At 58.1% G+C, this 57671-nt stretch carries 45 protein-coding genes (2 of these 45 running past the window's edge); 34 read left to right on the forward strand and 11 right to left on the reverse strand.

Going from position 1 to position 57671, the window contains the following annotated elements; all coding sequences use genetic code 11:
• A protein-coding gene (locus CLV58_RS04315) for a DNA polymerase III subunit gamma/tau (protein ID WP_106136551.1) crosses the window boundary here: on the forward strand, positions 1–1516 show its 3' portion. 371 nt of this gene lie to the left of the window's left edge; 1516 of the gene's 1887 nt are visible here — the last part of the coding sequence; the start codon falls outside the window, past its left edge; its stop codon occupies positions 1514–1516.
• Between the two features lie 146 nt (positions 1517–1662).
• Here the strand turns inward: CLV58_RS04315 and CLV58_RS04320 are convergent, their stop codons facing one another.
• Complete coding sequence (locus CLV58_RS04320; RefSeq protein ID WP_245882203.1) at positions 1663–2778, reverse strand: tetratricopeptide repeat protein; 1116 nt, start codon at positions 2776–2778, stop codon at positions 1663–1665.
• A 95-nt stretch (positions 2779–2873) separates the two neighbouring features.
• Between CLV58_RS04320 and CLV58_RS04325 the strand changes: the two genes are divergently transcribed.
• From CLV58_RS04325 to CLV58_RS04350, 6 genes are all read left to right on the forward strand, one after another.
• Complete coding sequence (locus tag CLV58_RS04325) at positions 2874–4124, forward strand: M16 family metallopeptidase (protein ID WP_106136552.1); 1251 nt, start codon at positions 2874–2876, stop codon at positions 4122–4124.
• Positions 4125–4571: 447 nt separating this feature from the next.
• A complete protein-coding gene (locus CLV58_RS04330; RefSeq protein ID WP_170108642.1) occupies positions 4572–6461 on the forward strand; it encodes a hybrid sensor histidine kinase/response regulator transcription factor in 1890 nt (629 codons plus the stop codon).
• Between the two features lie 415 nt (positions 6462–6876).
• On the forward strand, positions 6877–7278 hold the full coding sequence (locus CLV58_RS04335; protein WP_106136554.1) for a LytR/AlgR family response regulator transcription factor: 402 nt from the start codon (positions 6877–6879) through the stop codon (positions 7276–7278).
• Between the two features lie 35 nt (positions 7279–7313).
• Positions 7314–7604: a PAAR domain-containing protein gene (locus CLV58_RS04340; protein WP_106136555.1), complete on the forward strand. Its 291-nt coding sequence runs from the start codon at positions 7314–7316 to the stop codon at positions 7602–7604.
• Between the two features lie 42 nt (positions 7605–7646).
• On the forward strand, positions 7647–8525 hold the full coding sequence (locus CLV58_RS04345; RefSeq protein WP_106136556.1) for a TssN family type VI secretion system protein: 879 nt from the start codon (positions 7647–7649) through the stop codon (positions 8523–8525).
• A gap of 3 nt (positions 8526–8528) precedes the next feature.
• Complete coding sequence (locus tag CLV58_RS04350; protein ID WP_106136557.1) at positions 8529–9683, forward strand: hypothetical protein; 1155 nt, start codon at positions 8529–8531, stop codon at positions 9681–9683.
• Here CLV58_RS04350 and CLV58_RS04355 read toward each other — a convergent pair.
• From CLV58_RS04355 to CLV58_RS04365, 3 genes are all read right to left on the reverse strand, one after another.
• On the reverse strand, positions 9577–12549 hold the full coding sequence (locus tag CLV58_RS04355; protein WP_106136558.1) for a DUF6531 domain-containing protein: 2973 nt from the start codon (positions 12547–12549) through the stop codon (positions 9577–9579). The genes CLV58_RS04350 and CLV58_RS04355 overlap by 107 nt on opposite strands.
• Positions 12546–13823, reverse strand: coding sequence for a hypothetical protein (locus CLV58_RS04360; protein ID WP_146141357.1), 1278 nt, complete (start codon positions 13821–13823; stop codon positions 12546–12548). Before CLV58_RS04360 ends, CLV58_RS04355 begins: the two co-directional genes overlap by 4 nt.
• A 215-nt stretch (positions 13824–14038) precedes the next feature.
• Entirely contained in the window at positions 14039–15769 is a 1731-nt protein-coding gene (locus tag CLV58_RS04365; RefSeq protein ID WP_106136560.1) for a type VI secretion system Vgr family protein, read from the reverse strand.
• A 183-nt stretch (positions 15770–15952) separates the two neighbouring features.
• On the opposite strand from CLV58_RS04365, the gene CLV58_RS04370 reads away from it, so the two are divergent.
• The 3 genes from CLV58_RS04370 to CLV58_RS04380 are packed head-to-tail and all read left to right on the forward strand — an operon-like array spanning position 15953 to position 19978.
• Positions 15953–16387 carry a GPW/gp25 family protein gene (locus CLV58_RS04370; protein WP_106136561.1) on the forward strand — a complete coding sequence of 145 codons (435 nt, stop codon included), beginning with the start codon at positions 15953–15955 and terminating at the stop codon, positions 16385–16387.
• Between the two features lie 34 nt (positions 16388–16421).
• On the forward strand, positions 16422–18317 hold the full coding sequence (locus CLV58_RS04375) for a type VI secretion system baseplate subunit TssF (protein WP_106136562.1): 1896 nt from the start codon (positions 16422–16424) through the stop codon (positions 18315–18317).
• A gap of 23 nt (positions 18318–18340) precedes the next feature.
• A complete protein-coding gene (locus CLV58_RS04380; RefSeq protein WP_106136563.1) occupies positions 18341–19978 on the forward strand; it encodes an outer membrane protein in 1638 nt (545 codons plus the stop codon).
• Between the two features lie 150 nt (positions 19979–20128).
• Here the strand turns inward: CLV58_RS04380 and CLV58_RS04385 are convergent, their stop codons facing one another.
• Positions 20129–21061, reverse strand: coding sequence for a type VI secretion system baseplate subunit TssG (locus tag CLV58_RS04385; RefSeq protein WP_106136564.1), 933 nt, complete (start codon positions 21059–21061; stop codon positions 20129–20131).
• Between the two features lie 66 nt (positions 21062–21127).
• On the opposite strand from CLV58_RS04385, the gene CLV58_RS04390 reads away from it, so the two are divergent.
• The 13 genes from CLV58_RS04390 to CLV58_RS04450 all read left to right on the forward strand — a co-directional run bounded on the left by CLV58_RS04390 (position 21128) and on the right by CLV58_RS04450 (position 34244).
• The gene (locus tag CLV58_RS04390; protein WP_106136565.1) at positions 21128–21616 is read left to right on the forward strand and encodes a type VI secretion system TssO; all 489 of its coding nucleotides are present in this window, start codon (positions 21128–21130) and stop codon (positions 21614–21616) included.
• Between the two features lie 193 nt (positions 21617–21809).
• Entirely contained in the window at positions 21810–22358 is a 549-nt protein-coding gene (gene tssO / locus CLV58_RS04395; protein WP_106136566.1) for a type VI secretion system TssO, read from the forward strand.
• Between the two features lie 5 nt (positions 22359–22363).
• Positions 22364–23251 (forward strand): PKD domain-containing protein, encoded by an 888-nt coding sequence (locus tag CLV58_RS04400; protein ID WP_106136567.1) that lies wholly within the window; start codon positions 22364–22366, stop codon positions 23249–23251.
• Positions 23248–25722, forward strand: a complete 2475-nt coding sequence (gene tssR / locus CLV58_RS04405; RefSeq protein ID WP_106136568.1) for a type VI secretion system protein TssR domain-containing protein — start codon at positions 23248–23250, stop codon at positions 25720–25722. The genes CLV58_RS04400 and tssR overlap by 4 nt, the downstream gene beginning before the upstream one ends.
• An 18-nt stretch (positions 25723–25740) precedes the next feature.
• On the forward strand, positions 25741–28227 hold the full coding sequence (locus CLV58_RS04410) for an ATP-dependent Clp protease ATP-binding subunit (RefSeq protein WP_106136569.1): 2487 nt from the start codon (positions 25741–25743) through the stop codon (positions 28225–28227).
• Between the two features lie 191 nt (positions 28228–28418).
• Positions 28419–28877, forward strand: a complete 459-nt coding sequence (locus tag CLV58_RS04415; protein WP_106136570.1) for a hypothetical protein — start codon at positions 28419–28421, stop codon at positions 28875–28877.
• Positions 28878–28925: 48 nt separating this feature from the next.
• Positions 28926–30299 carry a DUF5458 family protein gene (locus CLV58_RS04420; protein WP_106136571.1) on the forward strand — a complete coding sequence of 458 codons (1374 nt, stop codon included), beginning with the start codon at positions 28926–28928 and terminating at the stop codon, positions 30297–30299.
• A gap of 163 nt (positions 30300–30462) precedes the next feature.
• Positions 30463–30861, forward strand: a complete 399-nt coding sequence (gene tssD, locus CLV58_RS04425; RefSeq protein WP_106136572.1) for a type VI secretion system tube protein TssD — start codon at positions 30463–30465, stop codon at positions 30859–30861.
• Positions 30862–30890: 29 nt separating this feature from the next.
• Complete coding sequence (gene tssD, locus CLV58_RS04430; protein WP_106136573.1) at positions 30891–31307, forward strand: type VI secretion system tube protein TssD; 417 nt, start codon at positions 30891–30893, stop codon at positions 31305–31307.
• Positions 31308–31316: 9 nt separating this feature from the next.
• A complete protein-coding gene (locus CLV58_RS04435) occupies positions 31317–32174 on the forward strand; it encodes an OmpA family protein (RefSeq protein ID WP_106136574.1) in 858 nt (285 codons plus the stop codon).
• A gap of 1 nt (position 32175) precedes the next feature.
• Positions 32176–32667, forward strand: a complete 492-nt coding sequence (locus CLV58_RS04440; RefSeq protein WP_106136575.1) for a hypothetical protein — start codon at positions 32176–32178, stop codon at positions 32665–32667.
• On the forward strand, positions 32667–32846 hold the full coding sequence (locus tag CLV58_RS04445; protein WP_106136576.1) for a hypothetical protein: 180 nt from the start codon (positions 32667–32669) through the stop codon (positions 32844–32846). The genes CLV58_RS04440 and CLV58_RS04445 overlap by 1 nt, the downstream gene beginning before the upstream one ends.
• A 12-nt stretch (positions 32847–32858) precedes the next feature.
• Positions 32859–34244: an ATP-binding protein gene (locus CLV58_RS04450; RefSeq protein ID WP_245882204.1), complete on the forward strand. Its 1386-nt coding sequence runs from the start codon at positions 32859–32861 to the stop codon at positions 34242–34244.
• A 47-nt stretch (positions 34245–34291) separates the two neighbouring features.
• Here the strand turns inward: CLV58_RS04450 and CLV58_RS04455 are convergent, their stop codons facing one another.
• The 3 genes from CLV58_RS04455 to CLV58_RS04465 all read right to left on the reverse strand — a co-directional run bounded on the left by CLV58_RS04455 (position 34292) and on the right by CLV58_RS04465 (position 36952).
• Positions 34292–35230, reverse strand: coding sequence for a hypothetical protein (locus CLV58_RS04455; protein WP_106136577.1), 939 nt, complete (start codon positions 35228–35230; stop codon positions 34292–34294).
• 85 nt (positions 35231–35315) lie between these two features.
• The gene (locus CLV58_RS04460; protein ID WP_106136578.1) at positions 35316–36224 is read right to left on the reverse strand and encodes a hypothetical protein; all 909 of its coding nucleotides are present in this window, start codon (positions 36222–36224) and stop codon (positions 35316–35318) included.
• Between the two features lie 245 nt (positions 36225–36469).
• On the reverse strand, positions 36470–36952 hold the full coding sequence (locus tag CLV58_RS04465; RefSeq protein WP_106136579.1) for an eCIS core domain-containing protein: 483 nt from the start codon (positions 36950–36952) through the stop codon (positions 36470–36472).
• A 155-nt stretch (positions 36953–37107) separates the two neighbouring features.
• Between CLV58_RS04465 and CLV58_RS04470 the strand changes: the two genes are divergently transcribed.
• The 4 genes from CLV58_RS04470 to CLV58_RS04485 are packed head-to-tail and all read left to right on the forward strand — an operon-like array spanning position 37108 to position 40585.
• Positions 37108–37842 carry a J domain-containing protein gene (locus CLV58_RS04470; protein WP_106136580.1) on the forward strand — a complete coding sequence of 245 codons (735 nt, stop codon included), beginning with the start codon at positions 37108–37110 and terminating at the stop codon, positions 37840–37842.
• 30 nt (positions 37843–37872) lie between these two features.
• A complete protein-coding gene (locus CLV58_RS04475) occupies positions 37873–38865 on the forward strand; it encodes a vWA domain-containing protein (RefSeq protein WP_106136581.1) in 993 nt (330 codons plus the stop codon).
• Positions 38862–39677 carry a hypothetical protein gene (locus CLV58_RS04480; RefSeq protein ID WP_106136582.1) on the forward strand — a complete coding sequence of 272 codons (816 nt, stop codon included), beginning with the start codon at positions 38862–38864 and terminating at the stop codon, positions 39675–39677. Before CLV58_RS04475 ends, CLV58_RS04480 begins: the two co-directional genes overlap by 4 nt.
• 2 nt (positions 39678–39679) lie before the next feature.
• The gene (locus CLV58_RS04485) at positions 39680–40585 is read left to right on the forward strand and encodes a phosphotransferase (protein WP_106136583.1); all 906 of its coding nucleotides are present in this window, start codon (positions 39680–39682) and stop codon (positions 40583–40585) included.
• A 185-nt stretch (positions 40586–40770) separates the two neighbouring features.
• Here the strand turns inward: CLV58_RS04485 and CLV58_RS04490 are convergent, their stop codons facing one another.
• Positions 40771–49590: an Ig-like domain-containing protein gene (locus CLV58_RS04490; protein ID WP_146141358.1), complete on the reverse strand. Its 8820-nt coding sequence runs from the start codon at positions 49588–49590 to the stop codon at positions 40771–40773.
• Between the two features lie 267 nt (positions 49591–49857).
• Between CLV58_RS04490 and ispF the strand changes: the two genes are divergently transcribed.
• From ispF to CLV58_RS04525, 7 genes are all read left to right on the forward strand, one after another.
• Positions 49858–50340, forward strand: coding sequence for a 2-C-methyl-D-erythritol 2,4-cyclodiphosphate synthase (ispF, locus tag CLV58_RS04495; RefSeq protein WP_106136585.1), 483 nt, complete (start codon positions 49858–49860; stop codon positions 50338–50340).
• Positions 50341–50353: 13 nt separating this feature from the next.
• Positions 50354–51475, forward strand: a complete 1122-nt coding sequence (locus tag CLV58_RS04500) for an amidohydrolase family protein (RefSeq protein ID WP_106136586.1) — start codon at positions 50354–50356, stop codon at positions 51473–51475.
• A 146-nt stretch (positions 51476–51621) separates the two neighbouring features.
• A complete protein-coding gene (locus tag CLV58_RS04505) occupies positions 51622–52722 on the forward strand; it encodes a mandelate racemase/muconate lactonizing enzyme family protein (protein ID WP_106136587.1) in 1101 nt (366 codons plus the stop codon).
• 2 nt (positions 52723–52724) lie between these two features.
• The gene (locus tag CLV58_RS04510; protein ID WP_106136588.1) at positions 52725–53315 is read left to right on the forward strand and encodes a GNAT family N-acetyltransferase; all 591 of its coding nucleotides are present in this window, start codon (positions 52725–52727) and stop codon (positions 53313–53315) included.
• 95 nt (positions 53316–53410) lie between these two features.
• Entirely contained in the window at positions 53411–54151 is a 741-nt protein-coding gene (locus CLV58_RS04515) for a (Fe-S)-binding protein (protein WP_106136589.1), read from the forward strand.
• Between the two features lie 149 nt (positions 54152–54300).
• Positions 54301–55686 carry a lactate utilization protein B gene (locus CLV58_RS04520; protein ID WP_106136590.1) on the forward strand — a complete coding sequence of 462 codons (1386 nt, stop codon included), beginning with the start codon at positions 54301–54303 and terminating at the stop codon, positions 55684–55686.
• 123 nt (positions 55687–55809) lie between these two features.
• Complete coding sequence (locus CLV58_RS04525) at positions 55810–56388, forward strand: LutC/YkgG family protein (RefSeq protein WP_146141359.1); 579 nt, start codon at positions 55810–55812, stop codon at positions 56386–56388.
• A gap of 121 nt (positions 56389–56509) precedes the next feature.
• Here the strand turns inward: CLV58_RS04525 and CLV58_RS04530 are convergent, their stop codons facing one another.
• Both CLV58_RS04530 and CLV58_RS04535 read right to left on the reverse strand, forming a co-directional pair.
• Positions 56510–57091 carry a laminin B domain-containing protein gene (locus CLV58_RS04530; RefSeq protein WP_245882205.1) on the reverse strand — a complete coding sequence of 194 codons (582 nt, stop codon included), beginning with the start codon at positions 57089–57091 and terminating at the stop codon, positions 56510–56512.
• Positions 57091–57671 carry the 3' portion of a WcaI family glycosyltransferase gene (locus CLV58_RS04535; RefSeq protein WP_106136593.1) on the reverse strand. Its footprint extends 715 nt past the window's final position, so only the last 581 of its 1296 coding nucleotides appear in the window; its start codon lies off the right edge, out of view; the stop codon is at positions 57091–57093. Before CLV58_RS04535 ends, CLV58_RS04530 begins: the two co-directional genes overlap by 1 nt.

The following is a 57671-nucleotide window of genomic DNA, read 5'->3' on the forward strand; positions in this document are numbered from 1 at the left end:
CTATATCATCGACGAGGTACACATGCTCTCGTCGGCTGCGTTTAACGCCTTCCTGAAAACGCTGGAAGAGCCGCCCAGCTACGCCATTTTCATTCTGGCGACGACCGAGAAGCACAAGATTTTACCCACGATTCTGTCGCGCTGTCAGATCTTCGACTTCAACCGGATTCAGCCGCAGCACATCGCCGGTCATCTGGCGAAAATCGCCGAGAAAGAAGGCATCGAAGCCGAGGGGGAAGCGCTGGCGCTGATTGCCCAGAAAGCCGACGGTGGGCTGCGCGATGCCCTGTCGATGTTCGATCTGAACGTGACGTTTGCCGCCGACCGGGTAATTCGCTACAAGGAAGTGCTCGACAACCTGCACATCCTCGATTACGATTATTATTTCAAGCTGACGGAGCAGTTACTGGCCGGCGATCTGGTTCAGAGCCTGTTGACGACCGACGAGATTCTGCGCAAGGGGTTCGACGGACACCAGTTCGTCGTGGGCTTGTGCCGCCACTTCCGCGACCTGCTGGTAGCGAAAGATGCCGCCACGGTACAGCTCTTACAGGTGACCGAGACAGTACGAAAACAGTATCTCGACCAGGCGACCAAAGCGCCCATGTCATTTCTCCTGTCGGCGCTCAGCCTTGGCGGTCAGTGCGACATGAACTACAAACAGGCGAAAGATCAGCGACTGCATACGGAGTTATGGCTGATGAAACTGGCCAACCTGCGCAACGTCCTCGACTGGGATGCGATGACCGCTCAGCCCGCCAACGGGGTGCGGAGCAGTGCGCCCGTTTCCCCCATCATCACGGACGCTACGGCACCCAACGGTATCCAACTGCCGGACGGGGCCGAAAAAAAAAACGGCAATCCACAGCCATCGCCTGAGCCCGGCCTGACGGAACAACACCCGATCACGAGCGAGCCCGTAAACGGTTACCGGCCCACACCGTCGCCCGTTGCAGAGCCGATTGCTGCGGTACCGCCCCCATCGGCCGTGCCTGCCCCACAACCGGCGACGGCAATGCGGCAACCTGTCACCCTACCGACACGGCCGGCCAGTAGTCGGCTGAAGTCAACCGTGTCGCTAACTGCCAGCCCGGTGCAGGCGACTACCGAAGCGGATGTTGTTGCCGTCGTCGCCCCAACCCGTCCCGATCGTTCGTTCGACTTCGATGAACTACAGGAATGCTGGCGGACGTTTGCCAAACTGCGGCATCAGCAGACGGATTCAACGACCGAGCAGCTTGTCTTGAACCGCCAGCTCACCCTCGACGGCACGACGATTCATCTGACGCTGGACAACACGCTACAGGTCGGTTACCTGGCCGATATACGGGTCGAGTTGCTACAGTACCTGCGCGAACATTTGCAAAACAGCCGGATTCAGCTGGAGCATACGGTTACGTTGCAGGAAGTCAAGAAGATGATCTACAGTTCGCAGGACAAGTACAACTTCATGGCGAACAAGAACCCGGCCCTGCACGAACTCCGGCAGGTACTCAATCTGGAAGTCGATTACTAATGTGTAGCCCAGACCTCCAGGTCTGGACGGACGCCCCAGCGTCCGAAAAAGTTTCCGCCAAGAGCATTTACCGGCAGTAATTAAGCCTCCTTTATTAGTTTACGTATTGGCCTGACGCCCGCCAGACGTGGACGTCTGGGCTACATCTATTTAAACGCTTTGGCTTCGCGGACAGTCATTTTGTACTCGGCCGTGTCGAGCGCCTTCTTGTAATAGGTTTTAGCCAGTGCGCGGTTGTTGGCGCGGGCGGCAATGCGGGCCAGGCCGGTGTAGGCAAATGCCCGATACTCTTTCGTGTACGCTTCGTTGGTCGGCAGTTTCAGCGCAGCTTCGTAGAAATCAGTAGCGGCTTTGTCGTTTTTGTCAGCCTGTTCAGCCAGCATACCCGAAAACGTCTGGTAGGCTATCGGCACCAGTTTGTTGGAAAACTGTCGCAGTTGCTGCACCGCCGGACGAGCATCAGCGTACCGCCCCGACAGCAACAGCGACTCCGCCTGAATCATGGCAAACAGCGGATTCTTCGGGTACTTGTCAGTTAGATATGAGGTATACACGTTTGCTTTCACCGGGTTCGACTCGTGCTTGAGCAGGATGTGCGCCAGGTAGTAATTGGCGACGGGCCGCATAAATACCGCCTTTCGGGTCGCAATGTCCATCTGTTTCAGGCCGAGACTGATATCGCCGTCCGCGAAGAAAAACATGAACGGCCGTACAATGGGATGGTCGATCGGGTAGCGTTCGACGTAGTAATTGTACAAACCCGTGGTAAAATAAAAGTCGGGGTTTCTGTCCAGCAGTTTAGCCCCGTCGCGCAGGTAGTTGTACGCTTTTTTCGACTCACCCACCGCCTTCAGCGATTCGCCCTGATTGTGGTACAGCGACGCCATATAGCTGTAGGCACTCAGCGTAAAAAATACCCCTTCCGGATCGTCCTCGTTTTTGTCGAGCATCTGCTTGGCCAGCGTCATACCTTGATTTACGGCCTGTCCGAACTGACCGACGGCAGCTTTGTTTTCGGCCAGGGGCAGGTGCTGAATGTCGAGCTGGGTAGCGCGGAGCATCGACGCGACCGGATGCTGCGGGTAGCGGGTCTGGAGCTGCCGGATCAGCCCGTCGGCCTGCGTAAACTCCATGTTGTAAATATGATCGAGCGCTTTTTGCACGGTCTGCTGGGCAACGGGATCAGTCATGACCTGCGCCCGAGCGGGAATCAGCAGACAAACCAGACTAAGCAGGAATAGAAGGGGCGACAGTCGAGACAAGGTGGTCGGTGATGGTTACGTTGATTCTGTACGGCCGGAACCGTACTTTTGTTTACTGCGTATAGCTAACGACGGCTCTACACAAAAGTTTCACAATGATTCACTACGAACAGTTCGTTCTTGACAATGGTCTGACGGTTTTCGTCCACGAAGACGATTCGACGCCCATGGCTGCGGTCAATATTTTATACAACGTCGGCTCGCGCGACGAAGATCCGGCCCGCACCGGCTTTGCCCATCTGTTTGAGCACCTGATGTTCGGTGGATCGCAGCATATTCCCAGTTACGACGAGCCGCTGCAAAAGGTGGGCGGTGAAAACAACGCCTTTACCAGCCCCGACATTACCAACTACTACATTACTCTGCCCGCAGCAAATCTGGAAACGGCGTTCTGGCTCGAATCCGACCGGATGATGAGCCTGTCGTTCGACCCGCAGGTACTCGACGTGCAGCAGAAAGTCGTTATCGAAGAGTTCAAACAGCGGTACCTCAACCAACCCTACGGCGACGTGTGGCTCAAGCTTCGCCCCCTGGCCTACAAAGACCACCCCTACCGCTGGGCGACGATCGGTAAGGACATCAGCCACATCGAACACGCAACGCTCGACGACGTGCGCGCCTTCTTTTTCAAATATTACCTGCCCAACAACGCCAATCTGGTCGTGGCGGGCAACGTGACCGTCGAACAGGTGAAGCAACTGTGCGAGAAGTGGTTTGCGCCCATCCCGGCGGGTCCCGCCTACGTTCGACAACTACCCGCCGAAGTAACGCAAACCGAAGCGCGGCACGAAGAAGTCAGCGCCAAAGTTCCGCTCGACGCGCTGTACAAAGTCTGGCACATGCCGGGCCGCTTCCAGCCGGGCTACCACACCGCCGATCTGCTCAGCGACATGCTGGGCCGGGGCAAATCGTCGCGGCTGTACCAGCGGCTGCTGCGCGACAACCCCCTGTTCAGTAACATCGGTGCGTATAACACGGCCTCACTCGACCCCGGTTTGCTCATCGTGCAGGGAACGCTCAACGAGGGCGTATCGCTCGAAGAAGCTGATGCTGCCGTTACGGCCATCATTCAGGAATTCATCGATCAGAAAGTAAGCGACGATGAGTTGAGTAAAGTAAAAAACCAGGCCGAAGCCACGCTGGCCTTCTCGGAAGTCGAGTTGCTGAACCGGGCTATGAACCTGGCCTACGCGGCCAACGCGGGCGATCCTGAACTGGTCAACAAGGAAGCCGAGCTGATTCAGGCGATCACCGCTGACGACGTACAGAACACCGCCCGGCAGGTACTTCGCCCCGACAACTGCTCGACGCTCTTCTACCGCCGGAGCGACGAAGTGGCTGCGTAAACCGCCGTCGCCCGTAGCACCGCTTCCCCCTTACCCAGACGTACGAGTCCTCCCCCATCTGGTCGGTTTTCACAAACACCGACCAGATGTTTGAAATACGCCGACAGCGACGGCCGGAACTGGTTATTTGGCCGATAAACCTGTCGACTCTAGTCGTCGCGGCTTCCGTTGTCTTGCCGGCTTACACCCGAGTAAACGCCTTCCTGGCGGTCGATTTGGCTTCAGTCTGTCAGTCGCGTACGTTGTCTATCAGACTACGACGCAAACTGGCAAGCAAATCGTCAGCTGATACACATCGCGGAGTCAGCAGACCGATAGAGCCCCGACAGGTAAACAGTACGGACACGGGTTGTGGGTTTTCTCTCTATGGCGGGCGGTAAGATAGCTAATCGGTACAATCGGTTTGCATGCAGACGAACGAGGCTACACTATGCCTTTTGGGTTCTGTTGTGCTGCTGTGCGTTCCCGCTTCGGGCCCAGCCCCTTCAACTTCCTCTCCTGCGTACGGCTCGCGAACAGGAAGCGCAATCCATCGGAGCCGACGTTTCGCCCGCTTCGCCTTCCCGATTTACCTGCCAGCCCCTCAGGCGACTCGTCGGGAGCCACGACCTGATGCAGTGCAGCAGGACCACTCCAGACGGGCCTAAACTGGCCATCGCGCTGCTGTTTCCCTGGTGGCAGCGTTGGTGGGCCTGGTTCGGCTATGCCTTGCTCGTTGCCGGGTTGAGTTGGGCCTACGTACGGTACCGCATGCTGCAACTGGACGAGCAGCACGCGCAGCTTAAACGGCAGTTGGAAGCCGATCAGTTACGCCAGATCGACGAACTGAGAAGCCACTTCTTCTCGAACATCACCCACGATTTCCGCACCCCCCTGTCGTTGATTCTGTCGCCCGTCGGCACGCTGATCAATGAACTGGACCATACGCCATACCGCGATCGGCTCCGGCTTATCGACCGAAGCGCCCGGCAGCTATTGGGTCTGATCAATCAACTGATGGATCTGGACCGGCTCGACGCAGACTTACTGTCGTTGAGCCTGTTGCGGGGGCGACCCGATGAGGTGGTGGGCGCTGTAATCGACACGTTCAAGGAACTGGCTGAACAGGATAACGTCCGCCTGACGTATGAGCCCGAATTAACAGACGCCTACTGGTTCGACAGCGAAAAGCTGGAGCGGATTGTCAGTATCCTGCTGGCTAACGCATTCAAGTTCACCACCTCGACGCCACAAAAACGGGGGCAGGTTACGGTGCGCCTACAAAACCGGGCCGGTTCACCGCCGTCGGGCATCCAACTGATCGTTACCGACAACGGCTTCGGTATATCGCCCGACCATGTATCTCAATTGCTTCACCGCGTTCACCAAGCCCATAAGGCAGCCAGTAAAGCAGAAACGGGTATTGGGCTGGCGCTGGCGAAGGAACTGGTTGACCTGTACAGCGGTACGATTCGCGTAGAGAGTCAGGTGGATAACGGCACAACCGTCTGGGTCGACCTCCCGCTGCAACCTGCCGCCGACAGCCAGATTAATACCAACGCTACCGAAGCAACGTCCCTGACACCCGCTATGCCAGACGAAGGTCTACCCGATGCCCGGCTATTGCTGGTGGAAGACAACGACGACATGGCTGAGTTTATCCTACAAAGCCTGCCGGATACGTACGACGTGTACCGGGCCGTCGATGGCGTAGAGGGGCTGGAGCAGGCCCGGCAGCTGCTGCCCGAGTTAATCATCAGCGATGTGATGATGCCCCGCATGGACGGCTTCGCGCTCTGCGATCAGCTAAAATCAGATCCGCTGACGAATCATATTCCGATCTTGCTACTGACGGCGAAAACGACGCTGACCAACCGCATGCAGGGGTTGCAGGCTGGTGCCGACGATTACCTGGGCAAGCCATTTCACGTACCGGAATTACTCGCCCGGATCAATAACCTGCTGACGACACAACGCCGGCTGAGCGAACGGGTTCGCGCGGACCTGGCTTCGTCCGAATCGGTTCCCCCGCCCCTTCACCCGTTCCTACAGCAACTATATGCGGTACTGGATCAGCAGTTAGACAAGACGGATTTCGGCGTTGATGAACTGGCCGATGCTGTCCACCTCAGCCGGATGCAGCTGCACCGAAAGCTAAAGTCACTGACCAACCTGTCGACAACGGAGTTTATCCGCTCGTACCGGCTGAAGCAGGCGATGACCCTGCTGACGGGCGGTTTGTCCGTCACGCAGACTGCCTACGCCGTGGGCTTTGCCAACCCGACGTACTTCAGTCAGCGCTTCCGCGAACAGTTCGGAAATCCACCTTCCAGTTACGTACCAGCCGCGCAACGATAGGCCCTGCACACGCTTTCCTGGCCATTTATGCCCCCGTGTTACAATAGTTAACGAATGTGTTACAATCGTTAAGGCACGCCCGATAGCGGCCAAATAGCTTTGTACCAGTGCTGTCGCTACACGCTTACAACGCGTGTCTTCCTACCACGTATTCACACCGTAAACGTAGCGCTGCCGAACGGGTTCGCTACCCCTACACCCTAGCGCCGGATCGTTTTTCGCGATGCGCAGTACACCCTGTACGACACAGATCGATCCGTTTGATCAGCTGTATTTACCCCTATAACTACACTCGTAGACAAAAAGACCCTGTTCATACGCAATATCTAGTGCGTCTATAAAGCAAGTGTTACTAGTCGCCGGCCGCGTTCCCATCTTTACATAACCCTCGTCAACCCTACTCAATCCGTCTATTATGAACACGCTTGGCATCCGCCCGGAGGTACGATCATTATCCGTTTCCGGTTGTGTCCCTTTTTTGCGCGTTAACGATGTTCGCGCCGGCTGGCAGAACAAACCGGTCAGCGAGCTGATCATGATTAAAGGCGTACGCGGCTACAGCTGGCTCTACTGGAGCGACGGCAGTAAGCAGATCATGGCGTACACGATCAAGCACTACGCCGATCAGCTGTCCGAAACAGAGTTCGTTCGAGTCCACCAGAACTACGTCATCAACCAGAAATTCGTCCGCAAAACGCAGCTGACCCACCGGGGTCCCATGCTACGGCTGGCCTGCGGCACCGAAATTATTGTGTCCCGACGCCGGTGGGCACTGGTAAAAAAGACGTTCCAGCACCTTTTCAGCGTAGCTGAGTAACCAACCTGCCTGCGTCATCCGATTCTGGTTTGCCTATGCCTCCTGCTGCCCGCCTGACCGACATGCATACCTGCCCGATGACCACCGGCCCCGTTCCACACGTGGGTGGTCCGATCGTCGGGCCGGGCTCGCCACAAGTGCTGATTGGCGGTTTGCCGGCGGCTCGCGTGGGCGACTCGCTGGTCTGTGTTGGTCCCCCCGATTCCATTATCAAGGGATCGGCGACGGTGCTGATTGGTGGGGCACCAGCCGCCCGAATGGGCGATTCCACCGCGCACGGTGGCGTTATCGTGCTGGGTTACCCGACAGTGATGATCGGTGGTTGATTCTCTTTTTACACTGACAAATTACCCCCGGCACTTGTACGAATGGTCGCGATTACGCCTTTTCTGATTACGTATATCCTGGTCCTGCTGGTCGTGGTCGGGCTGTTCATCGCGACCATCTGGATCAACCAGAAACACGCCCTGATGCGCACGAAACGGCTTCTGCTGACGATACTCATCGGGGCATTGATCCTGGCGCTGCCCGGCGGCTTCGGCCTGATCGGACTACAGTTCATTCCGGTCTATTACATCGTCGTTCAGGGCATCGGGCTGCTCCTCGGCATCCTGTTTCTGAACCGGATGCTGGTCGACATGGGGCCGACGTTTTCGATCAAACCGGCGTTCACGCTATTGCTTACCGGGAGTGTCCTCGGGTTTGGCATCCTGCTCTTCACGCCCCTGTTCAACTACCTGAGCAGCCTACAGTATGGCAGTATTCAGTACGATCTCTGGGCCGCCACCAGTTTGCTACCATTCGGCCTGCCCATGCTGTTCGCCTACACGTTCGACGCGCTGACGAAAATTCCCAACGAGATCTACAAACTCTGGTACTACCCCCGGCATGCCGAAGAGATCGACCTGGAGGGCGTCGACTACTACCGGCTGATGCTTCTGGAGGTGCAGGTGCACAAGCAGCCTGGCCGGAAGGAGCCACCGATAAACGTGAAAGCCCGCACGGCAGGCGACGTTCCGTTCGGCATGTGGTTTCAGAAGTTTATCGACGACTACAACTACAAGTTCCCGAACGACCCGATTCAGATTTTCGACGACACCGCGCACGAGTACGGCTGGCTTTTTTACAGCATCAAACCGTCGCTGTTTCGGCTGCGTTCGTACATCGACGTTGAACAGACCATCGCCCAGAACAACCTACAGGAAAACTACCTGATCGTTGCCAAGCGGGTCGAAGAAATCAGCTAATCCATGCTTTTCCCCAAACATTACCTGCCGATCAACTGGGCCGATGGCATGAAGCTGTCGCAGCAGCATTTTGTCGAAACCGACAATCACGTGCAGGATCTGGTCCGTGATGCCACCTCGCTGTTTCTGACGAGCTACAACTACGGCCTGCTGCCACCGGTTCGGGGGAGCGCCGTGTCGCACGAGTTCGACCTGCTGGAGAAAAACAGCAACCATGTGGAAGTGCGGCTCTATCGCTGCAACGCCATCACGCAGGGCGGCTGCCGCATTGCCATAAACCCCGACGTGCTGAAGTTCACGGTATTGACCGCTTCCTTCGCCGTTACTCAGCAGTACGATCAGCAGCAGCGCCCGGACTACGACATTGTGTTGGTTGTCAACCCGTTCGAGAAAGTACCGATCGGCAACCCCGACCCCGACGAGTCGCCCCTGCGGCACCCGTATACCGAATACGCCTACCGGCTGATGGTGGTGCCGTCGCAACAGGTCAATGCCGACGAGCTGGGTAGTCATCACCTCGTTATCGGGAAAGCCGTGTATCAGGAAGGACACTACGTAGTCGATAGTCAGTACATTCCCCCCTGCGCATCGGTGGCCAGTCATCCCCGCCTGATTCAGTACTACAAGGCGTTTGGCTGGGGACTTAATGAGCTACAGGTCAGTTCGTTCAAGATTATCCGTAAGATTCACGATCAGTCGCAGCCGTCGGATATTGCCCGGCATGTGCAGATGCTTTGTACGCGGATGCTGGATTACCTGGGTACGGTCTTTTTCCATTTCCGGAACCTCGACCACCAGCACTCACCCGTCTTTCTGGTCGGCTACTTCGCCAACCTGACCAGCATCATTTATACGGCGCTGTACTGTCTGCCCACGCGACAGAAAGAAGAACTGCTGCACTATTTCTACGAATGGACGGACGTAACGCCGGGGCAGTTCGAGGAGCTACTGCTGCGCCTGCTCGAACACGACTACAATCACCACCAGATCGGCGTGTCGATGACGACGGTCGAGCAGTTCCTGAGCGTGTTTACCAAACTGTGGAACAAGCTCAGTACGCTCGAATATATCGGGCAGCGGAAAGATACGATTCTGGTGCGTGAAGAGGCCCCCGTTCAGCTCGCGCCCACCCGGCGGGGCTGGAATATTCTGGACTAAGCGGCAACCCGCTATCAGCATCGACGTAACTAAAATCACTATATACCAGCCCAACCTCCGGCACGTCGAACTGACCAGGGCCCAGGTAGGTATGCCAGTGCGCCGGTCCCGTTAACCCGTGCTTTTTGCCAAACAGATACCAGTCGTACGTCCAGACCGGCTCGCCCGTCGACGTATGCATCGATAGCGGTTGACCCAGGTGATTGCACACCAGGCTGTACACCTGATTACCAACCTGTAACAGGACAGGCACCGAACTATCAGCGGTGAACCAGGTGAGCGCGACCGGCTCGTCGTCGCCCTGCTGATGCCATTCGTGGGCCAGTTGTCGGCCATTCCAGCCCCAGCGTACGGTCCTGTTGCCCACCCGCTTTTCAATTCGGCGACCCAGCGCGTCGTACACAAACGTTACCGGTTGCTTATCGGGCCGGACAACCCGGTTTAGTACGCCCGATTCGTACCAGTGAAACGTCCAGACCTGTCCGGCCACCCGTTTTTCGCGCAGATAGCCATCGGCATCATAGTAAAAGCGCATGGACCCGACGATCAGCAGTTGCCAGCCGAATTCGGCCACGTCGGTGGCGGGGCGGAGCAGGTGCTGCTGATACGCCCGTCGATCGGCGACCCAGCGTTCGGTCCAGCCCACCGAACAAACGGCTTCCACGACGGCTCCTGTCAGATCGTACCGCAGGTCGACGGTTCCCGAGCGCGTATCCTGTAACCGGCTGAGTTGCGAACCCGCCCAGCCGTACGTCAGCCCGCGACCCGCCTGCAACTGACTGCCCCAATACACCGACTGACTGACAGGCAACCGGCCGTCGCCGTATTGCCACCGACAGCGCAGCCCACCCGGCCACACCTGTTCGGTCAGCCGACCGCGCTGGTCATAGGTTTGCCAATAGTGCCCGACGGGGTGAGTCAGCTTACTCAGCTGATGTTGACTTGTGTAGCTGTATGTGACAGCCACCCCATCGGCCGTTTCCCAGCTGACCCGGTTTCCGGCTTGATCGTAGCTGGTTTGTAACGTACCCTGTTCACTGGTTTCCGCAATGATGTGGCCTCGGGCGTCGCGCGCAAACTGGACAGACGCGGTGGGCGAAACGGCTTCAACCAGCCAGCCATCCGGGCGGTAGGTGTAGTGATACCCGGTATCATCACTAAACAGGGCTTCAGTCAGGCGACCGGCGGCATCGTAGTGAAAGCGCGTCGACTGACCGTCGGCACGGGTATATTCCCGAATGGACCCGGCTGCATCCCGGATAAACTGCCAGTTGAGCTTGCCCCGGCGCAGGCGAAGCAGCAGGCCATCGGCATCGTAGGCTGGCTGATAGTCGTCGGCGACCGGCTGCGCGACTGATAGCGGCTGCGCATCGACCGGAAACAACGCCTTCACTTCACCCAATCGACGGGCGAACGTCAGCCGGCCAGCCGCGTCGAACGCCCAGTCGACCTGATCCATAGCGGTCCATTGCCGAACCGGGTTAGCCGCTGCGTCGTACGCCCAGCGGACTACCGGCCCTGCCGTCTGTCGTTCGACGAGCAGACCTGCATCGTCGTAAACGAATCGGGTCTCGGCCCCGGTCGGGTCAAGGCACATCGTCAGCTGACCAGCCGGATCATAGCTCCACTGCCAGACGCTACCGGCCCGGTCGGTCAGCGTCAGCAATTGGTCACTCTCGTCGTAGGTCATCACCAGCGTGCCGCCGTCGGGCCAGGCAGTCTGCGTCAGATTGCCGCGCTCGTCGTACACGAAAAACGTGGTGTTACCCAAGGCATCCTGTTCGCTGACCCGTTCGTTGGATTCGTTATGAAACCAGACCCGCTGCCGTCCCTCGGCGCTCATAAACCGCTGCGCGATACCGGCTTCATGCACGTACTGCCGAACCTGCCCGGCTTCGTCGGTAATCAGCGTCCGGCCTTCGTCGGTCAGGTAGCGAAACTGCGCGACACGCCCCCCCGTATCCCGCCGGACCTCCGTGCACCGAATCAGCTTGTCGACAGGGGCATACGCGAAGAACACGGACTGGCGCAGCGCATCGGTCAGGCGAATGATGCGCTGCTGCCGGTAATGGTAGCGCGTTGCAGGCCGGTCCGGTATGGCGACCTCGATCAGGTTCCGGGCGTCGTCGTAACGGTACTGCGCCAGGACACGGCGCGGCTGCGTCGCATCGGGGGCTGTCAGCGTCAGTTGGTTGATGTGTCCTGCGGCATCAGTCGTCAGCTCGATCACACGCTGCGCACCGTCGGTGATGCGAAACAGTTGCCCCAGCTGATTGTAGGTGAACTGAAGCTGGTACGTTACACCCGCCCGGCTAACCGCCGTCAGTCGGCACAGGCTTCCGCTGGGGTTGTCGGCAAACCGGTAGCGAAGGCCGTCGGTCCGGTGCAGCACGTAGCCCCGCGCGTCACGACCCAGTCGAAGCTTCTCAGGTCGGTTCAAGGCCGATTCGCCATCCGCCAGCATCGGAAACAGGACCGCCCGGTTCTCGGGTAAGCGCACCACGACGCGCCGGGTACGCCGGTCTTCCAGCAACACATAATCGTACGAATGCCGCCAGCCAACGCCCAGCGATCCATCGGTCAGGTGCCCCGAACGCCAGTGTCGCCCCCATACAAACGGCACCGGTGCCGGGATGGCCGCGTCGGTTGTTTCCAGCACCACTTCGCCCGTCGCCACGTCGACCAGTCCGCTATCGAGCGTTCGGCACCATATCGGCAGGGTCTGGTAGTCGTCGACCGTAAGGCCGAGTCGTTGCAGCAGGTCCGTGAGTTGTGTTCGTTCGTCGGCTTCGGGGGGGATGGGCTGACTAACGGCTGGATACAGCAGTCGGCGCAGACCGGTGCGAAAGGCGGGCGTAGTAGTCATAGCGTAGTATTGGATCGTCGCCAACGGGTTCCGAGCAGTTGCGACAGGCGTTCGTCGGCTTTATGGCGTCCGGCGGAAGTCGTCTGTTGGTTCCAGTACCGCTTGCCGATCTCGGTCAGGCGGGCGGCCCCGTGCTGTTCCGGCGGCAGATTCTCCGCCAGTTCGAACAGGTGCTGATATACGGCTTCCGATGCTTTTGTGCTGCCTGACTGTTCGTGAACGACACTCAGTCGCCGATAACTTTCGATAGCCAGCAACCAGTCCTGCAGGGCTTCGGCCCGGTCGCCCGCCCGCTGGTAGTAGTCGATGGCGCGCGGGCGTTGCCGCAGGGTTTCGTACACCCCACCCCCACCCAGCCAGGCCATGATACTCAACTGCCCTGCCGACGCGTCGCCCGTTTCGCACAGCCGTTCCATCTGCTCGATGACCTGCCCGTAGCGGGTAAGGGCTTCTTCAAACCGACGATGATCGACATAGGCGTAGGCTACCGACAGGTGTACACTCCCCGCCAGCACCGGCCAGTTTTGCTGTCCGCAGATCAGCAGGCAATTGTTGGCGAAGTACTGTACGTCGCGGAGGTTTCGCTGCGCCAGAGCCGCCGTCAGCTCAGCCTGCCACTGCCGAAACTTCACGTCGGGAGCCGTGGGCGAGCCCAGCGCGGCCAGTTGCCGGATTATCTTCGGCAGCTGCATATCGATGGTACCACTATAACAATCGGCCCGAAAGCGACCGCACAGCGTAGCCAGCTGTTCGGCTCCCACCGTATCGGTAACCAGCAGCCGGAGGTCGGCGGGCAGGTCGCGTTGCAACAGGGCGGTCAGCACCGGCTCCAGCGTCGCCTTGTCGTCGGCCGACTCGGGCAACAGGCACAGTACCAATGCCCCGTCGGTATGCGTCCGTACGGTGCGGTTCAGTTGGTGCAGGTATTGCACGAAGCGGGACACGACATCCTGCCCGGTCTGCTTCGGCGCATCGACCAGGTCGACCGACAGGCCGTGCTGATCGAGTAGTACCAGGTCGTGCTGTACACCGTCCGTCAGTTCACCAAGCGCCTGGTCGACATAGCGTTGCCACGACTGAAGCGGGGTTCGCAGCACCACGAAAATATCGTTCGACACGGCATTGATCCCCGCCTGCTCCTGCAAAAATAGCGACAGTAGCCACTGCTCATCGGGCGCAAATACCCACCGGCACACCCGCAGCTGTGGCCGTCGGCGAAACGCCTGCCAGTGCCGTTCCAGCACGGCCATCCGCTGACTGAGTGGGTTGGTCAAGGTTTGAGTTTCGGTATACGGTATACGGTTTTCGGTATTCAGTTTACGGTTGGCCGCCACGCAGTGTAGCCCAGACCTCCAGGTCTGGAGGGCGCGAAGCGACCAATAAAGCTGCCGCCACACGAGTTGGCCTGACGGCCTCCAGACGTGGACGTCTGGGCTACAGTCGCCTGGTCTACACACGCGCCAGCCAACCGTAAACCATATACCTTGAACTAATTAATCATCACCATACTGCCTTTGACCGTCGTGATGCCGGAGCTTTTGACGTTCATCGTGCCGGTGCCTTCCACGTCGGTCATGGCCCCCTTGACGGCCATCTGCGCGGTGGCTTCGATTTTTACCTGTGCGCCTTTGATGTTGACGGCCTGCTTGCCTTCGATGTTGATCGTCGTCGCCGACAGGTCGATCTGCTGCGCTTCGACCGTGACCTTGGCGGTGGCTTTGACGATGATGTCTTTGGACGACTGCACCGTAATCGTTCCGTTGCCGCTGGGCACCGTGATCTTGACGAAGTTCTTCTCGTCGACCTGCAAGTGAATTTCCTTCGTGCTGGGCTTTTCGATAAAGGTCAGCGTACTACCGCTGCCTACGCTGATGTGCTTTTCCTCGTCCGGCTTGCTGGTGTCGATCCCGCTGTTTTTACCGTGCGGCAGCGCCCCGATCACGAAAGGCCGTTCAGGATTATTGTATTCGAAGCCGACCATGACCTGATCGCCGACGGTCGGCACAAACTGAAAGCCGCGCGTTTTCTTGTTGTCTTTGTGCAGGCCGAAGTGTGGCAGGGTCATACGGATAAAGGGCGTCGTTTGTGGGGCTTTCATCCAGAGCAGCCGCACTTTCACCCGGCCCATACCTTTCGGGTCTTTATTGTCGACCACCTCACCGATCTGCGTCTGCGCCATCGGCCGAATCAGTTTCCGGACTGGCATCGCTACGACATCGGCGGGAATGGCGCGGAAGCGGTTGTGATACTCACCAACACCCGTTACGTAATGAACGACATCGGTAATCAGGTACGGGGCCGATTGACCGCCTTTACCCCGCTTGGCATCCTTGACGATGATTTTACAGCCGGGAAACAAACCGGGAACGCGGGCCTGCCCTTCCATGTATTTTTCTTCCGCCCCCAGCGCAGCCTTGCGGTTGTCGCGGTAAGGCGTCATGTCGGCCGCAACTTTGGCGGGGTGCGGGTTGATCGTGCCTTCGTTTTCGGGTTTGCCGTAGGGCAGTTCGTCTTTTGCCGATTCCGCTTCCAGTCGCTTGTCGTCTTCCGACAGGTAATCGTAGTGCTTGACGTAAGTCGGCGCGGCCCGCACCCCCGACCGGAAATTGATCAGGTTACCGCCAAACGTCAGCGTCAGCGATGAACTGGTACCTGGCGTTTTGGTGAACTGAAGCTGACTACCGTCGTAGTAAAACCAGGCCCCGAAGTCGTAGGCCAGTCGCTTGAGAAAATTCCAGATCGATTCGTTGTAGCGGACGCAGAACGGCAGGTCGGCGGGACCGAGCGGGGCCGTCACTTTCTTGGGATGCTGGTAACCACTCAGGCTGGCGTTGGCAATGTCGGCGATGGACTTATCGCTGAATGTCTCGGTGCCGGGCGTTGTCCGCAGGGCTTCGCAGTGCCCGTGTCCGGTGACGATCATACGCCCCCAGTAGCCGTCGTCCTGCTGCCGCAGTTCGGTCTGCGTGATGATGCCTTTGAACTCCAGCGCCGGGCTCGATGAGTCGCCCTTCACCGTCAGGTCGAACGTCTTGCGGTGGAGCGAGTCGAGCTGATCGGGGAAGAGCGTGACCAGTTCCTCGATGGCGTCGTGCTCGAAGATAACCCGGAACTCGTGCGTCGTGTGAATCGACTGTTGCAGGGTCAGCGAATGGAAGGAGGAAATGCGTTTACCCTCGACGAGCAGCGTGGTTTCCGTAACGATAGAGTAGACCGGCATGAGGTAAAAAAGGAGGAGTACGAACCACTGTCTGCGCCGGCTTACGAAGACCAAAAACCGGCATAAAATCGGGCATCAGAACTAAGCACGCCGAATGTAAGAAAAGGCTTGTCCATTACCAACCAAATTTGTTTATTGGTTAGCGTTTATAGCGCACCCCTCTTTTTTACCCAACAACCCACTGTGAATCAGACATTTTATCAGCTACCGATCCGATTTGGACCCTTGATGGCCGGGCGCGAGCTACCCACCTGCGGAGCCGGCACGTCCATCGCCCAAACGCTCTATCTGCTGCTCTATACCCAGTACGGTGAACTGCGCGCCGATCGCTCGTTTGGCTGCCAGATCTGGGACCTTACCTACGACCGAACGGTCAGCACCAACGACTGGATGACGGGGCTCTGCGAGTCGCTCGAAGCGGCTATCCGACGCCATGAAACCCGCCTGCGCAACCCCCAGGTCAGTGTGCAGTTTCTACCCGTCGACCATCGGATCGACCCGCTGCCCGTCGACTTTCAGCGGACGGTCGTCGTCACGGTCAATGCGCTGCTCGACGCAACGCAGGAGCCCTTCCGATTCTCGACCCGGCTCTACCTCGGTCAACTGTCGATGCGCTGAGCGTCGTATCTGCTTCACCCTTTTTGGACGTACCATGGCACTGAGCGATCAGCGGTCTTTTTACACGCAGGAAGCCATCCGGCAGCGGCTGCTGCTCCACCTGATTCAGATGTGGGGCGTGCGCGACCTCAACGCGCTCGACACCTTTGTGCGCATGCTGGTCGATACGCTGGCCAACGAAATTTATAAGGTCAGCAACGAGTTCATCGGCTCGGAGGTGCGGGTGCTGGAACGACTGGCCGATCTGCTCACCCCCGATCTGCTGACCGTACCGCGTCCGGCCCACGCCATCATGCAGGCACACCCGGCCGAACCGGTGCTGGAGCTGACCGCCAGCCAGAGTTTCCTGTTTCAGCAACGGTACGCGTCGCAGTTGATGGGTGAACTCGACAGTGTACGCGATTTATTTTTCGCCCCCGTCGACTCGGTTCGGCTGGTCGACGGACGGGTGGCCTATCTGGCGGCCGGGTCACACCTGCACGCCATTCATCCGCAGTTGGGCAAACGGCTGGTGGCGCAGACCCTACCCATGCAGGCGATCCCGCCCCAGACACTCTGGATCGGGCTGGCACTAAACCCGGCGATCGAGTCGCTGGACCGCGTCAACTTCGCGTTTAACTGGCCAACGGAGATCGACGCCCAGCCACTGTTTCCGCTGCTCAAGCTCAGTAACTGGTACCTCAACGGCGCGCGACTCGCTACCGTGCCGGGCCCGGCCTACGAACACCGGGCGCAACCCATCGCCTACGGTCCGGCGCAGCTACTGACCGAATACGACATCAATTACCAGCTGGAAGCCGACATTCGGCAGACCTACCAGTTGCGGTTCATGCACGTGGGGTCCTCCGCCACGGCGCAGCTTGACGACATCCGGCAGGCGTACCCGGCTGACGTTGCCGATGCCTTCGGTGCGAAAGCCCTGGAGCCGCTCAACGGGGGTGCGCTGGTCTGGCTACGCGTGACCTTTCCAGCACCGTTCGACGCAAACGTACTCGACAAAATCACCGTCGACCTCAATGCCTTTCCGGTGCTGAACCGCAGGGAAAACCGGATGCTGTATCGCACGACGGCCAACTTCAACCTGCTACCGCTGCGGACCGGACCGTTCGAAACGCTGCTGATGGTCAAGACCGTAGTCGACAGCAAGGAGCGCGTATTTACCCCCTTCCCGGCCCACCAGGCCGACCACATCAGCGAGGGCAGCTACGTCACCCGGCGTGGTGGTGTCGAGCGGTTCGACGTACGGAACGCCCGCGAGCAGCTTACCTTTCTGCTCGAACTGCTGCGCGACGAGTCGGTGGCTTTTGCCGTCTACGGCCAGGACACCATTCGGCTATTACTGACCCAGTTGCAGGAACAGCTCGATCAGCTACAGCGCAAGGTACAGACCACCCCGACGCCCCCCATTGCCCTGAATCAGTACGTGCTGTTCAAACCCTACGAAGAAGGCGATACTATGCAGGTCGATTTCTGGACGACGAACTGCGAACTGGCCAATCGGCTTCCGGCCGGCACCCCACTGCAACCGTTCAACACCGACAGTCTCAACAGCGACAGCATTCGGCTGCTGACCGGCACCAATGGCGGGCGCGACCGTCCCTCGGCCATGCACCGGGTGCAGACCTACCGCTACGCCCTGATGAGTCACCAGCGGCTGGTCACGCAGGAAGACGTACGGTCCTTTTTTCATTACGAACTGGGGCCCCTGCTCGACTCTGTCCGGATCAGCAAGGGCGTGGCGATCGGGCAAACGCAGAAAGAAGGCCTGATGCGCACCGTCGACATTACCCTGCACCCGGCCGCCGACAGTACGCTCACCCCCGACGAGTGGAAAGTCGTACTGGAAGGCTTACAGCAAAAGCTGGTGCAGCGATCCGGACAGGTAACGCCCTACCGGCTGTTTCTGGCTGAACCCACCACCGTTGTTTAACCTACTAGCGAAGAATCAAGTACATGCAGTTACGTCTATGGTTTTTGGTTGTGTTGCTGCTGTCGTCGGCCAGGCCCCTGGTTGCGCAGGATTCGCTCGCCTTCTCCGCCAATCCGCTCGTCCTGACCCAGCCCAGTACGATCAGCGCGTCGGACATGGCCCGGTGGCGGCTCAGTGGCTACGTGGGCTATACCATTAACCCTCAGCCCGATTACAGAGAGCTATACCTGACGCGGGGGATGCACGCCAGTCTGGCAGCCGACTATTTCTTCAATCGTAACCTGGGCCTGGGCCTGCTGCTTGGCTACCAGAATCTGGCGGTAAGCGACGCCTACCGCAACGACCCGTCGATTCCGGTGGCACCCGTCATTCCCCGCGTTTTCCCCCTGACGTCGCTCCACAGCTTTATGCTGGCGGTCGGACCGGCGCTGTCGTTTCCGCTGGGTAGCCGGCTGTCGTTCAACGTCGAACTGCGGGGCGGCCTCTTCTACAACGATGCCCCCGTGCTGGGTTCGTATTCGCTGGGGGGCGGACAGGATGAATCGCTGACCGGCCGGGTCGAGACGTACATCTCATCGAACGATCAGCGCGGCCGCTGGGGTGCTCTTGCTTTTGCGGGCTTGCAGTACCAGATAACCCCACAGGTTAGCATGGGCGTGGCGGCCAACAGTTCCCTTAGTTCGTTCGGCTACAATCAGATCGGGCAGAGCGGTTACTTCAATCAGTACCGCGTGTCGCTCAACACGTTCGGGGTACAGGCATCCGTCGCCTACCGGTTCTCACCCGTGCGTCGGCAGGCCAAAACCGTTCAGCCCCCCGTCGTACCGATGCCAGTCTGTTACGCACCCATCCTCGACGTTACCCAGCCCAGTCTGTACGAAGTGGGCGCGGGGAGCCGGCCTTTGTTCCGCTGGCGCAGCGGATCGCCGGTATACACGGAGGGCGAGCAGTACGTGTTTCGGCTGTACACGCTGCCGGGCAATAAGCTGATCTACGAAAAGATGACGAAAGACATGCAGGTAGCCTGGCCCGCGCAGGTTATTCTACCCGACAGCAGCAGCTATTTTTATTACTCGCTGTTTACGAGCCGCACCGACGAACTGGAGCGGACTTGCCGCAGCGAGCCGGTGGTCGGCACGAAAGGTTTTTACCTGCGCACGGCAGCCGACAGGAAGCCAGCAGCCCCGCGCGAAACCGTCATCGAATACAGTCGGAAGCTTTACGAACTGCACAGCATGCCCATCGCCAAACCCGATTCACAAGCGGTTGCCAAAGTGGCTAAACCGCTGCCAGCGCCCCGCCGTCGGGGTGCCCCGGCAGCGCGTCCGGTACCGGTGCCTGTCCCCGACTCCATCCGACTGGGGATTCGCATCGTGCCAACGCTGGTCTACGAAGGAGTATCACAGCAGGCCGACTTTACCTGGCCCGATAGCCTGGCGACGCCCGCCGAACCGACAGTGTATCAGTACGTTGTCGGCCGAACAAACAGCCGCACAAGTCCGACCCAGATTCGCTACCTGATCGTTGAACCCGACGGTTGTACGTCATTTATCAGCGAAGCCACGAAAAACCGCTACCTACAGTACCACACCACAACCGATGAATCGACTCCCCCCACAACGGAACCACCCGCGACGACACCGACGGATAAGGGGAAATAGCTTACCCCCCGCCCCCTGAAGGGGGAGAAGTTTGCGCGCTAATCTCCCCCTTCAGGGGGCGGGGGGTAGACGTAGCGGGATAGAATAGAGCCTCCTACGGGGTTCGAACTTGCGACCTATACTTCTGGGGAACAAACGGGGGATACCGGCTTACAAAAACGAATTGAAGCCCAGGTACGATACGGCCGGGCGGGGAGTATCGGGTGCCGGGGGGACGGTCTCCACCGAGATCATCACTTCGGTCGACACCGGCAGAAAATAACCGACAAGGTCATGCAGCAACGAACGCGTTTTGGTATGGGGCAGAAAGTCAGCAACACGGTCGTCGGGCACGGGCCCCACGACGAGGTGAATCTCACGGCTGTCTTCAAAGCGGTCGCCCAGCACCGTGTCGATACCCAGCCGACTGTTCGACAGCGTCGGCAGGCCGTCGACGCGGGTCGACTGATGCCGGTGCGCGCCAACCGTCAGCCGAACGGGGACGTCGAGAAAGAGGTGCAGAAACCGGCCGAACCAGTCGAGGTTACTGCGCAGCTGGTGCAGCCACGGCAGAATCTGCAAAAAAATACCGGCCTGCGTCGGGGTCATGTCGTTCAGAATCGGCCAGTGTTCGGCAACCTGATCGATAACGGCGGTCGCGCCACTCAGGTGGTCGACGGCATTGTCGTAGTGTACCGAAAGCGTACGGAGGTAATTCAGTTCGGCATCGAAGGGCAGAAAAAACAGGCGGGACTGCCGCTCCTGCTCCCGGTCGTGGCGGAGGTCGTCGAGAATTTTGTCGGCATTGGCCGCATTAACGGGGTCTTTCGGGCGAAAAAACAGGTAATGCGGCAGCATGTCGAACAAACCTTCGCGGGGCGTGTCGATGCGTTTGTAAATAGAGGTCGAGCCGGCGAGCAACCAGTCGCTGACGTCCTCGATGTCTTTGGAATAAGCCCGGCTGTACAGCCCGGTCGGGTTAATCACGATGCACTCAGGCGTCACCTGCTGATCGGCCAGCGAAGCCGCCAGCACTTCGGCTTTGAAGTCGACATCGAGCAGATCGAGGAAGTAAGGCGAGGAAACGGGCGCAGACTGATGCATGCAAAGAGGAAGGCGTATTGCCACAACAAGGTAAGTAGTTTCTGACAGAAGCGCAGCGGGAATTGAATGAAATCATTGAATCATAAAGAGATCAGCCGGGCGTTCAACCGGTTTCTGGTCTGGTTTGCGGGATTACTGGTACTGACGACCGCCTGTGTTTACTCGTGTCAGCGCACGAGTGAGCAGCAGGCCACCCAGTTGATCCGCCAGAAAGAAGCGTTTGATCGCTATTACATCATCGACGCCACCCTGTCGGATCGGGTCGACTCGCTGTACACGTACATGAGTATGCTCAACACCAGTCAGATTCGGAACGACCGGCAGATGCAACGGCTGATTACCAAGAAGAAAGAAGAGTTTATCCGACAGGTCAACCAGGAACAGCAAACGCAGAAATACTTCACCGTATACAACCGGCTGCTGGGCCACATCAACGAAATGCTCCTGGTGAAAGACTCCCTCAACCGGGCCATTTTACAGGAAAGCGACATGCGTGAAGACTTGAAAAACTGCCTCGACCGGGCCGTCGAACAGCACCGGCAACGGAAGCGGTAGACACCCTTGGGGGCTCTAAAAGCGGCTATGCTATAGCTCTTTTTTACCCCCCGCCCCCCTGAAGGGGGAGATGCTCATTCGCAGAACACTCCCCCTTCAGGGGGGCGGGGGGTATGGTCGACCAGCACTCAACAATCCTACTCGATGCTTCGGGAACGGGGTAGACCATCGACGAACTGTTCAGAAATTACATATGGATACTTTTTTTCGACTGACCATGCGCGAACGGCGGCTACAGTTTCTGTACCTGCTGGCAGCGATCGGCATACTAACATTGCTGACAAGCTGGATCGTCTTCCGCAACCAGAATTATTCGAGTGACGAAGCCGATTACCTGTCCGAACAGATTCGGGGGAAGGAACAGATGTTGAAAAAACAGCTGGCAAACCTGCCCCTGCTCGACTCGGCCTACCGGTCGATCGTCGCCTACCGGCCGGAGGTGAACGCCATCTTCGTGGAAGTCGACATCGAAGAACACCTGAACGAAATCCGGCGGCTGTCGGCTCCGCAGGCCGATGGTACCCGCTTCCGGGCGTTCGCGCAGATTGCGGACTTCTACAAAATGATGTACGTCGACAAAAAGGTGGTCTGGAGCAAGCAGTCGAACATCGGCTTGTTCCAGAAACAACTCGACGACTGTGGCGTCGGCATGTTTCCGGGCGTCGCCACGCCGGGTGCGGCTGCACCGGGCGTAGCGACATCCGGTGCAGCGGTAGCGCCATCCACACCCCGACTTCGTTAAGCGCCATGAACAGCAAGATGACCTTGTCGGCGCGGGCGTTTCTACTGGCACTGGTGGCCCTGGCGGGACTCTATGCCTACACGGCCGACCCGGCCATTCAGGCTAGTATCTACCCGCTTCAGCAGGTGGTGGGGCAGCCTATTCGCTACACCGACAGTACCGCGCAGGCCGACGACTGGCACTGGGAGTTCGGCAACGGCCAGGATACCCACCGGGAGAAAGGGCTGTTTACCTATTACAAACCCGGCACGTACCTGATCCGCCTGACCGTCAACGAAACCAGCACCAAAACCTTCACGGTCGTCATCAAGCCCAAACCCGTTGCCGACGACGAAAACGCAGTCGTACGCATCCAGGGACCCACGTCGGGCTACGAAGACGAGAAACTTGTGTTTACCGCCGTCGGTGGGCAGGCCAGTCAGTATACGTGGCGGTTCGGGTCCAGCGGGCAGGTCGATTCGCGCGAGCAGACAGCTATCTACAGCTATCCCCGCGAAGACAATTACGGTCGCCCCAAGCGCTACACGGTCGAGCTGCTGACCGATGTAACCAAGTACCCGATTCGTCAGCAGGTGACCATCTACCGGGGCTACAACAAATTCGACCCGCCGGTCGACTCGCTCGATTTCGTCAGTGACGACATCCGGCGGCAGTTGCAGCTAATCGCTGACGGCAGGCCGTTCAACACCCATTACGACTACCTGCTGCGCAAGTACCTCTGCAACCGCAACAATGCGCTCGTGCGCACCAACGGCACGAAAGCCAATGACTTTTACTCGTACTGCATGGGCCTGCAGTTCGACCGGGGCGTTAAAGTCGACGCCGTATCGGTCGTGTCAGACACGGTGTCGTCCTGCATCGTTCGACTCGACGTTACCCAGCACAAACCATGAGTTCGTTTCTTTTTCACCGTGCGCGTTTTCTGTTCCGGCTGCTTCTCGTAGCGGGCGGATTGGGCATAGCCGGACACGCATGGGCGCAATTGCCGTTTCTGTTTCCGCGCGTGGCCCAGCAACCCGACAACCTGGTTCCGGTAGCCGTAAGTGGTGCTGCAAAAGCGAAAATTACCGTCACCAAAGAAGGCGTCGGCGGTGCATTTCCGCCACCCGGTGGCGTACCCTGGGTCGTGTTCTCGGACCGGAATAACAACAATACCTACCGCAGCACCAACGCCACTACCCCCTTTCGTAAGGCGAATTTCATGGACGCCTTCTACGTGCTGAAGGAGCGGAATGGCTACCTGAAACTGATCAAGTACGACCCGGCCCTGCCTATCGGCAACAAGTTTTCCAGCCGGGCCATCACCAACCGGAAGGCAGTGGTTTATTACGGCTGGGCACCCAAAGACCGTTTTCTGCTCACTAGCCAGAGCAGCCGGTCAGGCGCGCAGAACCGGCCCCAGGTCGTCAGTGCCGTGCTGGCCCAGCCCGCGCTGCTGACTAACCCCGACCGCTATTTTTCCAACGACTCGGTCCGGCTTTTTGCCGATCCGGGGCAGCAGGTGCCCATGAAGGAACGGATGCGGCTCTACGAACTGGCGTACGTCTATAAGCTGTCAGAAACGCGTCGGCAGGCGCTGGTGGGTCGGGCCTCCTGGTTTCCGACCGACAGCATCAAACAGGTGCTGATGGGCTGGATGCCGGTCGAGCTGGTGCAGCCCATCGGACAACGCCTGTTCCTCGAAGCCGACACGGTCCGCTACCCAACCGAATCGGTGCCGATGTTCCGGTCGCTGGCCACGGCGCTGCGCCGGGAAACGGACTCACTGGTCGTGAATCGCTTCTTCCCGGCCGTATCGTGGAACCGGCAGGGACCTAAACATCCAGTCCTGAGTCAGCTTAGTCCGCGTGGTAGTGTGCCGCTGGTGCTGACCGATGCGCAAACTCCGCTGGTCGAACGGCGACGAATTCCGGTGCTGAACGTGTTGGGTAAACCCATCGCGCAGCAGACGCTCGACGAGGTAGCCGAACGCAGCAACCGCTACAACCTGATCTATGTTGTCGAAGGCAGCTCGGCCATGCAGCCGTACTGGGGGGAGCTGCTCAACACCATTCAGTTTACGATTACCCAGCTGGCGCAGGACACCACACAGGCCGTCGATCTTCGGGTGGGTGCGGTGGTGTACGATGGCTACAAGCGGCAGGATATGGGCAGTGGCGACAGTCGAACCATGATCGCGCGGGGGTCCGTCGATCCGACGCCACTGACGACCAACTCGACCTACCTGCTCAACGAGTTGCGGAAAGCCACCCCGCCCTACAATCCCCGGGCGACGAACGAAGCGAAGGGCGTCCGGTTGGGGGTAATCCAGGCGCTGACCATGTTTGCCGACTATCCCGGCGAAAACAACATCCTGATTCTGGTCGGCATCAACGGTGACGTCCAATCGATCAGCAGTGGCACGCAGGTCGTCAATGCCCTGCGGCAGGCCGAGTGCCGACTGCTGTCGTTTCAGGTCTATGCGGCACCGGGCAACATCGCGAACAACTTCGTCGTCCACTCGCGCGAGCTGGCCCTGCAAATCGCCGACAAAAGTAGTGCAACCAAGAAGAACCGGCTCGTCCGGCCCGACATGGTGACGCTCACCAACGAGTTCAACCTGAAGCTGGGCGATCGCAACGTATACCAGCTGGCCTATCCCGACCGCAGCATGGTCCCCGGCTGGGTACTGTTCCCCCGCAAAAACCAGGCGCTCCCCTTCCGCGAACTGTATGCCGCCACTGACAGCCTGTTCAAGCAGGTAACCGACGAATCGCGGGCTGTCCTGTCGGCGCTGGAAAGCACGATCGGTCAACTCGAACCGCTGGGCGAGCGCGTCAACCCGCGCCTGTCGCCGGTGTACGCGTCGGCGGGGGTTGCCCTGCCGACCAACGCAGCCCCGCTGATGCCGCTGGCGGCTTACCCTTACCTGACGCGGGCCTACACGCCCGTAGCCATCAAGGGCGGGCCACGCTGGAAATTCACCGCCCTGCTCCCCCTCGACGAGTACGACGGTATCAGCCGGGCGCTGGAACAACTCAGTGGCGACGACATTGACCCGGCTTCCTTTGCCGACCGGCAGCGGCTGCAACGGCAGTATCGCCGGGTGGTCGAGTCGGTGGGCCTGCCGACCGATTCGCTGGTGACGCTGGACCAGGTACTCTGGCGGCTGCTCGATTTACCCGTGGCGAATCCGCTGTTCCGGCGCATCCCCGTCAACCAGGTCAACGACCGCGCCATCCTGTCCGATGCGCTGCTGAATCAGGTGTTGTACCTGCTCCGCGAACGACGCGACTACTTCCGCCGGATTCCCACCTTCCGCAACAGCCGGTTCATGTCCAACAACCGGACTTACTACTGGATCAGCGAAGACCTCTTTCGATAACCCTCTCCCCCTACTCCCATGCGTCAGCTCCCGCTTCACACGTCGGTCGAAAAAGCCCTGCATATCGCCCGCGCCCTTGCCCGCGAATACCACAACGATGCCGTTTCGTCGGCGCACCTGCTACGGGCCCTCCTGCACGACGACGTGGGGGGCACGGCCCTGCTCACAGCCATGCAGCACGATGTCGCCTACATCTTCGACTGGACGGATGTCTGGCTGGAAGAACTGCCCCGCTCGGCGCACCTGCTGACCGAACCTGACCACGACGAATCCGTCGATCGGGTGCTGACCGAAGCCGATTTCCTACGCATCAAGCTGGGGCTGGATTACATCGAACTGATCTGCGTACTGGCCGCCCTGACCAAGCCCGGCATCGGCTTTACGGCCAATCAGTTGCGGTCGTTGCCGTTGCAGGAACGCGACCTGCTCGACCGGTTCCTGCGCGATATGTCGACACCGCCGGTCAGCAGCCCGTCGGCCAATGGTACAGCGTCGAACGGTGCAGCCGGGCAGGTAGCGCCGACCGGGCAACCCAAGTTCTGCGTCGACAAGACGGCGCAGGCCCGCAGCGGCAAGCTCGACCCAGTTATCGGTCGCAAGCAGGAGATGCGGACCATGCTCGAAATTCTGGGGCGACGCAGCAAACCCAACGTCATGGTCGTCGGTGATCCCGGTGTCGGCAAAACGGCCCTGATCGACGGGCTGGCCCAGCTGATCGTGGCCGGTCAGGTACCCGCCCGGATGAAAAACGCCATCCTGCTCGAACTCGACCCCGGTGCGCTCATCGCGGGCGCGTCGTACAAAGGTGAAGTGGAAGACCGGCTTAAGACCGTCATCAAGGCCGTCAAACAGTACGAACGGTGTATCCTGTTCATCGACGAAATCCACATGCTGCTCGACCCGAAAGGATCGGCCGGCAACGGCGTCGCGAATCTGCTGAAGCCCGAACTGGCGCGGGGTGAACTGACCGTTATCGGTGCGACGACACCCGAAGAATACCGCAAGCTGATCGAACCCGATCAGGCGCTGAGCCGCCGGTTTGAGCTGCTGACGGTGGGCGAGCCAACCGAAATCATGGCCGAACGGATGATGCGCGGGCTGGTTCCGGCCTACGAACAGCACCATCAGCTGACGATTCAGGCCGAAGTGATTCCGACGAGTGTCCGGCTGGCCCGGCGCTACAGCAAGGAACGCCGACTGCCCGACTCCGCCCTCGACCTACTCGACCGCACGATGGCCGCCGTCCGCATGGCGCTCGAAACCTCGGCCACGGAACTGGCGCAGCTCGAAGCCGACGTGCGCGCCCTACAGGCACAGGATCTGAGCCCCGACGACGCCCTGGCCGAATACCGCTGGCTCGACACGCTGCTGACGCACCAGATCAGCCCCGTGCTGCTGGGGCAGTGGGAAGACGAAACCGACCCGGCCGAACTCGAAACCGCCGACGCGTATCACGACTATGTTCTGGCCAAACTGACCCGTTTTCAGGAACTGGCCGGTCAGCAGGAAGCCATTATCTCGACCAACGACCTGGCGGCTGTCGTGGCCCACAAAACCGGGATTCCGATGGGTAAGGTACAGGCGCAGGAGAAAGAGCGGCTCCTCTCGATGGAAAGCGTGCTGCAACGCCGGGTGGTGGGGCAGGACCACGCCCTGCACGCCCTGTCGGACGCCATCCTCGAATCGCGCAGTGGCCTGCAACGGGCCGGTCAGCCCATCGGCTCGTTCTTCCTGCTGGGCCCGACAGGGACGGGGAAAACCGAACTGTCGAAGTCACTGGCCGATTTTCTGTTCAACGACGAGCGGGCGCTGATTCGCTTCGACATGTCGGAGTTCAAGGAAGAACATTCGGCGGCTCTGCTGTACGGTGCTCCTCCAGGTTACGTGGGCTACGAGGAAGGCGGACTACTGGTCAACAAGATTCGCAAGCAGCCCTATTCCGTCGTCCTGTTCGACGAAATTGAAAAGGCGCACAGCTCGGTGTTCGACGTGTTTTTGCAGATCATGGACGAAGGACGACTGAACGATAAGCTGGGCCGCGAAGGCGACTTCTCCAACGCCCTGCTCATCTTCACGTCCAACATCAGCAGCGAGTGGATTACGCAGGAGTTTCAGGCCGGGCGTATGCCTACCTCGCAGCAGTTGATGAGCCGCATGACGGGGCAGTTCCGACCCGAGTTCCTGGCCCGCATCACCGAGATCATTCCGTTCTCCCCCATCCAGGAAGCCAACGTCATCCGCATCTTCGACATTCAGCTGGCGCACCTGCACAAAAGCATGCAGCAGCAGGGCATCGACCTGATCGTTTCCGACGACGCCCGGCGGCAGCTGGCCCTGCAGGGATTCACGCCACAATATGGTGCCCGCCCGCTGGCCGACATTATCCGCAACCAGCTCCGCCGACCCGTTTCCCGCCTGATTATCAGCGGAGAACTACAAAAAGGCCATCTACTCAACGTAGGCTGGAACGACGCAACGGGCGAACTCACCTGGGCGATTTCTTGACTAAAAACAGCCGTAGCCACGATGAGGCTGTACGTTGAGTAATCGGTCGAAAACCGTTTACTCAACATGTAAATCGACGTATCCAAATAAACAGACCGTTTGTTTGAAAACGCTCCCCGTGGCTGGTTAGATGCCTTGCGACCCCTCCTCTTCTGGCTAGATTTGACCAAACTAAATCTAGCCAGAAAAACATGTTTGACTTCGAAATTGGTGGCAACGAGATCAAGCCCGAATCAGCGGAGGGCATTGCCAGTATTCCCTTCAACCGCACGCTGCTCGCTCAGAAACTCACGCAGGAAGCTCCCGTCAATCCCGAAGTGGTGTACGGTCTGAAAACCGTCGAAGCAGTATTCGACCACTACAAACCCGAGGTGGCCGTTGAGATGGAGTCGATCGACGGTATGCCCGTCAAAGAAACCATGCAGTTCCGCAGCGTAGCCGATTTCCGCGTGAAAGAAATGGTGGCCAGCAGCCCGTTCCTGCGCTCGGCCGATGCCCAGTATCAGGAGTATACGCAGATCGGCCGCCGACTACAGGGCCACCGCATTCTGCAAACCGCCCTCAGCAACCCCGACACCAAAGCGGCCCTCATCGAGACGCTACAGGCGCTCGTAGCGGAACTCGACGAAAACGACAAGGCCGACGCCTAAGCCAACTTTTAGAACCTTCTTTCTCTCAATCACTCCCATTCCTTTTCTATGGAAAGCGAACCAGCAGTACCCAAAACCAAAGCCGACGCCCGGCCCTCAACCGCCGTTAGCCGCCCCACCGCCCTCCCCGGCCTCGGTGCCCTGTCGGCCTTCGGCGGCTATGCGTTTATCGAGAGCTTTATCGACAATTCGCAGAACCTGAACCCCGATCGCAAAGCCCGTAAAAAAATCTACCTCGGCGACGAAACCAAGGTCAACGACCGGGCGGTGCTGAAAGAAAAACTTAAGCTCTGGATCGAAGTCCTGCAATCGTCGGACAACCAGAACGAAATGCTCGATACGGCCAATAAGAAAGCCGCTGAGGTCGAGCAGAATCTCCAGAAAAACCTGCTGACGGCGCTGGAAACGACCCGCGAACTCGAAACGAGCTACCGGGCGCTGTCGCTGTTCTATAAAAATACGGAAGGCGAAAAGCTGTCGAACGTATCGGTGATGAACGCCAGCTTCGACCAGCTGACCGACCTCGACAACCCCCGCTTCATCGACCATGTGGCTAACGAGCTGAAGCAGCAATATGACCGGCTCGACCTGCGGCAGAACTACTCGCTGCTGGTGGTACCAGGCTTCATGGGCTCGAACGCGGTGCTGGAAAAATGGGGTAAAATTGCCCACGCCAATAAGGTAACGCTCTTCACCGACTTCGCCGACCTGGAAAGCTCCGACGACGTCATCGACCTGTTCAGCACGGCCAACATGAGCGGTGCCGAACTGTTCCGGTCGAGCATCGTCATGACCTGTAACTGGCTCGTTGGTCGCAGCAAAGTGGCCGAAGTGGGTGAAACCGAGCACCTCTACGTCCCCCCCTCCGCAGCCCTGGCCGGTAAGATCTACTACACGCTGATGTCGCAGGTAACGGCGGGCAAGAAGCACGGTGGTATGAACGAAGTGCCGGGCGTCCGTTTCCCGCTGCGCAAAAGCGAACTGTCGGCGGTGGAGCGGCTCAACCTCGTACCGATGATCGACGAGTACGGCCGGGTCATGGCCTTCGGCAGCAAGTCGCTCTTCAACGGCGACAATATGGGCTTACAGACCTACTCGGTCGTGCGCGTATTCGACTACATCGTGAAGGTGCTGTTCGACTTCCTCAACCGCCGGGCGTTTGAAAACTGGAACTCGCTGATCGAAGCCGACCTGCGCCGTCAGATCGCCGGTTTCCTCGACAGCATCAAAGGGCCCGACAAGCTCATCGATCAGTTCCGCATCATGCGCCTGGAACGCGACGACAAGATCAAAGACCGGATCTACCTCGACATCCGGCTGACGCCGTACTTCCCCGCCAAGAGCTTCGTCATCCGGCTCGACGGTCGGCGGGGCGACGACGTCGAAAGCCCGGAATGGGTATCTGACTACGGTCAACTGTAGTTTTTAAACACCGAGGAACGGAGGTCTCACAGAGAAAACAGAGCGAATGATTGTAGCTATTATATCGCTCTGTTCTCTGTGTTCTCAGTGCCTTCTCCATTCCTCTGTGTTTAAACCGTAAACCCTCACCAATCAATTCATACCTCTTAATCCAGACAACAGCATGCCATACTCAAGTAAGATCAAGCTAGGAGCCGACGAATACGACATTCTTGGCGGAGACATCGGCTTCACGCGGAGCGTCGACGTAAAAGGGCGGCCATCCAGCCACGTGATGGGCGGTCAGTTCTCCTTCACGGTAGAGGTGACCGATAAATCATCCCTGGTAGAGCACATGGTCAATTCGCAAAATAAGCCGTTTGACAAAGGCTCACTGGAATTCACCGATGCGGGTGACGACGGGGTAACCCGTAAGTTTGAATTTACAAATGCATACATCGTCAATTACTCGGAATCGTTCTCGGTAGCGGGTAATGCCTATACCTGTTCGCTGACCCTGTCGGCCGAAACGATCAAAATTCAGAATGCCCTGTTGGACCAACGGTGGCCTAAAAAATCCTAATCCTCCTACCCACTAACAGTACCACGATCATGGCAGATGACAACGTAGGGTTTACCGCCCAGCTTACCATTAAAGCTGACAAATTTGACGTGCTCAGTTTTGGCACGTCGTTCTCTCGGGATTTCGATCAGAAAGGGCGGCCGTCGTCGGCGGTTCGGGCGGGCGACATGTCGCTCACGCTCGAGATAACAGAAAAAGAAAGCCTGATTGACCTGATGGTCAATGCCCAGAACAAACCCATCGAAGAAGGTAAAATCGAATTCTGGCAATCCGGCAAAGACGCCGTTTTCCGGACCGTCAATTTCAAGAACGGGTATATCAGTAGCTACAAAGAAGGGTTTCAGCCCGCTGGCTCCAGTAACTTCAGCGCCGACATCTCCATCACCGCCGAGAAGATCGATATTGGCAACGCCAAGTACGACGCGGGCTGGCCGATCAATAGCTAAGACGTCCGTATGAGCAGGTTGTGGCTGTGGTGGGCATTGCTGGGCGTGTGGGTAACGGGGTCCGTGCTGGTCCACCTGTTCTACATCAAACGCATCCGGTTCTCGACCGAACTGGTCCTGCCACCCATCCGCATCGTCGACGGTACGCAGCTACGGTTGCGACTACCCGGCAACCTGTTTCATCAGGGCGAAAGCAGGCTGCGCCCCCTGGGTAATCGGTCGGCCCTCGACACGCTGGCCGATTACCTCAGACGCAACCCGCGTCGGCTACTCATCGTAACGGGTTACCACACCCCCGCCGAAAGCCGCCAGACGCTGACCGGCAATCTGGGCGCGTTACGGGCGCAGGCCGTGCAGGACTACCTGCTTGACGCGGACGTCCCCGACGAGCAGCTGGCGATTCGGGGGCAACAGGCCGAGTCGTTTCCGGTCATCCGCGACTCCACCAGTGCGCTGTCGTTTGCCTTTGCGCCGATTCGCATCGACGCCGACTGGCTGGCACGGCATCAGTACTACGTCGATCTGGTTCACCCGCTTCAGCTGTACTTCCCGACGGGAAGTACGGCATACATCCACACCCCAGACAATGACCGGTTTGCCCATGAAGCTGTTGCTTATCTGCGTATCCACCCGCGCGAACGGCTCCGCATCACGGGTCATACAGATAGCGTGGGTACCGTCGCCGGTAACCTCCGGCTGTCGCGGGCGCGGGCGATGGCGGTACGGGATCAGCTCGTAAAACAGGGTGTCCCCAGGCGGCAGTTTACGGTGATAGCCATGGGCGATAAAAACCCCATTGCGCCGAACGCCCTGCCCGAAGGCCGCGAAGCCAACCGGCGCGTCACGCTGGTCATAGTCCAACGCTAATATGTTCGATCTGAATCCGTATCACCTCCAGAACGCCAGCCTGTTGCACTTCCTGATGCTACAGGGTACGGCCCTGTTGGGGTACCTGATCTTCAGCCACTATTACGAGCAGCGCCTGCGTAACCTGATGACCACCCGGCGGCTGTTAGAGACCGATACCGACGGGATACCACTTATCGAACCCGAGGTTGAAGAAGTGTTCGTCGTGACGCCCGGCAGCGACGACCTGAAAGAGATAGCGGGCATCAATGCGAAAGCCGAAGCCATTCTAAACGGCATCGGCATTTTTCGCTTTGAGCAACTGGCCCAGACGCCCGTTACGACGGTGCGCCGGGTGCTGGCCGAACACGGACCGCTATTGTTTACCTACGACCCCGTCACCTGGCCCGGTCAGGCCGGGCTGGCCGCCAACGGGCGCTGGGACGAACTGCGCAGCTGGCAGGAACAGATGCGCCGGGGCAACAACCTGGACTATACCCACCTGCTCTCCTGATGAATCCGCTGAACCCCTGGGTTGCCCTGATCGAAATGCTCTTTTTGCTGGGAGCCGCCTTTACCCTGGGCTGGGGCATCGCTTACCTGCGCTACCGCAAGCCTATCCAGACGCAGCAGCGGGCGATCGATCAGTTTCACCGGAAGACCAGCGGCTTTACCCATACAAAGGACACCTAACGACGGCCCGTTTTGGAAGAAGTACTTCATATCATTACCAATGCATCGCTGATTCAGCAGGAACTCGACTGGCTGGAAGCGGTAATCAGTACGCGCATGAGTCTGTATTTCCAGACTGAGTGCGACTACGACTCCGTCGAGGCCATTCCCATGCCCGACGTCAGCGACGACCCTTCCCCGTACGGTCGTCTGCTTGTCAGTAACGAACTGAACGCCGTAGAACGTCTGGTTCTCATCCTGACATTAACCCCACACATCCGTCCGCAACTGCTCGATTATTTTTTCGTTCGGAATACCGCTTACGACCGGGGCTTTACCGAGTTTGGCGGCATCAAAGGCAAAAACCACAGTGGCTTTCTCCCCACGGGCGAAACAGCCTTATTCCTGCTGGCTGGCGATGATGTTCAACGGCGCGTCCGGCTGCAAACGATGCTGCTGCATGAATCGGTTCTGCTGCGCAAGAACATTATTCGACTGAGCGTAGCCGATCCCGAAGAACCGGCGTTGAGTGCCCCCCTACTGCTGACACCCGACTACGTCGCTTATCTGACCACCGGCGAATTCAGCAAGCCTAACTTCAGCCCCGACTTCCCCGCCAGCCTTGTGTCGACCAACATGGACTGGTCCGACCTGGTCATTGAGTCGCACGTGATGGCCGAAGTGATGGAGATCAAATCGTGGATCGACCAGGCGGATGAATTGATGAAAGACGCGCACCTGAAGAAGTACCTCAAACCGGGCTATCGGGCGCTGTTCTACGGCCCTCCCGGTACGGGAAAGACCCTGACCGCCAGTCTGCTCGGCCGCTCGACCGGGCTGGACGTGTACAAGATCGACCTGTCGATGGTCGTGTCGAAGTACATCGGCGAAACCGAGAAAAACCTCGGTCGGGTATTCGACGTAGCCCAGAGTCGCAAATGGATTCTTTTCTTCGACGAAGCCGACGCCCTGTTTGGCAAACGCTCCGAAACCAATTCATCCAACGACCGCCACGCCAATCAGGAAGTGGCTTACCTGCTACAGCGCATCGAAGATTTTCCCGGCGTGGTCATTCTGGCCACCAACCTGAAAGACAATATCGACGAAGCCTTCGCCCGGCGTTTTCAGTCGATTATCCACTTCCCTGCCCCTAACGCCAGCAAGCGCACGCAGCTCTGGAAACAAGCCTTCAACGGCCCCTACGAGTTGGCTAAAGACGTAGACTTCGAGAGCATCGCCGAGAAGTATACCATCGCGGGCGGAGCGATCATCAACGTGCTACGCTATTGTGTGCTGGCAGCGTCGCAGCACCACCGCCCCATCCGTCAGGACGATATCCTGACGGGTCTCAAAAAAGAATTTCACAAATCGGGCAGGACACTAGAGGATGTGGCCAAGAGTACGAATCGGCGGTATTAACAGACACCCGTATTCATTACATTATAAATACGGGTGTCTAATTGAAATTATAAATCTTTAAGTTCCCGGCTAAATCGTTTACGCTTTAAATAGGCTCTCACTTTTTTGCGCATCATATTTTTTCTCGTTTCCGCTAAAGACTTCCAAGTAATATCTTTATTACGCAGGTTACAGGTCGTGTGACTCTGATGATGCTTCCCTAAACTTGATGTCCATTCTACTTTTTTTCGTATAAATCTAAACCGGCTGTTTAATTTAATAGCATCAAAGGATTTGCCATATTTTTTCGTTAATTCTCTTGCTACGTCATTAAGGGCGGCAAGACGAATATTAGCAGGTGAATCTTTATGGTGAGCAACTGGGGGAGCCTGCAACCGTCCATGTTTATTAGCATAACCTTTCTCGGTACCATCACTATTTAATTTTATAACTCGGCTGGTATGGTAGCAGACGGGCTCTTGGCACGTCAGTTTCGGTGTTTTGTAAACTTTTCGGTGTTTCTTAGCTGTTGCACTGGTTCTTACAATTTCTTTGCTGGCTTTTTTTTCTTCATCGCATGGATCAGCGTCCATTTCTACCACGGGTTTTATTTTAAACCTTTGAAAAAGGTCTTTAAGTGTTATATCAGGATACCCATCGACGAATTCTACAAGCTCACTTTTGGAGACACCTGCCTCATCAAATGTGGCTTTATGACGTTTGTAAATTTCACTACCTGAATAACTGTTCGAACCATCAACAACCTTACGCTGGACCAAAGAGTTGCTACCAACGTAACCATTGAATTGATTCCGGCTGCCTGCAACACGCTGAATCATCTTCGGCATGCCACCCCCCTGCCGGGCCATAACAGCCTGTTGAATAACCCGTTGCTTAACGGCTGTTAGCCGATTATCCGGTACGGTGGTTGTGGCTTTTAGTTGAATAGCCTCACGCTTACTATCCTGGAAGTCTGCTTTGCAGTTTGGTACAACATACGCTTTCATAGTGAGTAATTTTATAAAAGAATCAAGTTATCTTTTACAACAACCTGATTCTTTTATGTATGATTAAATCTATGCCATTTTACAGCTACGCGTTATCGAAAGCAGCGTTCGACAATCGCCGGCCACCAATCGCTGATCGCATAAATCCTTTCATTATATCTTTATCCGGAGCCGGCCCTTCATAATGAGAGGCAATTGCGTCGAGAATCGAGTTAAGTTTAGGATCATTTTCGTCCAACATATCCTCAAGTTTCTTAGCCGTTACGTGCGAACTGTACACACTATCCTTGGTGATAACAGCCCCTCCCCTAAACTTTTCATCGAGTACTAACTCTTGAGAGGATACGCCTTCTTTCCTCCAGTGGTGAATGGTAGTTCTTTCAGCAGACAAAAAAGCACGTACTGGATGAGACGTCAGATTGTTTTCAAGCATAAATTTCTTCGGCCCCATAAACACGCCCTTCTTTTCATCACCAGCATATTCACCTCCCGCCCTGATTGACATACCTACCACGTCATTGCCAAGCATATTCACACGATCTTTATAGTTCAATAAACCGTTTTCGTCGATTGATTTTAAATTGTCCTCACTCGTGTTGTGATAGTATCTGGACTTACCATAAGCCGCTAAGAAGTCAGCCTCTGTATGGTTCGGTTGATCGACGTGATTCGGGATTTGTACGGCCTGATTCTGTCCGGCCGCTGCAGCACGTTTGTGGTTGACGTAGAGTTTACGTCCTCCCAGTGTTATGACGTTTAAAAAGCGCTTCAAATGCTTGTTTCCTTTGCGCTGAATGAGAGGCTCTGCTACGGCGGCACGTTGGGTTACCTGTTGAATATGTGCAGTTTTTTTCAGATGAGCGCTACCGTTAATCGCAGCGTGAAGTGCTTGTTGAGCCACGGCATGACTACTGGTAAAGGAAGCCGATGCTTGACGTTGAGTTACCGAATTAGCGCTGGCTCGGTGGTTGACTAATGCCTGAAATGCTTTCATAAGAGTAGTTTTTTCTGTTGGTCCAATACTTCGCCAGTGAGTTTCATTGGCCGCTACAACCGCTTCCCTACCGGAAAGCAAGCTGGTAGCACATCAGTTTGTATACTGGTTGGTTGATCGATCATTTACTAATCAGCCAGGCATTCACCGCATCGGCTGGATGGCTAACTTGCTTCTGGTTATGATCTATCCAGAAAATTGTGCTTGTTAGTAGTTCTTTCAGAAGAGAATGGGTTACAATCTAGCTACATTCCATCTGCTCGTGCCCCCATTATATCGGCTTCGCGTTCCAACTGCACGTTGTCGTTGACCGCCATTCCATTCACGCCGATAGTGGGCCTAACGCGCCCTTGACGCTGCTGGACTACGTGCCAGGCTTCGTGAGCCAGGTGACGATCCTGGCCCGGAGCCAGGTAGATATCGCTGCCTTGTGCGTACGCTAGTGCGCCTACCCCAGCTGGCTTTGCTGAGTTGTAGTGTACCCGTACGTCATCCATCGACATACCGGAAAGCTGCTCGATACCGGCTTTCAGACCAGCCGGCAACCCCTTTCGCTGGATAATCACTCCTTTCAGGATAGCCACCCGCTTTTGCTGCATCACCTGCCGGGGACTCGTGTCAATTTTTGCCTGTAATGTGCTGGTCCTCGTTCCACCGCTCGACGGCGATGATACCGGGGAAACAATGCGGGTATGAGCAGGCTGATACGTACTGGATGGGTATGACATAGGTGATCGACGGGTTTCAAAACCGTGTTGACAAGGTTGTAAAAAGAACCCGTTCAGCCAACCAGTCCCCACCACTTTTCAAACAAACGGCAGGTAAATTATTTACTCATAATCAGCCATTTACTACGCGAACCTTTCCAGTATCTTTGGCGACCATGATCACTCAACAAACTACGCTTACACGCCACCCCGCCACCGCGCAACTACTGGCCCAAGTTCGGGCGCTGGAAGACACGGTAGCCCAACTGGAAGAAGAGAAAGCGGGATGTCAGTACCAGATCGAGCAGTACTACCGGCTGCTGCGAGGACGAGTGGGCGATCTGCTGACTGAATTACTGGCGGTGCAACTACAGCTTGCCCGACAACGAGCGGGGCAGACAGGTCGGCGGAGCGATGCGGAAGCCGCGCGGGGCTGGCAGGAACGACTCGACAGCACCAACCGGGTTATTCAGGACGCCATCGCGCATCAGCCGGTCGATCTGGCAGAAACGGCACAGCCTGAACTCAAGCGACTCTACCGGCAGGCCGTGACGCTGGCCCACCCCGACCGGCACACGGCCGATCCCGACCGGATGGCACAGGCAACGGCGTTTATGATGCAGCTCAACGACGCCTACCAACGGCAGGACTTCCCCACCGTCCGGCGGCTGGTGCAGGACCTGACCGACGGGCGGCTGTTTCTGGTTCAGGATGACACGACGTACAGCATCGATACGCTCCGGCAGTGGCTACAGCGCCTTACCGATCGGCAGCAGGCGTTGCAGGCCGAGATCGCGCAGTTGACAGCCGAGTCGGCCTACCAGTACATGACTAACGGGACAGACCTAACGGCCCATTTTACCCAACTGCATACGGCGTTGACACAGCAGCTGGCGCAGTTGCAACGGTAGGTATACCACCGTAACTTGCGTACTACTGCCATGCCCGATCAAGCCCCCGTCCGCTCGTCCGCCCTGCCTGTTTCCGACTGGCAGCAGGCGCTGGACACCGTCCTGCAAACGCCCGTAAAAGCCCGGCCCTACTCAGCGCAGATCATGCGGCAGTCGCCCACGGCCTTTCTGTTTCTGATCGATCAATCGGGATCGATGGACGAGCGAACGACCTACCGGGGGCGGGTCCTGTCGAAGGCGGCAGCGGTGGCGCAGATCGTCAATCAGACGCTGCTGGAACTGGCACTGCGCTGTCAGAAAGGCGACGAGGTCCGGCATTACTACGACATCGCGCTTATCGGCTACGGCGGTCTCAACGATGAGCAGGCCGTATCGCTCTGGTCGGGGGCTGCGGTCGGAAAGTTCTTTCTTACCCCCGCCGAACTGGCCGGGGCTACTCTTCGGGTCGATGAAGTGACGGTCGAGCGGAACATCCGGGGGCGGGCGGTAACAGTTACGGAAAAACGGCCGGTCTGGCTCAACGCGGTGCACAACTACCGCACGCCCATGAAAAGCGCGATCTGCCTGGCCGAATCGCTGGTCGGGCAATGGCTGGCAACGCAGCAGGGCAACGATGTCTATCCACCTACGGTCATCAACATCACCGACGGCGTCGCGACGGATGCCACGGCCGATGAACTGCTGGCCTGCTGCGACCGGCTGAAAGCACTGCGCTCGATGGACGGCAACGTCCTGCTGATGAATATTCACGTATCCGACGAGCGGGGCAACAGCATCCTGTTTCCGGCCCGCGCCGACGACCTGGGTACCGATCAATACGCGCGGCTGCTGTACGACATGTCGAGCGAGATGCCCACGCCATACCATGCCGACATCGCCAGTCTGTTCGGGCTCGATCAGCGAACGAGTTACGTGGGCATGTGCAGTAACGCCGACATGGATGCGCTGGTCAAGTTCATGAATATTGGTACACCCACGCAGCACAACCATAGTTTCACCGCCAACCTATCGTCGGAACCGTGACCAGCTACGGACAATCAGTCGGCAAGGAAGCGCCCCTGTACGCTGACAACGAAGACGCGGCTCACGCCAACGATCTGGCCGGTGTGTGGGCGGTAGCCGACGGGGCTGGCGGAACGGGCATTTTTGTCGGCGAGTGGGCACAACATCTGACACAGGGTATCCCGGCGCAGCCGTTTGCCGATCTGAACAAACTGAGCAACTGGCTGGACGGCCACTGGATGCCCTTCTTCGACCGCTACCGGCCCCGCGCAGAAGCGGACCCGTTTATCAATCACAAATTCATGTACGAAGGCTCCGGTGCCACGCTGGCGACGCTTCATCGGCAGGGCGATCGATTGCACTGGTTCGTCTACGGCGATGCGGTTACGGTACGTTACCAACCGACTACTGACAGGCTGGTAGCCGCCAACCCCGACCTGCGTCAGTTCGAGTCGGCCCCGTACCTGCTGAACTGGCTGGATTTCCCCAAAGCAGACGGCATGCAGTCGGGAGTATGGTCGCATCAGCCGGGGCAGCAGTACGCCCTGTTTACCGATACGCTGGGACAGTACGTGTTGATGGCCCATGCCGCTTTGTCGGGCGACACGCCGTCGCTGGCGGCACTGGCGCAGAAACCGACGGCACTGGGGCAGCGGGCGCAGACACATCTCACTCACTGGGCGGGGAAAGCCGGGCGGTTTAGCGAGCTGGTCTGGAACCCCTTGCGTGACGCGCTGACCTCAGCGGCTACTTTTCTGACCTATACCCAACAGCTTCGCCGACAGCAATTGCTGGGCATCGATGATTATACCTGTTTGCTGATCGACGCCTGACCATGTACCCATCCATCAGCGAATACATACAAGCCATTGAACTGTCGGCGGATACATTTAAAACGTTGCATCACCTGACACCGCTGCGTCGGCCCGACGGGCAATTGTATTTCAGCAGCGGCAATTTTGCGGTGGTCTTTCGGATGCAGGACTGTCGAACGGGGCATGTGGTGGCGGTGCGCTGCTTCCTCCGCGCCGAACCGCAGCGGCAAACCCGGCTCTGGTTTATTGCCCGCTACATCGCCGACCATTTTCCGCATTACCTGATTCCGTTTACGTACCATACCAACGAGTTGTGGGTCGATACGCGCTTCGGGCAGGCGGGGGAATTCGATCTGGTCACGATGCCATGGATCGACGGACAACCGCTGGCCCGCTATGTCGCAGATTTGTGTCAGGCACAGCACAAAGACGCGCTGCATCAGCTGGCCCGGCGGTTCGACAAGCTGGCGCACTGGCTTATCAATCAACCGTTTGCCCACGGTGACCTCAAACCCGACAACATCCTCGTCGGTCCCGACGGGCTACTGACGCTGATCGACTACGACGGTTTTTACGTGCCTATGCTCGACGGACTGACGGCGACCGAACTAGGCACACTTCCTTACCGGCACCCCGCCCGAACGCTGCACCACTTCGACCGTCACCTCGACGATTTCAGTCTGTTGGCGCTGTCGCTGGAGTTACACGCGCTCAGCATCAACCCCGCCCTCTTCACCGATACCGACAGCCTGTTTCTGTCGACACAGACCGTCGAACAGCCGTTTTCCTCGTCACACTGGGAGCAGTTGCGCAGCTTGCAGTCCCGAGCCGTCTCGCTGCGGGCTGGCCTGCTGGAATACGCCCTGCACAGCGACCCGGGGGCTATACTGGCATTGAAGAAGTTACTGGTCAGTCGTGACTATTGATTGTCTTGAACTGTGATTCTTGTGATTGCGATGATTCCGCTGATTTTTAATCAAAGCCCATCAGGCTAATCAGATGAATCATAGTTCAGACAATCTTGAACTGTGATTCATCTGATTAGCCTGATTTTACTGATTTTTTCTAATCACAGTCCATCATCACAATCAACTAAATCAGTGGTCAAGACTTACTGCTTCAGCACGCGTCGGACGGTGGATCGGTCGCCGAGCCTGATCTGGAGCAGGTAGGTACCGGCGGGTTCGTCGCCCAGTTTCAGTATCGTCTGCCGCTGACGCGTCTTCACGGTTTGCGCAACCTGTCCGTTGGGACGGACCAGTTGAATTTCCGCTTCGTTGCGTAACATCGGATCATCGATCACGACGGTCAGATCACCGTTTGTTGGAATCGGGAAGACGTTCACCGACGCAGCAAATGGGTTCTCCTCCGCCGTGAGTATGTCAACCCGAATCCTGACCGAATCGACCCCGTCGATCCGTCCTTCGCCACAGACGTTTGTCACACTTAGTAGCTTATATGTCGTCGAGCTATCGGCTGTGATCGTTGTGGAATACGGGTTCGTCGGCGAGCTGATCGTACGATTTCCTGTGCGATCACGATACGTGGCACTCCAGGGCGCGTCGCCACTGAACGTAAACAGCAACTGAACCGGCTCCCCTTTGTAGACTACGCTTCGACTAGCACTGATCGACGCCGTTGGCAACGACCGTACGTTCAATACGGTCGGGCTGCGCGTGCCGACAATGGGGTAGTTCGAATTCAGCGCCCGCACCCGGACGAAGTATAGTCCCTGCGCGTAGTTGGCAGGAATCTTTGCCTGGATGACCGGCCCCTGCACGACACCTGTCGAGATCGTCCGGTACTGACGAGTCGCCGAATCACCCGCAACGGCGATTTCTACGACAAAGGTATTGCCCGTCGTGAACGTCCCGTTTGTGATAAACGGAACGTCGATTGTACTACCTGTACACACCGTCGAGACGGCCAGCGCCCCCGTTACGATGCTGGGTACGTTGACCGTTACGGTCGCCGAACCCGATGCATTCCCGGCACCACAACCATTCGATACGCCCAGCAGCGTATACGTCGTAGAGGCTGTGGGCGTCACCGAAATCGTGCGGGTAACCGTTCCCGCCGTGGCCGACTCGGCCACACCAACGAATCCGTTCGAGAGGGTATAGCTGTACGGTCCGACACCCGACAGCGTTAGCGTCAGGGGAGCCGCGCCACCCACACTAACCGTTGTTGTACCACTCAGCACCGCAACAGCCTGCGCGTTGACGGTAACCCGGATTTCGGCCTTACGGCTTTCGCAGCCCTGCGCATTTGTCTGACTCACCGAATAGCTGGCTCCGGCCGTAATCACGCTGGTCGATGGAGTCGGCGCTGCGCTGGTTACAGCCCCGTTCGGATCGACCCAGCGCAGCCCGCTGCCACTGGCTTGTAGCGGCTGCGCCGGCGTATTCTGGCAGTAGGCAACCGGTGTCGTTACCGTCGGCACGGGTAAGGCCGTTACCGTGTACAGTATCGTAGCCGCCGGGCTGACGCAGCCGTTGACGGTCTGGGTTACTTTGTAGGTGTAGGTCTGCGTGGCATCCACGCGCGTATCGGGTGTGGGCGTACCAATCTGACTGTCGTTGGCATCATACCATTGCAGGCCCGTACCCGACGCGGTCAGCGGTTGTGCCGGTGCATCCTGACAGCCACTCTGCGTAGCCTGCACAACCGGTGCGGCTGGTGACGCGTTGACAACGACCTGCGCCAGCGCTCGTGGCCCTTCGCAGGTGCCGACTGTCTGACTAACGTAATAACCAAAGGTGCCGGCGACGCCTGTCTGCTGAACGATCGAACTACCCAGGCTACCCGTCGACGTGGCGTCGGCATACCATTTCAGGCCCTGCCCCGCTGCGGTCAGCACAACCGGCGTCGTGTTCTGACAGACGGGTGCCAGCGTCGGCACGACGGGTGCCGACGGCGTCGGCGTAATCGTTACCAGCAGCAGTGACCGCTGACTTTCACAGCCGTTGGCGTCGGTCTGACTGACGTAATAGGTGATCGGTCCGGGATTCGTCGTAACCGGTACCGGGGCAACGGTCGAGGGCGTGCCACCCGTCTGCGCGGTGTACCAGTTTACCGGTCCGGTAGCCGCCACCGATAGCGCCAGCGACGAGGGTGTACCGTTCTGACAGATACTCAGGGGAGTCGTCGTCGGAGCCGCCGGTAGCGCCCGGACTGTCACCGCGACAGCCGCCCGTGGTCCTTCACAGCCATCGACCGTCTGACTCACGTAGTACGATTGCGTACCTACTGTCGTGGTCTGCGGAGTCAGCGCCGGTGACCCTGCACCGCCGGTGGGATCTGTATACCAGGTCAGCGTACCACCCGACGGTATGGCTGTCAGGGCTGGAGCCACGCTGTTCTGGCAGTAGGCCAGCGTGGGCGTTACCGTTGGCGCAACGGGCGACGGCTTGATCGTGGCCGTTAGCGCAACACGTGGTCCTTCACAGCCGCCGATGCTCTGGCTGACGTAGTACGTTATCGAACCCGTCGTGCCAGCGGGGGGCGTGGACGGGGTACTGGATGGCGACCCACCGGTTGCCGTCGTGTACCAGTTGAGCGTACCACCCGAACTCGGAATGGCCACCGGGGCAATGCTGGTTCCGTTCTGGCAATAGGTCGGGGCCGCGCCCGCCGTCGGAGCCGCCGGCGTTGCGTTGATCAGCACGATAATGGACGCCTGGGGCCCTTCGCAGCCATTCACCGTCTGACTCACGTAGTACGTAAACAGACCCGGTGTAGTGGTCGATGGTATGGGCGCGGTTTGCGACGGGGGGCCACCGACCGTTGTGTACCAGTTAAGTGTGCCTGTGCCACTTGCCGTCAGCGGCTGCGCCGTCAGGCCCTGACAATAGGTGATCGGCGTCGGGCTGGTGATCGGGGCGGCAGGCAGCGGGTCGATCGTAACCGTAACAGGCGTCCGTGGGCCTTCGCAACCGTTGGTCGACTGGCTTACGTAATAGATCTGCTGCCCGGCTACGTTCGTCGGCGGAACGGGCGCGGTGGTCGATCCGGTGCCACCCGTACCGGAATACCAGATCAGCGTAGCCCCCGAACTGGCCAGCGCCGTCAATGGCGTCGATGTGCTGTTCTGGCAGAAGTGAACCGATGCGTTGGTAACAAGCGGTGCCGTCGGCAGGGCATTAACCGTCACGACGATAGCCGCTGTTGGTCCGGTGCAGCCATCGATCGTCTGACTGACATAGTAGGTCTGTTGCCCGGCGGCACCCGTGTTGGGCGTCGGAGCCACCGGCGATGCAGCGCCACCGACGGTCGTATACCAATTGAGTGTACCCCCTGTGCTGGGAACCGCCGTCAACGCAGCCGCCGTACCGCTTTGGCACAGGCTGATCGTTGGGTTAACCGGCGTTGGCGCAACGGGCGTCGCCTTGATGGTCACGACGATGGTCACTTTGTCGCTCTCACAACCGTTCACCGTCTGGCTGACATAGTAAGTCTGTACACCAGCAGTGGTCGTGGTGGGGATCGGTGCCACCGACGAAGCCGGACCGTTGGCACTCGTATACCAGTTGATCGTACCGGCACCCGTGGCTGTCAGGGCCGGGGCCACGCTGTTCTGACAGTAGGCCAGTGCCGCCGTCGTGGTCGGAGCCGCCGGAGCCTGATTGATGTTGACGGTGATGGTGGCTTTGGCTCCTTCACAACCGTTGACAGTCTGACTCACGGCGTAGGTCTGTGGTCCGGCAGTAGTCGTGCTAGGCGTTGGTGCGGCCGAACCCAGTGCCGTTCCGCCTGGATCGTACCAGTTCAATGTACCACCGGTAGCCGGGGTCGCCGACAGGGGCTGGGCAACGGCGTTCTGGCAGTAGTTAACCGGGGTAGTAGCAGCGGGCGCAGCGGGCAGGGCAGTCACCGTGACGGTGATGGCAGTCTTCGGTCCTTCGCAACCATTCACCGTTTGACTCACGTAGTAGGTCGTAGTTGATCCGGCCACCGTTGTTGGCGGAGCGGGAGCAGCAGCAGCAGATTGCCCGTTGAGCGTGGTGTACCAGTTGAGCGTACCACCCGAGCCAGCCGTTGCCGTCAGGGCGACGGGGGTGCTGTTCTGACAAACGGCTACGGCCGTCTGGCTGACAACTGGTGCAGCGGGCAGGGCATTGATCGTTACGACAATGGTTACTTTACTGCTCTCACAACCGTTCACCGTCTGGCTGACGTAGTAGGTCTGCGTACCGGGCGTCGTCGTGGTGGGGATCGGTGCCACCGACGAGGCCGGACCGCCAGCCGTCGTGTACCAGTTGATCGTCCCCGCACCCGTGGCTGTCAGGGCCGGGGCCACGCTGTTCTGGCAGTAGGCCAGTGCCGCTGTCGTGGTCGGAGCCGCCGGAGCCTGATTGATGTTGACGGTGATGGTGGCTTTGGCTCCTTCACAACCATTGACAATCTGACTCACGGCGTAGGTCTGCGGACCGGCAATACTCGTACCGGGCGTCGGCGCGGCCGAACCCAGCGCCGTTCCGCCTGGATCGTACCAGTTCAACGTACCACCGGTAGCCGGGGTCGCCGACAGGGGCTGGGCAACGGCGTTCTGACAGTAGTTGACGGGTGTACTCACAGCAGGCGCAGCGGGCAGGGCGGTCACCGTGACGGTGATGGCGGTTTTTGGCCCTTCGCAACCATTCACCGTCTGACTCACATAGTAGGTTGTACTCGATCCGGCCACCGTTGTTGGCGGAACGGGAGCAGTGGCAGACGGTTGCCCGTTGAGCGTGGTGTACCAGTTGAGCGTACCACCCGAGCCAGCCGTTGCCGTCAGGGCGACGGGCGTACTGTTCTGGCAAACGGCACCGGCTGTCTGGCTGACAACCGGTGCAGCGGGTAGCGCATTGATCGTTACGACGATGGTCGTCCGGTCGCTTTCGCAACCGTTATTGCTTGTCTGGGTGACGTAATAATTCGTGACGCCGGGCGTGCTTGTCGACGGTGTTGGCGTTGGAATGGCTGCGCTACCGGCCGGGTCGGTATACCAGCGCAGTGTCCCGCTGGCGGTGGCGGTCAACGGAGTTGCCGGAGCGTTCTGGCAATAGGTTACCGCAGTCGTTGCGATCGGTGCTGTGGGTTTGGGGTTGATCGTTACAGCGATGGTTGCCCGTGGGCCTTCGCAACCGTTCACTGTCTGACTGACGTAATAGTAGCTGGTTGGGGGAACGCTGCTGGCTGTCGACGGGGTAAACGCGTTAGGCGAAGACGTCCCGCCGGTCTGCGTCGTGTACCAGTTGAGCGTACCCCCGGTAGCCGGGGTGGCTGACAGCGGCTGCGCCGTCGCACCCTGACAGTATAACACAGGCGTAGTGCTGACCGTTGGCGCTACCGGCAGAGCTGTGATCGTTACCGCAACGGTCGCCCGATCGCTTTCGCAGCCTTCCAGTGTCTGGCTGACGTAATACGGAACCGGTGCGCCAATAACCGCCGTTGATGGCGTTGGTGCCGAAGCCGAAGCCGTTCCGCCGGTCGCATTGGTGCCGTACCAGTTCGGGCTGGTACCGGCAGCGAAGGTGGCCGTCAGTGACGATACCGCATTGGAACAGAAGGCCACGGGGGCCGTAACGGGTGGGGCTGGTTTCGCCTTTACCCGAAACGCAATAGCCGCCCGGTCGCTTTCGCAACCATTCCTGTCGGTCTGCGTAACGTAATAGGTGGTGGTACCCGACGCCGAGTTAGGTGGTGTTGGTGCCGAAGTCGAAGCCGTTCCGCCCGTCGGGTCCGTGTACCACTTTAGATTCTGACCGGTAGCGGTTAACGTAACGGGCGTTGCCGCCTGACAGATCGTAACGGATGACGTAACCGTCGGGGCTACCGGTTTCGGGATAACCACCACGTTCAACGGAGCTTTTGGGCCTTCGCAACCGTCGGCACTCGTCTGGCTCACGTAATACGTAGTCGGCCCGACATTGGTCGTCGACGGTGTGACCGACGTATAACTTTGACTGGAAGTAGGATCATTGTACCATTTCAGCGTTCCCGTAGCGATGGCCGTCAGCGGACTGGGCACCGAACTCTGGCAGAGATTCTGCGGGTTGGGCGTTATGGTAGGCGCAACGGGCAACGGGTTTATCTTTACCAGCACCGCACTCCGGTCACTCTCGCAACCGTCGGCACTCGTCTGGCTCACGTAATACGTAGTTGATCCCACGGCAGCGGTCGATAGCGTCGGGGCCACCGTTGAGCCCGTACCACCCGTTTGGGTCGTGTACCACTTCAGGTTGATGCCCGAGGTCACCGCTGTAGCCAGGGCAACGGGGGTAGCATTCTGGCACAGGGCGATGGAGGTTGCCGTTGGCGCAGTCGGTTTGGCATTCACGGTTACGGTGATGGAGGCCCGGCGGCTGCTCTCGCACCCATTACCATCCGTCTGACTCACATAATAATACTTAGTACCCGCTGAATCTGTCGTTGGCTTATTGGGCGTTGCCGAAGCCGTTCCGCCCGTTGCAGCGGTACCATACCAGTTAAGCGAATTGCCGGTAATGGGCGTGGCACTCAGCGGAGTAGCCGTTGCGAATTGACAATACGTTACGGGTTGGGAACTCACCGTTGGAGCTGCCGGTCTCGATACGGTCGTCACGGTGATGCTGGCCCGTGGGCTTTCACAGCCGTTGTTATCCGTCTGACTGACGTAATACGTAACGGGCGGACCGGCTACGGTCGTCGATGGAATGACCGGATTGGCCAGTGGACTCCCCCCACTGGCCACCGAGTACCACTTCAAGCGTTGCCCATCCGCCGTTAATTGTGCGGCCGTTTCGTTCTGACAATAAATCAGCGGATTCTTTGCCGGTGTTGGCACAGGAGCCGCCGGAAGGGGGTTTACCGTGAAGGTAATGGCGGTTCGGTCACTTTCGCAGTTGCTCCCATTCGTCTGGCTGACATAATAGGTCGTCGTGCCAGTGGCCGAGGTCGACAGTGTAGGCGCAACCGTCGAGCCAGTACCGCCAGTCACGACCGTGTACCAGTTCAGCATTCCCCCCGGCGCGGCCGTAACGGACTGAGTCAGTGGGTTAGGCACGCTGTTCAGACAGGCGCTGGCCGGGGTTACGGTCGGAACAGCCGGTTTAGGGTTGATCGTTACACTGATGATCGCTCGTGGACTAACACAGCCTACCACCGGATCGCGCTGACTGACTGAATAAGACGTTGTGCCTGTGATCGTATTTTGGAGCGTCGGAGGAAAGCTCTGTGGTTGCCCGTTGAGCGAATACCAGACTAACGTGTTGTTGTTCGTGGCTGTCGCACTCAGGGGAGCCACTGTCGCAGACTGACAATACGTCACCGGCGTGGTAACAGCAGGCGGGGACGGCAGCGCGTTAATGACCACCGTAATCGGAGCTCGGGGTCCTTCGCAACCGTTGACCGTCTGGCTCACGTAGTAGATATCACTAGACTGGGTCTGTGGCTTTGGTGCCGTGGCGCTGCCGGTTCCGCCGGTTGCATTTGTACCGTAGAAGTTCAGCGTACCATTGGTCGAAGCTGTTGCCTGTAGCGGCTGTGCAGCATCGTTCTGGCAGTACGTTACTGGCGAGACAACCGAGGGCGCATTGGGCAGCGCGTTGACCGTGTATGTGATGGCCGCTCGGCCGCTTTCGCAGCCATTGGCGTTCGTCTGGCTCACGTAAAACACCTGTGGTGGACCGGCCTGGCTGGTCGAGACCTGCGGGGCCGCAGCTAAACTGGCCGATGTAGGCGAGGTGTACCACTTCAGCGTGTTACCCGGCTGAGCCGTCACACTGTTGACCAGCGACACCGTTGCGCCCCCCTGACAGGCACTAGCCGGACTGGTCGCCGGAACCGCCGGTTTGGCATTGACCGTAACCGTAATGGCAACCGTGGTACTGGTGCAGCCACTAACCGTCTGGCTGACCTTATAAGGAGGAACTGTTCCCGGATTAGTTGTCGATGGCGTGGGAGCCGTGCTGCCCAGCGCGTTGCCCGATGGGTCAAACCAGTTCAGCGTACCGCCCGCAGCCGGGGTCGCCGACAAGGGGGTCGCCGGTTGATCCTGACAGTAGCTAACCGACGTATTGGCGACAGTCGGCGGGTTCGGATTGGCTCGGATGCTAACAGTAATACTAGCCCGCTCGCTTTCACAGCTGTTTCCATCAACTTGGCTTACGTAGTAGGTGACGGGCGTTAGCGACGCGGTATTGAGCGTAGGTGCCGACGTTGAGCCCACACCACTGGTTGCCGTGGTGTACCACTTCAGGTTACCACCCGAGGTGACGGCTGCGGCCAGTGAGGGGGCCGTTGCATTCTGGCAATACGAGAGCGAGGAAACCACCGTTGGTTTAGCCGGCAGTTGGTTAACCGTTACGGTTAGTGTAGCGCGGTCGCTCTCGCAACCGTTGATCGTCTGGCTTACGTAATAGTTTGTCGTTCCGGCAGTTGAGGTTGGTGGCGTCGGGGCCGTGGTGCTGCCGGTTCCGCCCGTGCTGGCGGTATACCACTTCAGCGTACCCGTGGCCGTAACACTATTGACCAGCGACACTGTTGCGCCCCCCTGACAGACACTAACCGGACTGGTCGCCGGAGCCGCCGGTTTGGCATTGATCGTAAATCCAGCGCTTCGAGGACTATTGTATGTAGAATTAGTGATGGATACTCGTGTAATACCGACCGTGTAGGTCCCGGTAGGCAGACCGGCAGGAATGACTAAATTATCGGAATAGGTCCCCGGCACCCAGTTGAGGTTTGTCGGCCCCTTTGCTGATACTACCGAGCCAGCAGCGTTGTATAAGTATAACGTGTAGGTTCCTGTTCCGGTAAACGTATGTACATAAGAAACAGTGATTGCCGCGCCCGCACAGACGGGATTGGGGCTAACGGCAGTGATCGTAATCGTTTGCGCCTGCGCCACACCACCGTAGAGGAATAATAACGCAGCTACCCAGCGAAATAGCCGTATAGATAAAGACATAATGAAACAGGTTAGTCCAAGAGGATGTGCATATTATCCCTTCTTGATAGGCAAAGTCAACCTGTTTCAAACAGACGGTCGGTGAATGTATTTAGAGTTGAAAATAAGGCCTGTAGACAGACCGGTGCGAACGAATCAACGACCCAAATTACGGGTGAGGTCCGTGAAGTAGCCGAAGAAGCCGTAGATTGCAAAGACCTTGCGCAGCACCACCGGTTTCCGGCCGACGGCTCGCGCAGGTGGCACCCTTCATAACCAGTTTATCGAATGAAACTACGAGTAGGTCAGGGATACGACGTGCATCGGCTCGAAGCCGGCCGTCCGTTCTGGCTGGGAGGTATTCAGATCCCCTGCGACTTTGGGCCGGTAGGCCACTCCGACGCCGACGTCGTTTGCCACGTCCTGTGCGACGCCCTGCTGGGAGCCGCCAACATGCGCAACATCGGTTACCATTTTTCCGACAAAGACCCGCGCTGGAAAGGTGTCGACAGCAAACTACTGCTGGCCGAGGTACTGCGCATGGTTCGCGAAGCCGGCTACGAAATCTCGAACGTCGACGTAACGGTCGTTTTGCAGGAGCCTAAACTAAACCCGCACATTCCGGCCATGAAAACGTGCCTGGCCGGCGTGATGGCGATTCCCGAAGAGGATATTTCGATCAAAGCCACGACTTCCGAACACATCGGCTTCGTCGGCCGCAGCGAAGGCATTGCCGCCCACTGCGTCGCGCTTATTTTTAGACAGGATTAACTGGATCGACAGGATGAAAAAACTCGTATCGCTCGCTGCGGCCTTCCTCATCTCAACCGCTTTTGCCTGGGCGCAAAAGCCCGCCGAACTGCCGCTGGGCTTTGAAGAGTACGACCCCGTCTCGACGCTCAAAGTCCCGGAACACAAACTGACGCGGTCGAAATACCCGTTTATCGACGTTCATAACCATCAGTTTCAGATGGATGAAGCCAATCTGCGCCCGCTGCTGAAGCAGATGGACAGTCTGAACATGCAGATCATGGTCAACCTGAGCGGGCGCGGCTGGGGCGACGTGGCCTCGAACACCAAATTTTTCAACGCAGCCGAAGCCAATATCCAGAAAACGGACCCGAAACGGCTGGTGCTGTTCTCCAACATCAACTTCGACGACATCGGGCAGGCGGGCTGGACCGAACAGGCCGTCAGGATTCTCGAATCCGACGTGAAGGCGGGGGCTAAGGGCCTGAAAATCTACAAATCGCTGGGGCTGAACGTCAAAGACAAAAGCGGCAAACGCGTGCAGGTCGATGATCCGCGACTCGACCCGATCTGGGCGAAGTGCGGTGAACTGGGCATCCCCGTCCTGATTCATACCGCCGATCCGAAATCGTTCTGGGACCCGATGGACCGCTATAACGAACGCTGGCTGGAGTTGAAACTACACGGCGGTCGGAAACGGTCGGCCAACGATCCGGCCCCCTGGGCGCAACTGCTGGTGGAGCAGCACAACGTATTTCGCAAACATCCTAAAACGACGTTCATCAACGCGCACATGGGCTGGTACCCCAACGATCTGAAAAAGCTCGACAGTCTGATGCGGGTGTTCCCGAATATGAACGTGGAGATCGGGGCCGTCATCGCCGAATTGGGTCGTCAGCCACGGGCCAGCCGGGCATTCTTCGAGAAGTGGCAGGACCGGATTCTGTTCGGCAAAGACAGCTGGGTCCCGAGTGAATACGCTACCTACTTCCGCGTGCTCGAAACCGACGACGAATACTTTCCGTACCACAAAAAGTACCATGCGTTCTGGCGCATGTATGGCATGGCGCTGCCCGACGAAGTGCTGAAAAAGGTGTACTACAAAAACGCCCTCCGCATCATCCCCGGCCTGGATAAAAGTCAATTCCCGAAGTAAGTTTGGGTTTAAACACAGAGGGAAAAGAGGGTACACGGAGGTCACGGAGGTTTTTGTTTACGCTGTGTTCTCAGTGACTCTGTGTTTAAAACAGTTCTCTCTAAACTCCGTGAATCCTCCGTCTCTCTGTGTTTAAAAACGCTCGTATGAAAATTACGCAGATACGCATCTACCCCTTCGACATTCCGCTGAAAGCGCCCATTACCATTTCGCTGGGTACGATCGAACACGCCCGGAATATATTGGTCGAAGTTAGTACCGACGCGGGACTGACGGGCTGGGGCGAAGGGTCGCCGTTCTGGATGATCGTGGGCGAGACGCAGGCGTCGGGGCTGGCGGCTGCGCAGGATATGGCCCGGTTGCTGCTTCACCGCGACCCGCTCGACATCGAAGGATGCCTGACGACCCTGCTGCGCTACCTGCCCGGTCACCCCACGACGCGCTCGGCCTTCGACATGGCCCTGTATGACCTGGCCGCCCAGGCCGCCAACATGCCGCTGTACCAGTTTCTGGGTGGTGCCAACCGGCCGCTCGTCACCGACGAAACAATTTATATCAACACGCCGGAACGCATGGTCGCCGATGCCATCCGGATTCAGGCGCAGGGGGCCGACGCCATCAAGGTAAAGCTGGGGACAACCCTGCGCGACGACATTCGGCGGGTCGAAGCCATCCGGCAGGCCATCGGCGACGAAACACCCATCCGTACCGACGCCAATCAGGGCTGGGATGTGGTGACGGCGCAGCAGGTATTACGGACCATCGGCGGCTGGAATGTGCAATACTGCGAACAACCCATCAGCCGCAGCAATATCGCTGGCCTACGGCAGATCCGGCAGCAGTCGCCCGTACCGATCATGGCTGACGAAAGCCTGTTCGACGCAGCCGATGCGCTACGGCTGGTGCGCGACGAAGCCGTCGATTATTTCAACATCAAACTGTCCAAAAGTGGCGGTATCGCGGAAGCCCTGCGCATCAACGCCATTGCCGAAGCCGCCGGGATTGCCTGCATGATCGGCTGCATGTCGGAGTCGCGGCTGGCGCTGACGGCCAACGCCCATTTCGCGGCTGCCCGGCAGAACGTGCGCTTCTGCGACCTCGACGGTTGTTTCGAACACGCAGCCGATCCGGTGCAGGGCGGCATCAGTTATACCGGCTACCGGATCACCCTGCCCGACGCGCCCGGCATCGGTGCCACCATCGACCCGGCTTTCTTGGCAACCTTGTCCGGCACCACGGTTCAGTAATCATGCTTATCGTCACTACCGTCCAGTCCGAAGCCGACGTGCAGGGCATTCTGACGCTGCAACAGGCTAACCTGCGCCAGAACGTACCGGTAGCCGTTCAGGCCGATCAGGGTTTTGTAACGGTCGAACACGACCCTGCTGTGTTGCTGCGGATGAATCAGGCGGCACCGAGCGTCATTGCCAAAGACGGCGACACCGTCGTCGGCTACTGCCTGACCATGCTGCCCAGCTTCGCGACCGACGTCCCCGAATTGAAACCCCTGTTCGACTCTATCGGCGAGTTGACGTATCGGGGGCAACCCGTTCATCACTACCCGTATTACGTCATGGGGCAGGTATGCGTCGGGGCGGGGTATCGGGGGCAGCAGTTGTTCGACCGGATGTATCAGCAGCAACGCGCCGTCTACGGCGACCGCTACCGGCTGCTCATCACCGACATTTCCAGCCGCAACACGCGCTCGCTGCGCGCACACGCCCGCGTTGGTTTCGAGCCGATCCACCGCTTTTACGACCCTGTCCTCGGTGAAGACTGGATCGTTGTTGTCTGGGACTGGCGGGCGGGTTCTCCATCAGAAACGTACCGCCCTGATTAGCTGGATTATAGTAGATCGATGTGACGGAAGGGGTATGTGTAGGTACGTTTCGGCCGCGTTTTGCGTACCTTCGCTGGTGATTTCCCCGCGTACGCATGAAGGTTGGCTTATTTATCCCCTGTTATATCGATCAGTTCTACCCGCAGGTAGGCATTGCAACGCTACGGCTGTTGCAACGGCTGAACGTGGACGTTACCTTTCCGATGGAGCAGACCTGTTGTGGGCAACCGATGGCCAATTCCGGTTTCGAGAAACTGGCTACGGGTTGTGACCGCAATTTTGTCCGTAACTTCGCCGACTGCGACGCTGTCGTTGGCCCATCGGGTAGTTGCGTGCTGCACCTGAAAGAGCACCTGCACGACGAGCAGCATCCCGCCGAAGCAGCTCACCTGCGCGACAACGTCTACGAACTCTGTGAATTTCTGACCGACGTGCTAAAGGTCGAGCAACTGCCACCGGTCCGGTTTCCGCACCGCGTCGGGCTGCACACGAGCTGCCACGGACAGCGCGGGCTGGGCCTGTCATCAGCTTCGGAGCTGATGAAACCGAAGTTTTCCAAACCCGAGCGGCTGCTCAACATGGTCGACGGGCTGGAACTGATTCCTCTCTCCCACCCCGACGAATGCTGCGGCTTTGGCGGTACGTTCTGCGTATTCGAGGAAGCGCTGTCGGCCAAGATGGGGAAAGACCGCGTCGCCGACCACGTCCGCCACGGTGCCGAAGTCATCACGGGTGGCGACATGTCGTGCCTGATGCAACTGGAAGGGACCCTGCGCCGGCAGAAAAGCCCGGTCCGGGTCATGCACATCGCCGAAATATTGACAGCAGACGCGTAGTTGAACGACGCGTAAAAAGCTATCTGAAGTTACCCCCAACCCCCTAAAAGGGGCTTAAACTGCAAACCAACAGAGCCCCCTTTAGGGGGTTGGGGGTGTTCGACCTCAGTACCAATTGAGTTTCGGACAATTTATAAACCAACCTCGTTATGGAAACGCCCGTACGAACCACCCACCACGCCGAAGCCGCTGCCGCCTTCCTGCGCGACGAAGAAAACGTCGACTGGCATAACGAAACGCTCTGGTTTGTCCGCAGCAAGCGCGACAAGGCTGCGGCTGCCCTGCCCGAGTGGGAAGACCTGCGTGAACAGGCGTCGCGGATCAAAAACCACACCCTGTCGCGGCTGGACGAGTACCTGCTCGACCTGGAGAAGAACGCGCAGCAAAACGGCATCACGGTACACTGGGCCGCCGACGCCGACGAACATAACCGCATCATTCTCGACATCATGCGGCAGCACAACGCCACGCAGGTTGTCAAGAGCAAGTCGATGCTGACCGAGGAGTGCCACCTCAACCCGTACCTAATCAAACACGGTATCGACGTGGTCGACACGGACTTGGGCGAACGCATCGTGCAGCTGCGCAACGAGCCACCCAGCCACATCGTGCTGCCGGCCATTCACCTGAAAAAGCAGCACATCGGCGATCTGTTTCATCAGCACCTCGGCACCGACGCCGGGGCTACCGATCCGCAGTACCTGACCGAAGCCGCCCGCCTACACCTCCGGCAGAAGTTCCTGCTGGCCGACGTAGCGATCACGGGCGTCAACTTCGCCGTGGCCGAAACGGGGGGCTTTGTCGTCTGTACCAACGAAGGCAACGCCGACCTGGGCGCGCACCTGGCGAAGGTCCACATCGCCTGCATGGGCATCGAGAAAGTGATTCCGAAGGGCGAGCACCTGGGCGTGTTCCTGCGGCTGCTGGCCCGCTCCGCTACTGGTCAGGCCACCACGACCTATTCCAGCCATTTCCGCCGGCCCGCCCCCGGTCAGACGATGCACCTCGTGCTGGTCGACAATGGCCGGACGCGGCAGCTGGCCAGTCCAGACTTCCGCAACTCGCTCAAGTGCATTCGCTGTGGTGCCTGCATGAATACCTGCCCGGTGTACCGGCGTAGCGGGGGCCACAGCTACCATACCGCCATCGCGGGACCGATCGGCTCCATTTTGGCTCCCAACATCGACATGAAACAGTATGCCGATCTGCCCTTTGCCTCGACGCTTTGCGGATCGTGTACGAACGTTTGCCCCGTCAAAATCGACATTCACCAGCAGTTGTATAAGTGGCGGCAGGTGCTGGGCGAAGCGGGGGCCGTTGAACCCGCCAAGAAAGTGGGCATGACGGGCATGGACTTCCTGTTCAGCCGGCCGGGGCTGTACCGCTTTGCGGGTCGCGCCGGTCGCCAACTGATGAAATTCTTTCCCGCCCTGGCCAACAACGGCTCTTTGAACCCCTGGGCCATCCACCGCGACATGCCCAAGCCCCCCGCCCAGAGCTTCCGCGACTGGTACGCCGAGCAGGAGAAAAAGTAGGTTTTCGGTATACGGTTTTCGGTTTACTGTATACCGTCGCTCAAGTCGATCTTGGTCAAAGGCAGCCGTACGACATACCACCGAAAACCGAATACTGAAAACCGTAAACCGTACACCGAACCCATGTCCCGCGATCGTATTCTTTCTGCCATTCGGCAAGGCAAACCTGACCTGCAACCCCTCCCCGATGTCATCGGCTTCCCGTCGCACATCGCCGATACCGATCTGGCGGATAGCTTTTTGACCATGGTTCGGACCAATGGCGGTCTCGGCGTTCGCGCCAATTCGCTGGACGAGGTACGAGCACAAATCGCATCGGAATACGACCTGACGCTGCCAACGCTCAGCCACGTCGACGGGCTCGACCTGAACAACTTCACCCCGACGGAGAATCTGCGCCTGCTGGACGACCTGAATCTGGTGGTACTGGAAGGGAGCGTTGCCGTAGCGGAGAATGCGGCCATCTGGTTCGACGAAACGGCGCTGGGCATTCGGGCGCTGCCGTTTATTACGCTCAACGTCGTCGCCATTGTATCCACCCGAAACCTCGTCGGCACAATGCACGAGGTGTACAAACGCGTCGACCTGAACACGAGTTTCGGCACCTTCATCGCCGGCCCGTCAAAAACCGCCGACATCGAGCAATCGCTGGTCATCGGTGCCCACGGCTCCAAAACCATGACCGTCTTCCTGCTGCCGTAGATTGGTAATAGGTGGCAGGAACAGTATTGTGTCCGTTACGATGCAACTCGTCAGACCATTAAGCTGCTGGAAGCGCTTCTGAGCCGTAAGCTGGTAACTTGAGCGTAATCCTTTAAAAAAATTACCGGATAGAAACGTTGTCCAAACCACCCCGGTCCGGTCCAGATCTATATTCACCTCGTATTCTAAAGCCCCTCAGATTTTGTAAAACAAGCTGTATGTCTTCTTTCGTAGCTTTCAACAGTCCTTTTTCCCATCCTGCGCGTTCATCTATAGCAATTGAATAGCCTGTCCAGGTAGTATCTGGGTTATAAGCAGTGTCAAACGTTATGGTTGTAATACTGTCCGTCAAGATGATATCGGCGGCATCGAATTGAGCGTCCGTTGCGGATTGTTCAAGGTCAAAACGGAGCGTTTTGCCATATCCATGCTGCACTTCATGGATAAACCGCTCTGGCGCAACGAAGTACCATGTTCGTGGTGAATTATCATTCCCGTAAATATAGCCACCAGGATATCCACCAGTACGGCTATACCCTCCTACAGCCTCTTTACTAACATACCAGCCCTGACTGTCCGTGTCAAAGCTATCAATAACTGGTGTTGCTAGTTTAGATATACTGATCTGATTACAACCGCTAATCGTAATCAATGAGAGTAAAACAACTTTAGAGCAGCCGTTCACATTTTCGAATAGCCCCACTATCTTACAGGTTGCGTCTCTCCGAAACTAACGCTACTGCTCTGTTGCGAAGATGGTAATGAATTACGTCGATCGACATCTTTAAGTTTTTGCCAGAATTCGCTCAACGTTTGTTCCTTGTTCAGATAGCGTTCGGCATAACGCCTGGCATTTACTCGATAGCTGGACAAATCCGTAATCAGTGCCTTGTTAATTGCCTTTTCCAACGCTTCTGCGGATTCCGGCTCGATCAAAACGCCCATTTGATGTTCGCTCACCGTATCGTATAAGGTGGTACCCGGTACAGCCGAAACCAGCGAAAAGCCCCCAGCGGCTACTATTCCCGTGAGTTTTGATGGTAAGACCAAGTCAGAGGCCGACTTCTTCTGTAAAACCAGGTGAATATCTGCTGTAGCCAGTAGCGCAGCTAGCTTTTTGTAAGGCTGCAACGGGTAGAACAGTACGTTTGGTAAACCGTACTCCTGCACAAGCGCTTCAAGCTTACATTTCCCCCCACCTGATCCAAAAATCAAAAATTTTACCGCTGGTCGCGCAACGAATGACTTTGCCGCTTCTACAATGATTTCGAGGCCTTGCTTTT

The sequence above is a fragment of the Spirosoma oryzae genome (genome assembly GCF_003002825.1).
Taxonomy (GTDB): domain Bacteria; phylum Bacteroidota; class Bacteroidia; order Cytophagales; family Spirosomataceae; genus Spirosoma; species Spirosoma oryzae.

Bases quoted from the DNA above. Each gene is read 5' to 3' on its own strand.
- CLV58_RS04325 (WP_106136552.1), top strand. From the start codon at position 2,874: ATGATTCACTACGAACAGTTCGTTCTTGACAATGGTCTGACGGTTTTC.
- CLV58_RS04335 (WP_106136554.1), top strand. From the start codon at position 6,877: ATGAACACGCTTGGCATCCGCCCGGAGGTACGATCATTATCCGTTTCC.
- CLV58_RS04340 (WP_106136555.1), top strand. From the start codon at position 7,314: ATGCCTCCTGCTGCCCGCCTGACCGACATGCATACCTGCCCGATGACC.
- CLV58_RS04345 (WP_106136556.1), top strand. From the start codon at position 7,647: ATGGTCGCGATTACGCCTTTTCTGATTACGTATATCCTGGTCCTGCTG.
- CLV58_RS04350 (WP_106136557.1), top strand. From the start codon at position 8,529: ATGCTTTTCCCCAAACATTACCTGCCGATCAACTGGGCCGATGGCATG.
- CLV58_RS04355 (WP_106136558.1), bottom strand. From the start codon at position 12,549: ATGACTACTACGCCCGCCTTTCGCACCGGTCTGCGCCGACTGCTGTAT.
- CLV58_RS04365 (WP_106136560.1), bottom strand. From the start codon at position 15,769: ATGCCGGTCTACTCTATCGTTACGGAAACCACGCTGCTCGTCGAGGGT.
- CLV58_RS04375 (WP_106136562.1), top strand. From the start codon at position 16,422: ATGGCACTGAGCGATCAGCGGTCTTTTTACACGCAGGAAGCCATCCGG.
- CLV58_RS04380 (WP_106136563.1), top strand. From the start codon at position 18,341: ATGCAGTTACGTCTATGGTTTTTGGTTGTGTTGCTGCTGTCGTCGGCC.
- CLV58_RS04385 (WP_106136564.1), bottom strand. From the start codon at position 21,061: ATGCATCAGTCTGCGCCCGTTTCCTCGCCTTACTTCCTCGATCTGCTC.
- CLV58_RS04390 (WP_106136565.1), top strand. From the start codon at position 21,128: ATGAAATCATTGAATCATAAAGAGATCAGCCGGGCGTTCAACCGGTTT.
- tssO (WP_106136566.1), top strand. From the start codon at position 21,810: ATGGATACTTTTTTTCGACTGACCATGCGCGAACGGCGGCTACAGTTT.
- CLV58_RS04400 (WP_106136567.1), top strand. From the start codon at position 22,364: ATGAACAGCAAGATGACCTTGTCGGCGCGGGCGTTTCTACTGGCACTG.
- tssR (WP_106136568.1), top strand. From the start codon at position 23,248: ATGAGTTCGTTTCTTTTTCACCGTGCGCGTTTTCTGTTCCGGCTGCTT.
- CLV58_RS04410 (WP_106136569.1), top strand. From the start codon at position 25,741: ATGCGTCAGCTCCCGCTTCACACGTCGGTCGAAAAAGCCCTGCATATC.
- CLV58_RS04415 (WP_106136570.1), top strand. From the start codon at position 28,419: ATGTTTGACTTCGAAATTGGTGGCAACGAGATCAAGCCCGAATCAGCG.
- CLV58_RS04420 (WP_106136571.1), top strand. From the start codon at position 28,926: ATGGAAAGCGAACCAGCAGTACCCAAAACCAAAGCCGACGCCCGGCCC.
- tssD (WP_106136572.1), top strand. From the start codon at position 30,463: ATGCCATACTCAAGTAAGATCAAGCTAGGAGCCGACGAATACGACATT.
- tssD (WP_106136573.1), top strand. From the start codon at position 30,891: ATGGCAGATGACAACGTAGGGTTTACCGCCCAGCTTACCATTAAAGCT.
- CLV58_RS04435 (WP_106136574.1), top strand. From the start codon at position 31,317: ATGAGCAGGTTGTGGCTGTGGTGGGCATTGCTGGGCGTGTGGGTAACG.
- CLV58_RS04440 (WP_106136575.1), top strand. From the start codon at position 32,176: ATGTTCGATCTGAATCCGTATCACCTCCAGAACGCCAGCCTGTTGCAC.
- CLV58_RS04445 (WP_106136576.1), top strand. From the start codon at position 32,667: ATGAATCCGCTGAACCCCTGGGTTGCCCTGATCGAAATGCTCTTTTTG.
- CLV58_RS04455 (WP_106136577.1), bottom strand. From the start codon at position 35,230: ATGAAAGCGTATGTTGTACCAAACTGCAAAGCAGACTTCCAGGATAGT.
- CLV58_RS04460 (WP_106136578.1), bottom strand. From the start codon at position 36,224: ATGAAAGCATTTCAGGCATTAGTCAACCACCGAGCCAGCGCTAATTCG.
- CLV58_RS04465 (WP_106136579.1), bottom strand. From the start codon at position 36,952: ATGTCATACCCATCCAGTACGTATCAGCCTGCTCATACCCGCATTGTT.
- CLV58_RS04470 (WP_106136580.1), top strand. From the start codon at position 37,108: ATGATCACTCAACAAACTACGCTTACACGCCACCCCGCCACCGCGCAA.
- CLV58_RS04475 (WP_106136581.1), top strand. From the start codon at position 37,873: ATGCCCGATCAAGCCCCCGTCCGCTCGTCCGCCCTGCCTGTTTCCGAC.
- CLV58_RS04485 (WP_106136583.1), top strand. From the start codon at position 39,680: ATGTACCCATCCATCAGCGAATACATACAAGCCATTGAACTGTCGGCG.
- CLV58_RS04490 (WP_146141358.1), bottom strand. From the start codon at position 49,590: ATGTCTTTATCTATACGGCTATTTCGCTGGGTAGCTGCGTTATTATTC.
- ispF (WP_106136585.1), top strand. From the start codon at position 49,858: ATGAAACTACGAGTAGGTCAGGGATACGACGTGCATCGGCTCGAAGCC.
- CLV58_RS04500 (WP_106136586.1), top strand. From the start codon at position 50,354: ATGAAAAAACTCGTATCGCTCGCTGCGGCCTTCCTCATCTCAACCGCT.
- CLV58_RS04505 (WP_106136587.1), top strand. From the start codon at position 51,622: ATGAAAATTACGCAGATACGCATCTACCCCTTCGACATTCCGCTGAAA.
- CLV58_RS04510 (WP_106136588.1), top strand. From the start codon at position 52,725: ATGCTTATCGTCACTACCGTCCAGTCCGAAGCCGACGTGCAGGGCATT.
- CLV58_RS04515 (WP_106136589.1), top strand. From the start codon at position 53,411: ATGAAGGTTGGCTTATTTATCCCCTGTTATATCGATCAGTTCTACCCG.
- CLV58_RS04520 (WP_106136590.1), top strand. From the start codon at position 54,301: ATGGAAACGCCCGTACGAACCACCCACCACGCCGAAGCCGCTGCCGCC.
- CLV58_RS04525 (WP_146141359.1), top strand. From the start codon at position 55,810: ATGTCCCGCGATCGTATTCTTTCTGCCATTCGGCAAGGCAAACCTGAC.